The 57,671-nt window shown below is 46.2% G+C and carries 46 protein-coding genes and 1 pseudogene (1 of these 47 running past the window's edge); 30 read left to right on the top strand and 17 right to left on the bottom strand.

Going from position 1 to position 57,671, the window contains the following annotated elements; all coding sequences use genetic code 11:
* Positions 1-641, top strand: the 3' portion of a protein-coding gene (tilS, locus tag L5M10_RS01920; protein WP_263160658.1) for a tRNA lysidine(34) synthetase TilS. It extends 799 nt beyond the left edge of the window; only the last 641 of its 1,440 coding nucleotides appear in the window; its start codon lies off the left edge, out of view; its stop codon occupies positions 639-641.
* A 140-nt stretch (positions 642-781) separates the two neighbouring features.
* Here the strand turns inward: tilS and L5M10_RS01915 are convergent, their stop codons facing one another.
* On the bottom strand, positions 782-1,672 hold the full coding sequence (locus tag L5M10_RS01915) for a GGDEF domain-containing protein (protein WP_105249714.1): 891 nt from the start codon (positions 1,670-1,672) through the stop codon (positions 782-784).
* 170 nt (positions 1,673-1,842) lie between these two features.
* On the opposite strand from L5M10_RS01915, the gene L5M10_RS01910 reads away from it, so the two are divergent.
* Positions 1,843-3,789 carry a monovalent cation:proton antiporter family protein gene (locus L5M10_RS01910; RefSeq protein ID WP_263180977.1) on the top strand — a complete coding sequence of 649 codons (1,947 nt, stop codon included), beginning with the start codon at positions 1,843-1,845 and terminating at the stop codon, positions 3,787-3,789.
* 110 nt (positions 3,790-3,899) lie between these two features.
* On the opposite strand, the gene L5M10_RS01905 is transcribed toward L5M10_RS01910, so the two are convergent.
* Positions 3,900-4,109 carry a cold-shock protein gene (locus L5M10_RS01905; RefSeq protein ID WP_006080998.1) on the bottom strand — a complete coding sequence of 70 codons (210 nt, stop codon included), beginning with the start codon at positions 4,107-4,109 and terminating at the stop codon, positions 3,900-3,902.
* Positions 4,110-4,676: 567 nt separating this feature from the next.
* Between L5M10_RS01905 and L5M10_RS01900 the strand changes: the two genes are divergently transcribed.
* The 8 genes from L5M10_RS01900 (at position 4,677) to L5M10_RS01865 (ending at position 15,832) form a co-directional block, all read left to right on the top strand.
* On the top strand, positions 4,677-6,551 hold the full coding sequence (locus tag L5M10_RS01900; protein WP_263180978.1) for a DUF885 domain-containing protein: 1,875 nt from the start codon (positions 4,677-4,679) through the stop codon (positions 6,549-6,551).
* Between the two features lie 261 nt (positions 6,552-6,812).
* Positions 6,813-10,034 carry a DEAD/DEAH box helicase gene (locus tag L5M10_RS01895; RefSeq protein WP_263254752.1) on the top strand — a complete coding sequence of 1,074 codons (3,222 nt, stop codon included), beginning with the start codon at positions 6,813-6,815 and terminating at the stop codon, positions 10,032-10,034.
* Between the two features lie 50 nt (positions 10,035-10,084).
* Positions 10,085-10,849 (top strand): phosphatase, encoded by a 765-nt coding sequence (locus L5M10_RS01890; RefSeq protein ID WP_028760589.1) that lies wholly within the window; start codon positions 10,085-10,087, stop codon positions 10,847-10,849.
* A gap of 6 nt (positions 10,850-10,855) precedes the next feature.
* Entirely contained in the window at positions 10,856-12,019 is a 1,164-nt protein-coding gene (locus L5M10_RS01885; protein WP_263180980.1) for an SDR family oxidoreductase, read from the top strand.
* 352 nt (positions 12,020-12,371) lie between these two features.
* Complete coding sequence (cysQ, locus tag L5M10_RS01880) at positions 12,372-13,178, top strand: 3'(2'),5'-bisphosphate nucleotidase CysQ (protein ID WP_263160647.1); 807 nt, start codon at positions 12,372-12,374, stop codon at positions 13,176-13,178.
* Between the two features lie 61 nt (positions 13,179-13,239).
* A complete protein-coding gene (gene mak / locus L5M10_RS01875; protein ID WP_173245814.1) occupies positions 13,240-14,157 on the top strand; it encodes a fructokinase in 918 nt (305 codons plus the stop codon).
* Between the two features lie 218 nt (positions 14,158-14,375).
* On the top strand, positions 14,376-15,077 hold the full coding sequence (locus tag L5M10_RS01870; RefSeq protein WP_263160919.1) for a YdcF family protein: 702 nt from the start codon (positions 14,376-14,378) through the stop codon (positions 15,075-15,077).
* Between the two features lie 71 nt (positions 15,078-15,148).
* Positions 15,149-15,832 carry a DUF2982 domain-containing protein gene (locus L5M10_RS01865; RefSeq protein ID WP_212600041.1) on the top strand — a complete coding sequence of 228 codons (684 nt, stop codon included), beginning with the start codon at positions 15,149-15,151 and terminating at the stop codon, positions 15,830-15,832.
* Positions 15,833-15,939: 107 nt separating this feature from the next.
* Here the strand turns inward: L5M10_RS01865 and L5M10_RS01860 are convergent, their stop codons facing one another.
* The 6 genes from L5M10_RS01860 to galU all read right to left on the bottom strand — a co-directional run bounded on the left by L5M10_RS01860 (position 15,940) and on the right by galU (position 23,066).
* The gene (locus L5M10_RS01860; protein ID WP_263138114.1) at positions 15,940-18,237 is read right to left on the bottom strand and encodes an OmcA/MtrC family decaheme c-type cytochrome; all 2,298 of its coding nucleotides are present in this window, start codon (positions 18,235-18,237) and stop codon (positions 15,940-15,942) included.
* Between the two features lie 477 nt (positions 18,238-18,714).
* The gene (locus tag L5M10_RS01855; protein ID WP_113938944.1) at positions 18,715-19,689 is read right to left on the bottom strand and encodes a LysR family transcriptional regulator; all 975 of its coding nucleotides are present in this window, start codon (positions 19,687-19,689) and stop codon (positions 18,715-18,717) included.
* A gap of 318 nt (positions 19,690-20,007) precedes the next feature.
* Positions 20,008-20,457 (bottom strand): polymer-forming cytoskeletal protein, encoded by a 450-nt coding sequence (locus L5M10_RS01850; RefSeq protein WP_263160646.1) that lies wholly within the window; start codon positions 20,455-20,457, stop codon positions 20,008-20,010.
* 112 nt (positions 20,458-20,569) lie between these two features.
* The gene (gene napF / locus L5M10_RS01845) at positions 20,570-21,052 is read right to left on the bottom strand and encodes a ferredoxin-type protein NapF (RefSeq protein ID WP_263138116.1); all 483 of its coding nucleotides are present in this window, start codon (positions 21,050-21,052) and stop codon (positions 20,570-20,572) included.
* 92 nt (positions 21,053-21,144) lie between these two features.
* Positions 21,145-22,158 (bottom strand): UDP-glucose 4-epimerase GalE, encoded by a 1,014-nt coding sequence (galE, locus tag L5M10_RS01840; RefSeq protein ID WP_263254751.1) that lies wholly within the window; start codon positions 22,156-22,158, stop codon positions 21,145-21,147.
* Complete coding sequence (gene galU, locus L5M10_RS01835) at positions 22,158-23,066, bottom strand: UTP--glucose-1-phosphate uridylyltransferase GalU (RefSeq protein WP_028760578.1); 909 nt, start codon at positions 23,064-23,066, stop codon at positions 22,158-22,160. The genes galE and galU overlap by 1 nt, the downstream gene beginning before the upstream one ends.
* A gap of 321 nt (positions 23,067-23,387) precedes the next feature.
* On the opposite strand from galU, the gene phhA reads away from it, so the two are divergent.
* From phhA to L5M10_RS01805, 6 genes are all read left to right on the top strand, one after another.
* A complete protein-coding gene (phhA, locus tag L5M10_RS01830; RefSeq protein WP_219250194.1) occupies positions 23,388-24,188 on the top strand; it encodes a phenylalanine 4-monooxygenase in 801 nt (266 codons plus the stop codon).
* 131 nt (positions 24,189-24,319) lie between these two features.
* Complete coding sequence (locus L5M10_RS01825) at positions 24,320-24,658, top strand: 4a-hydroxytetrahydrobiopterin dehydratase (RefSeq protein WP_106650051.1); 339 nt, start codon at positions 24,320-24,322, stop codon at positions 24,656-24,658.
* Between the two features lie 268 nt (positions 24,659-24,926).
* Positions 24,927-26,465 (top strand): transcriptional regulator TyrR, encoded by a 1,539-nt coding sequence (tyrR, locus tag L5M10_RS01820; protein WP_028760575.1) that lies wholly within the window; start codon positions 24,927-24,929, stop codon positions 26,463-26,465.
* A gap of 384 nt (positions 26,466-26,849) precedes the next feature.
* The gene (locus L5M10_RS01815) at positions 26,850-27,836 is read left to right on the top strand and encodes a fumarylacetoacetate hydrolase family protein (RefSeq protein ID WP_263254750.1); all 987 of its coding nucleotides are present in this window, start codon (positions 26,850-26,852) and stop codon (positions 27,834-27,836) included.
* An 87-nt stretch (positions 27,837-27,923) separates the two neighbouring features.
* Positions 27,924-28,574 carry a maleylacetoacetate isomerase gene (gene maiA / locus L5M10_RS01810; RefSeq protein ID WP_263138119.1) on the top strand — a complete coding sequence of 217 codons (651 nt, stop codon included), beginning with the start codon at positions 27,924-27,926 and terminating at the stop codon, positions 28,572-28,574.
* A 454-nt stretch (positions 28,575-29,028) separates the two neighbouring features.
* The gene (locus L5M10_RS01805; protein ID WP_411569336.1) at positions 29,029-29,685 is read left to right on the top strand and encodes a nucleotidyltransferase family protein; all 657 of its coding nucleotides are present in this window, start codon (positions 29,029-29,031) and stop codon (positions 29,683-29,685) included.
* Between the two features lie 88 nt (positions 29,686-29,773).
* Here L5M10_RS01805 and L5M10_RS01800 read toward each other — a convergent pair whose 3' ends face one another.
* The gene (locus tag L5M10_RS01800; protein WP_263254749.1) at positions 29,774-30,664 is read right to left on the bottom strand and encodes an IS982 family transposase; all 891 of its coding nucleotides are present in this window, start codon (positions 30,662-30,664) and stop codon (positions 29,774-29,776) included.
* 498 nt (positions 30,665-31,162) lie between these two features.
* Here L5M10_RS01800 and ompW point away from each other — a divergent pair, with 498 nt between their 5' ends.
* Complete coding sequence (gene ompW / locus L5M10_RS01795) at positions 31,163-31,825, top strand: outer membrane protein OmpW (protein ID WP_168823143.1); 663 nt, start codon at positions 31,163-31,165, stop codon at positions 31,823-31,825.
* A 100-nt stretch (positions 31,826-31,925) separates the two neighbouring features.
* Here ompW and L5M10_RS01790 read toward each other — a convergent pair whose 3' ends face one another.
* Complete coding sequence (locus L5M10_RS01790; RefSeq protein ID WP_028760569.1) at positions 31,926-32,669, bottom strand: SDR family NAD(P)-dependent oxidoreductase; 744 nt, start codon at positions 32,667-32,669, stop codon at positions 31,926-31,928.
* Positions 32,670-32,786: 117 nt separating this feature from the next.
* On the opposite strand from L5M10_RS01790, the gene L5M10_RS01785 reads away from it, so the two are divergent.
* The 11 genes from L5M10_RS01785 (at position 32,787) to L5M10_RS01735 (ending at position 44,979) form a co-directional block, all read left to right on the top strand.
* Positions 32,787-33,206, top strand: a complete 420-nt coding sequence (locus L5M10_RS01785) for a YbaY family lipoprotein (protein ID WP_113938934.1) — start codon at positions 32,787-32,789, stop codon at positions 33,204-33,206.
* Positions 33,207-33,276: 70 nt separating this feature from the next.
* Positions 33,277-34,218, top strand: coding sequence for a homoserine O-acetyltransferase MetA (gene metA / locus L5M10_RS01780; RefSeq protein WP_028760567.1), 942 nt, complete (start codon positions 33,277-33,279; stop codon positions 34,216-34,218).
* Positions 34,219-34,497: 279 nt separating this feature from the next.
* Positions 34,498-35,688 (top strand): thiolase family protein, encoded by a 1,191-nt coding sequence (locus L5M10_RS01775; RefSeq protein WP_263254748.1) that lies wholly within the window; start codon positions 34,498-34,500, stop codon positions 35,686-35,688.
* Positions 35,689-35,826: 138 nt separating this feature from the next.
* Complete coding sequence (locus L5M10_RS01770; RefSeq protein ID WP_105249702.1) at positions 35,827-37,326, top strand: CoA-acylating methylmalonate-semialdehyde dehydrogenase; 1,500 nt, start codon at positions 35,827-35,829, stop codon at positions 37,324-37,326.
* A gap of 88 nt (positions 37,327-37,414) precedes the next feature.
* Positions 37,415-38,572: an acyl-CoA dehydrogenase family protein gene (locus L5M10_RS01765; RefSeq protein WP_113938930.1), complete on the top strand. Its 1,158-nt coding sequence runs from the start codon at positions 37,415-37,417 to the stop codon at positions 38,570-38,572.
* A 59-nt stretch (positions 38,573-38,631) separates the two neighbouring features.
* Positions 38,632-39,405, top strand: coding sequence for an enoyl-CoA hydratase (locus tag L5M10_RS01760; protein ID WP_011789976.1), 774 nt, complete (start codon positions 38,632-38,634; stop codon positions 39,403-39,405).
* Positions 39,405-40,574, top strand: a complete 1,170-nt coding sequence (locus L5M10_RS01755) for an enoyl-CoA hydratase/isomerase family protein (RefSeq protein WP_263254747.1) — start codon at positions 39,405-39,407, stop codon at positions 40,572-40,574. The genes L5M10_RS01760 and L5M10_RS01755 overlap by 1 nt, the downstream gene beginning before the upstream one ends.
* Positions 40,575-40,708: 134 nt before the next feature.
* Entirely contained in the window at positions 40,709-41,611 is a 903-nt protein-coding gene (mmsB, locus tag L5M10_RS01750; RefSeq protein ID WP_263254746.1) for a 3-hydroxyisobutyrate dehydrogenase, read from the top strand.
* Positions 41,612-41,635: 24 nt separating this feature from the next.
* A complete protein-coding gene (locus L5M10_RS01745) occupies positions 41,636-42,394 on the top strand; it encodes an SDR family oxidoreductase (protein ID WP_011846385.1) in 759 nt (252 codons plus the stop codon).
* A 215-nt stretch (positions 42,395-42,609) separates the two neighbouring features.
* A complete protein-coding gene (locus tag L5M10_RS01740; RefSeq protein WP_263199303.1) occupies positions 42,610-42,852 on the top strand; it encodes a hypothetical protein in 243 nt (80 codons plus the stop codon).
* A gap of 78 nt (positions 42,853-42,930) precedes the next feature.
* Positions 42,931-44,979, top strand: a complete 2,049-nt coding sequence (locus L5M10_RS01735; protein ID WP_263254745.1) for an alpha/beta hydrolase family protein — start codon at positions 42,931-42,933, stop codon at positions 44,977-44,979.
* 32 nt (positions 44,980-45,011) lie between these two features.
* On the opposite strand, the gene L5M10_RS01730 is transcribed toward L5M10_RS01735, so the two are convergent.
* Entirely contained in the window at positions 45,012-45,473 is a 462-nt protein-coding gene (locus L5M10_RS01730) for a MerR family DNA-binding protein (RefSeq protein ID WP_263254744.1), read from the bottom strand.
* Positions 45,474-45,628: 155 nt separating this feature from the next.
* Between L5M10_RS01730 and L5M10_RS01725 the strand changes: the two genes are divergently transcribed.
* Both L5M10_RS01725 and L5M10_RS01720 read left to right on the top strand, forming a co-directional pair.
* On the top strand, positions 45,629-47,863 hold the full coding sequence (locus L5M10_RS01725; protein ID WP_263254743.1) for a heavy metal translocating P-type ATPase: 2,235 nt from the start codon (positions 45,629-45,631) through the stop codon (positions 47,861-47,863).
* Positions 47,864-48,273: 410 nt separating this feature from the next.
* On the top strand, positions 48,274-49,866 hold the full coding sequence (locus L5M10_RS01720; protein ID WP_081729050.1) for an ABC-F family ATPase: 1,593 nt from the start codon (positions 48,274-48,276) through the stop codon (positions 49,864-49,866).
* 215 nt (positions 49,867-50,081) lie between these two features.
* Here L5M10_RS01720 and L5M10_RS01715 read toward each other — a convergent pair whose 3' ends face one another.
* From L5M10_RS01715 to L5M10_RS01685, 6 genes and pseudogenes are all read right to left on the bottom strand, one after another.
* Positions 50,082-50,606, bottom strand: a complete 525-nt coding sequence (locus L5M10_RS01715; RefSeq protein WP_263254742.1) for a lipocalin family protein — start codon at positions 50,604-50,606, stop codon at positions 50,082-50,084.
* Between the two features lie 119 nt (positions 50,607-50,725).
* Positions 50,726-51,604 carry a DMT family transporter gene (locus tag L5M10_RS01710; RefSeq protein ID WP_263254741.1) on the bottom strand — a complete coding sequence of 293 codons (879 nt, stop codon included), beginning with the start codon at positions 51,602-51,604 and terminating at the stop codon, positions 50,726-50,728.
* 105 nt (positions 51,605-51,709) lie between these two features.
* Positions 51,710-54,304 carry an FAD-binding protein gene (locus L5M10_RS01705; protein ID WP_263254740.1) on the bottom strand — a complete coding sequence of 865 codons (2,595 nt, stop codon included), beginning with the start codon at positions 54,302-54,304 and terminating at the stop codon, positions 51,710-51,712.
* Positions 54,305-54,481: 177 nt separating this feature from the next.
* On the bottom strand, positions 54,482-55,510 hold the full coding sequence (locus tag L5M10_RS01700) for a diguanylate cyclase (protein ID WP_263180990.1): 1,029 nt from the start codon (positions 55,508-55,510) through the stop codon (positions 54,482-54,484).
* Between the two features lie 268 nt (positions 55,511-55,778).
* Positions 55,779-56,828 (bottom strand): transposase, encoded by a 1,050-nt coding sequence (locus L5M10_RS01695; RefSeq protein WP_263254739.1) that lies wholly within the window; start codon positions 56,826-56,828, stop codon positions 55,779-55,781.
* A gap of 573 nt (positions 56,829-57,401) precedes the next feature.
* Positions 57,402-57,671, bottom strand: a pseudogene (locus L5M10_RS01685) (hypothetical protein); the annotation flags it as partial.

The following is a 57,671-nucleotide window of genomic DNA, read 5'->3' as shown; positions in this document are numbered from 1 at the left end:
TCGATGGTTTTGCTGAACAGTCAGCCGACTGGCAAGCGTTACTCTTACGTGGCTTTATTGAATCCCAAGGTTTTGCTTTGCCCTCAAAGGTGCAGCTTAAGCAAATCATCACTCAGCTTCTTAACGCGAAAGACGATGCTAAAGTGCATATTCGAGTGGGTGAGTGTGAAATCCGCCGCTTTGCTAATCAAGTCTATTTATTCAAGTATCAAACTTACAAACGTCACACTCAGCCTGTGAGTTGGACCTTGCCACAGCATGACTTTATTTCTTTATTACAGGGAGATAGTACCGAATTAGTCGTGTCGCCTGCGGACTTAGCGAATGGTGAGCAGATTAGGCTGATAGTGACAGAACAAGGTCCCAGAGTCCGCTTACCTTGGCCTGATGAAGTGGTCAGTGTGCGTTATCAACTTGCGGGACAATTTCGCTGCCACCCGCATTCTCGGGGTAAGGGGCGAGAATTAAAGAAACTGTGGCAAGAGTTTGCCATTCCGCCTTGGGTACGCGAAAAGGTGGGGTTTGTGTTTTATGGCGAGCAACTGGTGATGGCAATTGGACTGTGGGTTGAAAAGGGCTTTATTGTTGAGTCGAATGGACTTGGTTTACAGGTGTTTGTTGAGGAAGCAAAGGAATTCTAGTCGAGAGTTAATCTTGGAATATTGGCGTGTTCTAGGAAAGCGAGAGGAGAGTGGAACGCAGCGCGTCAGTTTGATTTAGACCTTTATGGGGTACGCGCTGCGAGTGAGTTATCGCATTTCATTTGGCATCCCTGCGCGTGTTAAACTAATTGATTTTGGCTGAGTTTATAGCAGTTACGTCCGGCGGCTTTGGCTTGATAAAGCGCCTTATCGGCGAGTTCATAAAGTTGTTCGGCTTCAATGGTATCGTGTGATTCTGCCGCCCCTAAACTACAGCTCACCCCAAATTGATTGAAACTACTGTGCTGATTGATTACCGAGACAATCCGTTCACATAACAAGCCTGCCGCATGAATATTGCCTTGGACAATAATGACGAATTCATCACCACCAATCCGGAAGGCTTGATCTGTGTTGCGTATGGTTGCACGAATGATGTCACCAAATTCCTTCAGAATATAGTCACCACATTTATGGCCGAATTTATCATTAAGTTGTTTAAAGTTATCAAGATCGAGCACTATGAGAGCGACTGCTCCTTGTTTTCGATGGGCTCTGGCGGTCGCATTACTGAGACTCTGACTGTAATAATGGCGATTGCCTAAGCCAGTGAGCGAGTCAAACATAGCTTGCATCGACATTTCTTGATATTGCAACGCATTTAATAAAGGTTGCAATAACAGCGGTTCAATATCCTGTAAGTTTGAGGTTTGTGATGGCGTAAATGGCGTCACCAGTTGGTACTGAATCGTTAATGGCATTCCTGCACACATGAGCTGTCGTTTGACGCTGATACCATAACGTTTGCCCCAGCTGAATTTGTGCTCGCCATAGGTTAAGCGCACGCCTTGGATCGGCAAGTGTTGTCCCAGCACTTTGCCATAGCAGGCAAAGACTGTCCTAGGATCTAAACTGGCATGCAGTTGTTGGATCACTTGTATCAAGTCCAATGGATTATCATTGGGACTATAATGTTCTGTTTGATAGCGATATTCGTCGGGATACAGCTCGGTCGCTAGGCCAAAGTCCATAATCATCACTCCAGCAAATGTTAGTGCGATACATCTCTAACCTAGTCTAAGCAAATACCGTGCCGCAATATTTTTTAATAAAATTTGTCTTTGTTAGTCATTCAGTTAAGCTTAAAACTGAGAGTTAGATTTTTTGACACGTCAGCATTTTGACAGGAGTCATAGCCCCAATGGAACATAGCTTCTTAATCCAAATACTACTTATGCTCGTGATTGCCATTGTGGCCATTGCTGTGCTGCGCCGTTTGGGCTTACCCGCAATTCTGGCTTATTTACTCACAGGGGTAGTGAGTGGCCCGAGTGGTTTTCACTGGTTTACCCAGCATCAAATGCAATCTGTTGCCGAACTTGGCGTTGTGCTGCTGATGTTTACCTTAGGGTTAGAGTTCTCTGTGCCGCGGCTGTGGGCCATGCGCCGCACCGTATTTGGCTTAGGCAGTGCACAGATGGTGATAACGACCTTGTTGACCATGGGCGCGGCCCTATTGTGCGGCCTGAATTGGGTTGAAGCCTTGGTTATCGGTGCTGCCATCGCGTTGTCATCTACTGCTATTGTCCTTAAATTGCTCAATGAACAGGGATGGCTGAGGCGCCGCCACGGCGAACTCTCCGTCAGCGTGCTTTTATTCCAAGATTTAGCGGTTGTGCCGTTGTTGATCCTATTGCCATTACTGGCCAATGGCGGCGAACCTTTGATGGTCGCGGACATCGCCTTTGCCTTGCTCAAAGGCATTTTGGCCTTTTTCCTCTTAATGGCGTTTGGTAAGTGGGCACTGCCACGGATATTTGATGAGGTTGCGCGTTCTCGCTCCAATGAGCTGTTTGTATTATCGACCTTAGTCGTTGCGCTTGTCACAGGGGCTTTTACTCAGTGGCTAGGATTATCCATGGCACTGGGGGCATTTATGGCGGGTATGCTGCTGGGAGAAAGCCAGTACCGTCGCCAGCTTGAGGCGGATATACGGCCTTTTCGCGATCTATTGATGGGGCTGTTTTTCATCTCCATTGGCATGATGCTGGACTTTACCTTAGTGATGCGTTTCTGGTGGCAGATATTGCTGATCTTAGTCGCCGTTGTACTAGGTAAGGCGCTGATCATTCATGGCATTTTAAGATTAGTAGGCGAGCCTTTTCGAATTGCGATGAGTACGGCAATGAGCTTAGCTCAAGTGGGGGAGTTCAGTTTTGTGGTATTGGCTTTAGCGGTCAACTATCAACTTTTAAATAATGAGATCAGTACCGTATTAGTCATGGTCGCCGTGCTTTCCATGGCAATAGCTCCTTGGTTAGTTCGTCATAGTGTGGATATTGCTAAGTGGGCGCTGGGGATCCGTCAGGCAAAGCATGTGGATGAAGCTGTGCCATTGATGATGGATGATCATGAGCTGGTGATGATTTTTGGTTACGGCCGAGTAGGACAAACCATTGCCCGTTTTTTAAAAACTGAAGCTGTACCTTATCTGGTATTGGATCTCGATCCAACGCGCGTCACTGAAGCGCGTCGTGCGGGCGAACCTATTTATTTCGGTGATGTGTGTAAACGGGCAATTTTAAAACAAATGGGCGTTAAACAGGCCAAGATGATCGTTATCACTTTTTGTGAGTCACGTAGTTTAGAAGAAGTCTTACCTTTATGTAAGTTATTGGCACCGGAGGTTAAAATTTTAGTTAGAACCAAAGACGACAGCGATCTAGACTTGCTTAAAAAGGCGGGAGCTAATCAAGTGATCCCTGAGTCTTTAGAGGGGAGCTTGATGTTAGTATCGCAGGTACTACACCAATGTGGTGTGCCATTGGCACGGATCCTAAAACGGCTAGAATCTGAGCGGCGCAATCATTATCAATTTTTACACGGCTTCTTTTCCGGCACAGAAACTGATTTTACTTTAGAGTCATTGCATGCGGTGGCATTACCGCGTGGGGCTGATGCGATTGGTAAAACCGTTGCCGATATCCTGTGGGAAACACTGAAAGTAGAGCTAAGGGCGATTCGTCGCAATGGCGCTGAAGTGGAACATCCTGAGCAGGACTGGGTTTTTCGTGCAGGGGATATCTTACTGATAGTGGGTAAACCACGACGACTTGAGAAAGCTGAGGCTAAGCTCTTACATGGCTAAAGGCCTGAGGTTCACTCTTTTGAGATGGATGAAAATGCAGATATAAAAATGCCGACATAGTGTCGGCATTTTTGTCTGGAACTTGTTAACTTAAATTAGACAAAGTCTAATTACAGAATAACTACGTTCGCAGCTTGAGGACCTTTTTGGCCTTGTTCGATGTCAAAAGAAACCTTTTGACCTTCAGCAAGAGTTTTAAAGCCTTCTGAAACGATTGCGCGGAAATGAACGAATGCGTCAGCGCCACCATTGTCAGGAGAAATAAAACCAAAACCTTTATCTTCGTTAAACCATTTAACTACACCAGTAGTTTTAGACATGAATGTCTCCAAAATTTTCAAACAAATAATTCGCAATTATGCGGTATGTTAGCCAGAAATAGAATTATTTACATTGATGATAAGTTATGAGTGGAAAGCTTCATGACAGCAAAAAAAATATTACAGGCGTAGCGAAGGTTTTCAAATACATAATATTGCTTATAAATAGGTCTGAATCACAGGCCGGAGTGCAGATTAACATACTCTAGGGGTTTGTATAGTTTTATTTTTAAATACCTCTCATATTGAAACTGCTTTTTTGCGACTTATTGAGTGCGAAATTAGATATAACTATTAATATTCAATCATTTATATTGTATTTTTGATTGTTGTCTAGTGTGAAAATATTTTTTATGTTTGCCACGACTGACTTGCGATTAACCTTTTAATCCGTTCCATTAGGCTTAAATGCGGCTTGTATGCTTAGGTAAGGATTCTGTCATGATTCGTTACGTTATTGAATTGTTGCTTATTTGTGGTTAATGGTATTCTCGTCATCCAATAAAAACGTGCTTGAGCTATGGATTCAGGGCGATAACTTTAGATTGAATATAATAAGAATGGAGAATGACGTTGAAAACAGTACTAAAACGGATTGGACTCGGCAGCTTAGTCTTAGTGCTGTTATTAGTGGCGCTGGCCGCCCATGAATGGTTTGCGAAAAAGCCGTTTTTCTTTCGCGCATTTCTAGACCGCAGTGTGGTCAAGATGGCTTTCGAAAGCCCTGAGACCTTAACCTCATTGGGTTTCTTAGAATCGGTAGGGATTACAGGCCATAACGCCGAGTTGGATGACGATAGTCCAGAGGCGATGGATAAGACTTTCGCGCAAGTGCGAGATCTGCGTGAAACCCTATTGAGCTATTCCGATGCGGATTTAGATGAAAATCAACGTATCTCCAAGGATATTGCCCTATATCTTGCCGATTTCGCATTGGTCTCTGAGCCGTATCGTTACCATAACTATCCGCTGAATCAGTTATTTGGCGTGCAAAACGGGTATCCAAGCTTTATGCAGGCGCAGCACCAAGTGCATTCTGTGGGCGATGCAGAAAACTATCTGTCGCGTTTACAAAAGGTGAAACTTAAGTTTGCGCAAACTCTCGAAGGTTTAAAAATTCGTGAGGCTAAAGGGATTATTCCGCCTAAGTTCGTGATTGAGCGGGTGCTCACCGAGATGAATGATTTTGTCGCGACGCCGATTCAAGACAATATTCTCTACAGTTCCTTCAAAACTAAATTGGCTGACACGGATATCAGTGCCGATGAGCAAGCACGGTTATTGGCAGCGGTGGAAGCGGACATTAAAGGTTACGTGCATCCAGCGTATCAATTATTTATCGACTACCTTACCCAGCTACAAGCCAAAGCTGGGACGGATGATGGTTATTGGGCGCTGCCAAATGGTAACCTTGCCTATGAGCAATTGCTGAAGTTCTTTACGACCACTAATTACACTGCGGACGAAATCCATGCCAAAGGGCTCGCTGAGGTAGATCGCATTCAAAATGAAATCATGACTATATTAGCCGCTGAAGGTTACGATGTGGGCCAAGGTTTCTCGGTCGCGATTGAAGCATTAGCCGCCGATCCTAAGTTTTACTACGAGGATAGCGATGCGGGTAGGGCGCAAATCCTCGTCGATTATCAAGCGATTCTTGATGAAGTGAATGCGGGACTCGGTGATGCCTTTCGTATTCGACCCGAAGCGGGCATGGAAGTGGTGCGTATTCCTGAGTTTAAAGAGAAAACGGCACCGGGTGCCTATTATCAGCAGCCCGCGATTGACGGCAGTCGTCCAGGGCGTTTCTATGCCAATTTATATGACATCAAGGCCACGCCTAAATACGGTATGCGCACTTTAGCCTACCACGAGGGGATCCCTGGGCATCATTTCCAAATTGCAGTGGCGATGGAGTTAGAAGGTATGCCACTTATTCGTAAGATGGCGCCTTTTACGGCGTACATTGAAGGTTGGGCTTTATATAGCGAACGTTTGGCTTGGGAGCTCGGTTTTCAAAAGGATCCCTTTGATAATATCGGTCGTCTGCAGGCAGAGTTGTTCCGCGCTGTGCGTCTAGTGGTAGATACAGGTATTCATCATAGCCGTTGGACTCGCGAGCAAGCGATTGACTATATGAAGAAAAATACTGGCATGTCCGATCGTGATGTCACGGCAGAGATTGAGCGTTATATCGTTATGCCAGGCCAAGCGACGGCCTATAAAGTCGGCATGATGAAAATTCTCGAACTGCGCGAAAAAGCCAAGTTGGCCTTAGGTGATAAGTTCGATCTCAGGGATTTCCACGATGTAGTTCTGAAGAATGGTGCAGTTCCTTTGGATATCTTAGAAACATTAGTCGATCGCTACATTGCTGATAAAAAAAGTGCTGATACAAAAAAGGCTGAGGTCAAAGCCACTGACGCTAAAGCGCAAGTTTAGCATTTGGTTATAGCAGTTAACGCTCACTCATTGATAATAATTGATATTTATCAATTGCTTTTCTCTCGATAAAGCCCATACCCTGTCTGCGAATAAGTGTGTTCTCTTATCTTGCAGGCAGGGTGGGTTTATCGATAGAGGCTATCATTCTGGCTTTCGGCCAAGGCTTTCAATACAATCCCACACAACTTATTGATAAATGTCGCGCGGCAATGGCTTGCTATTGCTCGGAGTTGATATTTTTAGTTTCAAGGTTTTTACATGAATCGCTTGTCCCCCCAAGATCCTATCCAATTGACTCGAACCACGATTGAGTCATTATTCACGCCGCCAACCTTAATGCGCGCCCGTGATTATGTGATGAAGGGACGGGTGTTGAGCGCCAAAGCGAACGCCGATTTTCGTCATATTGAAGGTCGTGTCATGGGGACGGAATCCCAGCCCTATCGGCAGGATATTCGCCTTGTCAGCATGAACCATAAGTTGATCATGAATGGCTTCTGTTCATGTCCCGCCACTGGGCATTGCAAACATATTGCTGCCGTACTTTACAGTTTACTTAGCGATAGAACCGTTGAAGATCAACGTATTGCTCAGTGGTTACATCTGCTAGACGAAAGTGATGATCTCACGGTTTCAAATGTCGATTTACTCTACGACGATCGCGTGCTGTACGTGTTATCTAAAGATGATAACGGTGTCTTTCTTGAGCTAAGAAAAGGCAAGTTGGCGAAGAATGGTGGCTATAACAAAGGCTCGAAAATCGCTTTGTCTGACGTGCAATATTATATGCCCGCTTGGATTGGCGCTGAAGACGTGCTCATCATCAATCTCATCATGTCAACTCGTCGCCATGGTGCCTCTCGCCTGTATCTTAAAGCTCAGTTAGGTGCCATGGCACTGGAAAAAATGCTCGTCACTGGGCGGTGTTTTTGGGAGGAGAGTCGTTTACCGCTCACCCGAGGTGAAGCGAGCAAGCCTGAATTCATTTGGTTAGATAAGGATGCCGAGCATAAACAAATGCAGTTAAGGCTGCCCAATAAGGACAATTGGGAGCTGATCCCCTGTGAGCCACCGACTTATATCGATTTAGATTATTTTAAAGTGGGCGCATTGGACACAGAGATCAGTGTTGAAAAGCTGTTATTACTCAGTCAGATGCCGCCAGTGCCTAGCTCGCAGATTGAACTGGTGAGCCACAAACTGATTAAGCATTTTTCGGCGAAAACGGTACCTACGCCGGCTTTGATTGATTTTGTCGAGCTGCAAGTGCCGCTTCAAGTTAGGTTGACCTTAACCTCGCAGGAGTTACCTGAGTTTGCTATGGCGCAGCCATTAGTGCTGCTGGAGTTTATCTATCAAGATGTGGTGCTCGGCGGTCAGTATCCCGACGAGCCCTTGTCCTTAGTCACCCATCAAGGCAAAACTTATCAAGTCGCTCGTCAACTCGATGCGGAAATGGATGCGATTAATCGTCTGATGGCATTGGAACTGGTGGAGCTGGCGCCTTCTTTTATCCCTAACAGTGGCAGCTATGTCAGTATTTGGGGGTTAGGTTCACTGCCTGAAACGATTGATGCTTGGTTGCACTTTATTCAACAGGAAATCCCGGCGCTAGAGGCTTTAGGTTACCAAGTGCATTTTGCCGACAATTTCAGCTTAAATGTCATTGATACTCCGCTGGCGATTGAGCTGGATGATACGCAAGAGGGTTGGTTTTCTCTGTCACTGAATGCTGACATCGATGGTCAAATAGTGCCTATGCTGCCCTTAATTGCCACTTGGCTTAAGCAGTACGGTGAGCCCGCCGATGATGCAGAACTGCTGTTACCCAGCCCAAATGGTGATTGGTTAAAAGTCAAAGCCAGCGTGATTAAGCCGCTGATAAGCATTATTTTAGAACTGTTCGATAGCCACAAAGGCAATAGCGTGTCTTTGCCTAAATACCGTGCCCACCTATTAAATGATTTTGCCGACAGTGATATTCGTCTGCTTAATGGTGAACGAGTGCGCAGTTTAGCGACTAAGCTCGAAAATTTTAACGGTGTGTTAGAGGTCACTGTCCCAGACAACTTACATGCTGAGTTACGCCAGTATCAACAGCAAGGGTTGAATTGGCTCTGTTTCTTAAAGGAATATCAGCTTGGCGGTATTTTGGCCGATGATATGGGGCTGGGTAAAACCATTCAAACCTTGGCTTTTTTACTCAAGCAGCAAGCGTTAAAACCCACAGGGGCTAACCATGCACCAAGCCTCATTATTTGCCCAACGAGCTTAGTGGGCAATTGGGCGAAAGAAGCCGCGAAATTTGCGCCTTCGTTAAAGCTAGTCGTTATTCATGGTGCTTTACGCAAGCCTTTGCTCGAACGCTTAAATGAGTTTGATATTGTGGTGACGACCTATCCGCTGATCGTGCGCGACAGTGACTATTATCAACGGCAGGTGTTTGAACATATCGTGCTCGATGAAGCGCAGCAGATAAAAAATGCGCAGGCGAAAGTGACTCAAGTGATTAAAGATCTTAAAGCGCCGTTTAGATTGTGCCTGTCGGGTACGCCGCTTGAAAATCATTTGGGCGAACTTAAGTCTTTGATGGATTTTTGTTTGCCCGGACTACTCGGCACGAATGCCTTCTTTAACAAATCTTTTAGGCACAAAATTGAACGTTATGGGGATATGGAACAAGCGCAAATCTTGAGTCAACGGATTGCGCCTTTTGTGCTGCGCCGAACCAAAGATGAAGTGGTCGGTGAATTACCCCCTAAAACCGAAATCTCCCAGAGCTTAGAGTTAGAAAAAGATCAGCGAAATCTCTACGAGAGTATTCGACTGGTGATGGAGAAAAAACTGCGGGATTTATTTGCCACTCAAGGCGTTGGTAGCAGTCATATCGAGTTTCTCGATGCCTTACTTAAGCTACGCCAAGCCTGCTGTGATCCGCGCTTGGTGAAGTTAGAGCAAGCGCAGAAAGTGAAGAATAATGCTAAGTTAGACTGGCTGAAGCAGAACTTACCAGAAATGGTGCAAGAGGGGCGTAAGATATTGATTTTCAGCCAGTTCACTAGCATGCTCAGTTTAATTGAAGCTGAGCTGGTGGACTTGGGGCTCGATTACAGTAAGCTCACAGGACAAACTCGCCTGCGCCAAGCGCAGATAGATAAGTTCCAAGAGGGCGATACGCCTGTGTTCTTAATCAGCTTAAAAGCGGGCGGCACTGGGCTCAATCTCACCGCGGCGGATACTGTGATCCACTATGATCCCTGGTGGAATCCTGCGGCGGAAAAACAGGCTACGGATAGAGCCCATCGTATCGGCCAAGATAAGCCCGTTTTTGTCTATAAGCTGATTGCAGAAGGTACAGTAGAAGAGAAAATCCAAGAAATGCAGCAGCATAAGCAAAGTTTGGCGGACAGTATTCTCGAGGGTAAAGGCAAGGGCACATGGCAAGGAAGCGCCGATGAACTGTTATCGCTCTTTAGCTAAATCGTGGCCAGTTTTTCTAAATTGATTGAATCATTTGACTGAGGTGAACCATGCAGTACCAAGTCGACACTCATACCCATACTGTGGCTTCGAGCCATGCTTATAGCACGATTCATGACTACTTAGCGGTGGCAAAGCAGAAGGGGATTCGCCTATTTGCCACCACAGATCATGGGCCTGCGATGGCCGATGCGCCGCATTTTTGGCACTTTGTGAATTTAAGAGTTTTGCCACGTATGGTTGATGGCGTCGGGATTTTGCGGGGTATCGAAGCTAATATCAAAAATATCGACGGCGAGATTGATTTCTTTGGTGATTATTTAAAGCAGCTCGATATTGTGCTCGCAGGATTTCATGAGCCCGTCTATCCTCCGTCAGATAAAGCGACTCACACAGAGGCCATGATTAATGCGATTAAGAGCGGCAAGGTTGATATCATTACTCATCCGGGTAACCCCGCCTATCCGATTGATATTGAAGCCGTTGCCCGCGCCGCAGCCGAATACGGTGTGGCGCTCGAAATTAACAATTCCTCCTTTGAAGTGTCCCGTAAGGGCAGTGAAGCCAATTGCACTGCGATTGCCAAAGCGGCCAAGGAATTTGGCACGATTTTAGTTATGGGCTCTGATTCCCATGTGGCTTTTAGCTTAGGTGGTTTTGCGCGGGCGCAAGCGATTATCGATGAAGTGGCTTATCCGCCATCACGATTACTCAATCGTAGCCCTTCAGCACTCTTGGCCTTTTTAGCCGCCCGTGGCCATGAAACCGTTGCTGATTTGATCCCCTTATTCAGTGACGATGAGCCATGCTGTTGATTAGTGATGAAAATAGTGGCAACTAAAGTGACGCCACTTCAATGCGGGGCGGCGAGTGCCACAGATGCTAACATTCCTCAAGTGGTGTTAATCACTGGTGCGAAGAGTCAGCTCGCTCAGGCCTTGCTGAGAGTCGCTGCCGATATTGGCGAGCTAGCCCTAAATAGCAGCACAAGTACAAACTCAGTCGCACCAATTAAGCTTTATGCGCTAAGTCGCAGTCAGTTAGACATTACCGATGCCGCTAATATTGCCGCCGTATTTGATCAATATCGACCAAGCTGGGTGATCAATTGTGCGGCCTATAATGCGGTCGACGCAGCTGAGCATGATGCAATCGAAGCGAATCGTGTGAATGCACTCGGCCCTGAGTTATTGGCGCAGCAATGTTGGCTGTCGGGCGCCCGCTTACTGCATGTGTCGAGCGATTATGTGTTTGGTGGTCATGCTGTTTGCGAGATTGCTCATGCAGCTGAACGTGCAGTGGGTGATGCTAGAGAAAGTGGCGTTAAACAGCATCAAAACCCTGACTCAGCTTCAAATTCAAACCCAAACCCAAATCCAAACCAAGTTCATGTACCAAGGCCATTTGTTGAACTTGATGCTCCCGAGCCGTTGTCTGCTTACGGTACGAGTAAGTTGCTCGGCGAGCAGAAGGTATTGGCGATTCTGGGCGAGGATGCAACGATTGTGCGTACCTCATGGCTCTACGGTCAAGATGGGCATAATTTTGTCCAAACCATGCTGAACTTGATGCGCACTCAACCAAGATTGCAGGTGATAGTCGATCAAATCGGCTGTCCGACGTGGAGTGATGCACTCGCTAAGGTGATTTGGCAATTAGTCATGCAACAGTGCTCGGGCGTATTTCATTACAGCGCTCAAGGCCAATGCAGTTGGTATGAATTTGCCTGTGAAATCCAGCGACAAGCCCTAGCGCTCAATCTGTTAAGTCTGCCAGTAGTTATCCAGCCGATTACCAGCGCTCACTATGCTAAACAAGCATTAAATCGCGGCGTGAGTTTGGTAAAAAGACCGAGTTATAGCGTGTTGAATAGTGCCAAAGTGCAGTCCGCTTTGGCTGTCAATACCGCACTGTTTATGCCTGATAACGTCGTATGGCAAGATTGGCGTCAGCAACTGAATTGCATGTTGCGACGATTAACGTGACTCACATTTGGGTTTAGGCAGGTTTAATCAGGCGTTAAGCGTTTACATCATCGCAGTGATTAACGCTTTCGAAAACAAAAAGCCCGCCAATAATCAGATTTAAGCGACGGCTTTAGACTATCAATATGAAAACATAGGCTGTGAATACGAATGCAGCTGGACTTAAGCCTCTTCTCAGCGCCAATGGCTTGCCTTAGTATCGTAATCACTTTGTTTATCTGTGGTTTTGTGCGCCGCGGTTTAAGCTGCGAGTCTTAGTCTATTTTGCTTGATGTATGATGAATTTGTTCTAAATTCCCCTTGGATGACAATGGCATAATGCCAAGATATTTAATGCATTAAGGAAGTTTCAGTGACAGACAAGACGACAATAGCGCAGACATTGACCAAACAAGATCTACTGCAAGTGGTCGCGATTGCCAAAGCCGCAGGCAATGCCATTATGACAGTTTATGGTCAAGATGACTTTTCGGTGAGCCATAAGGGGGACGATAGCCCTGTGACGGCCGCCGATTTAGCCGCGCACCACGTGATAGTGGCGGCATTGGCAAAGCAGTTTGTCGGTATTCCTATTATGTCTGAGGAAGCGGCGGATATCGCGTGGGACGTGCGTCGTCAATGGCAAACCTATTGGTTGATTGATCCTTTAGATGGCACTAAGGAATTTATTAAGCGCAATGGCGAGTTTACCGTCAATATTGCACTTATCCATCAAGGGGTTGCTATCGCAGGTGTAGTATATGCGCCTGTGCTCGATACGTATTATTACGGCGCTAAACATTTAGGTGCATGGCGCCAACAAGCGGGTCAAGAGAGCCCCTTATTGGGCGCCAATACGCCACGCGAAATGCCGATGATTGTCGGCAGTCGCTCGCACTTGAGCCCTGGCTTAGCGCAATATTTACAACAGTTTGGTGAGCATGACATCTTAAGCGTGGGTAGCTCGCTTAAGTTTTGTATGTTGGCTGAAGGCAGTGCCGATCTGTACCCCAGACTTGGCCCAACCAGCGAGTGGGATACCGCAGCGGCGCAAGCTGTACTCGAAAGTGCAGGCGGCACAGTTGTCTGTTATGACTCAGGTGAACCATTAACTTATAATCAAAAACCTGACATTTTAAACCCTTACTTTATTGCCACAGCTCCTGGCTGGGTAAAATAACGATTGCCTTGCATCAATCTCACTTGATGAAAGGGCAAGCTAAACACTGGAGTGGTAATTCATGATGCGCATGGGCGTCGATTTAGGCGGAACAAAAATAGAATTAGTCGCACTGAGTGATGAGGGCAATGAGCTATTTCGCAAACGTGTGACGACGCCACGTGACTATCAGGGCACGCTTGCTGCGGTGGTTGATTTAGTTAAGGAAGCGGAAGCGACTCTTGGCGAGAAAGGCACTGTCGGCGTGGGTATTCCAGGTGTGGTATCGCCCTATTCAGGTTTAGTCAAAAATGCTAACTCGACGTGGATCAATGGTCAGCCCCTCGATGTACATTTAGGGGAATTGTTGCAGCGTGAAGTGCGGGTTGCCAATGATGCAAACTGTTTTGCGGTATCAGAGGCGGTCGATGGGGCAGCCGCTGGCGCTTCTGTGGTGTTTGGCGTGATTATTGGTACTGGTTGTGGCGCGGGTGTGGCAATTAACGGCAAAGTTCACGGTGGTGGTAATGGTATCGGCGGTGAATGGGGTCATAATCCTTTGCCTTGGATGACCAAGGAAGAGTTCAATACCACCCGATGTTTCTGTGGCAATCCCGATTGTATCGAGACCTTTATCTCTGGCACTGGCTTTGTGCGTGATTATAATGCGGCTTTGACGGCAGCAGGTACAGTGCGTGCTCCTGCCAAATCAGGTGCCGATATTATGTTGTTAGTCGATGGAGGTGACGCCATTGCGGTTGCTGCGTTTGATCGTTATATGGATAGACTCGCTCGTTCACTCGCCCATGTGATCAATATGCTCGATCCCGATGCCATAGTGTTGGGCGGCGGAATGTCGAATGTCGCGGCGATTTACCCAAGATTACCGGCATTGCTGGCCCATTATGTGGTGGGACGTGAGTGTCATACGCCTGTGGTGCAGAATCTATACGGTTGTTCATCGGGAGTGCGCGGTGCCGCTTGGTTGTGGGAAAAGTGATCCATTATTGAGGATATAAACTCCACCAGTGAACTCATTACGCTATGAAATCAACGTCTAGTGATATCAGAGTCTTGTAAACAATAGCCCAGTAAAACGCTGGGCTAGCTTTATGTGCGATGTATTCCCCCCGTATTTTGATGCTATGATTGCGCTCCTTTGGATTGCTTGGCATGGACATCATGTTTTGGGTTAAGAAAGTTGTTTCACAGGGGATGATGCCGATTCCCTTTATCCTATTGTTATTACTGATTTCTTTTCTAGTATGGCGCCGTCGCAGTATGGCGAAATACTTAGTATCCTGCGCTTTTTTTCTCTTACTGTTTTTAAGCAGTCAACTGAGTGTGAATACCTTAGTGCGGCCGTTAGAATCAGCTTACCCGATTAATTCCACGCCCATCGCAGGCGCTTGTTTTGTGATGGTATTAGGTTCAGGGCATGCTGATATAGCGGGAGCGACGGCGGTGCAATCCTTATCGGACGTCGCCCTTACAAGGTTAACTGAAGGAATTCGGCAACTTAAGTTGGGTCAAGAGTGTATGTTGATCGTCAGCGGCTGGGGTGGTGAACTCACTCAATTTTCCCATGCTGAAATGATGGCTAAAGCCGCGGTAGAGCTAGGTGTTGATAAAAGCCGAATTATTCAATTTCCACTGGCGCGCGATACGATAGAAGAAGCGCAATACTTAAAGTGGGAGTTAGGGGAGGAGCCCTTTCGCTTAGTCACATCGGCCACTCATATGCCAAGGGCGATGGCTATTTTCGCCGCTAAAGGCTTACACCCCGATGCTGCCCCAACGGATTTTATTGGCCGAGATGATTTTTGGTGGCGGTTAACCGCCGATAATTTAGTGGCTTCTCAACGGGCGATTCACGAATACATTGGCCGTTTGTGGTTATGGATAAAGGCCGTAAGTTAAAGATGGCAAGTTAAGGGTGTGGTTTGCCAAGTTCAGTCTAAAGATAGTGAGTTTTAACAGGAAGATGAACAATGACAATTGAGTCAGAAATAGTATCTGTGCGTCCTTTATCGAAACGAAATGGGTTAACCTTAACTTGGCTGGGAGGCTTAAGTCTGGTGCTGGGTTTGGGACTGTTTCTGACGTGGCCGGCCTTGTTTGCTGTCGGTTTGATGTTTTTTAGTTTGGGCGCTATTTCACTCATTCTCGGTTTAGCCAAGGTGTATGAGCCGGAAACGACTCTAGCACTAGATGACAAGGGGCTGACCTATTTTCATCGCCGCGGCAAAGTGGCTATCGATTGGGATAATATTCAGCGGGTCGATATTCCGCGGGTGACTAATGGTTTAGATACTATAGAGTTATCTTATTTAGGCATTAAACTGAAACATTTAAATCCCATTCTCGATAATATTTCCCTGCGTCTAGCAACAGGATTATTAACTGAACAGCGACCTTTGCTGGTGACGGCTGCCTCTCAAGATGCAGATTTAGCGACTTTAGAAACTTATCTCGGCGCTGAGTTTGGCCCTTTAGTGATAGAAGGGGATCGTTATCGTGGCGTATTGGCTATGTTTGGGCATCGCTGCGTGATGTTAGATACGCGTTTAGGGTATCACTTGTATATTCCCCATGACAGTTTAGATAGGGAACCTAAGGACTTTATTAAGTTACTTAGACAACGTATTGCACAATGTAGCCGCTCAGCTGGTTAAATCTACAATCTCAATTGAAGATCATCAGCAATAAAAAAGGGGACCCTAGGGTCCCCAATGAGTTGCAGAGATTAAAGTTTGGGTTGTGCAGGGGCAACCCAAAGGTACTAGTGTGCTACCTCTGCGTGTACCTTATCTACACCGTAGGTTTTACCTTCAGCATGACAAGTTGCGCAAGATTCTACTGGTAAGTTAGGATCTGTCATTGCATCAGCTTCAACCACAGCACCGTTGCTTCTAAAGTGAGCGACAGCCGCTGCATCAGAGTGAGCGTGACAGCTACGGCATGATTCAGCTACTGGGCTAATGTAGTTGCTACCCACTTTGATTGAACGTTTCTCAGAGGCTAAACCACCGTCAGTCGCAAACAGTTTTGCATCATCTTTGTGACATGCAGAACATGCAGTTTCTGGTGATGGATAACCGACTAATTCACCATTGGCATCGCGGAAGATCCCTGCGATAACATCAAAGTTACCACTGTGGAAGCGGTGGGCGACGGTGAATAAGTCTTTGTTATTGAAAGTGACTTCTGGATTAATGACTTTGCTACCGTCTTCACCTTTAGAAACCACTGTTTTATGGCCTGATGCACCTGTTGTATCGTTGTGACAGTTCATACATTGATCAAAAGTGTAAGTTCCGTGTCTGGTGCCCTTGATATAATCTAAGGTGCCGTGACAGGCGTTACATTTTGCTTCTTCTACGGTAATTCGAGCAGGATCTGTCATTCGAGCTTTAACTACTGCAGAAGCATCTAAGCTATAGAATTTAACAGGAGCAGTGTTACCAATTGGATTTGTTGGGCCAAATTCAAGTCCTGTGGCATTACAGCTACTCACTTTACCTGCTTTGATACAGACGTTGGCTTCTGAACTGACGTAGATAGTACCAACAGCTTGGGCATCGGGAATATCTTTTACGAAGGTTAATACACCATCGGCCAGCGTACCATTTTCAAGCTTAAGAGCTATTGCTGTTGGTTTGACATCTCTCCAAGCATAAACAGTACCATCAGTGGTTACGTTACCCAGTAATAAGCCGTTAGCCACAAACATACCAGTAGGGTTAGTTGTCGCGTTATACACTTTTAAATCGGTTCCGTTAGGAATTGCAGCGCCATTCATGGTCACATTGGCTTTTAATGTCAATGTTTTCATTCCAGGTGTTGCTGAAGTCACTACTGCTGCACTGGTAAAGTCAACTTTGAATAGGCTTGCATACTCAGCGCGTTTACCGACACTGTGTACAGCTTCAGGTGTTAAGCTACCGCTGCCATGGCAAGATTTACATTGAGTATCATCAGCTTGGGCTAAACCAAATTCTGAATGGTTTTCGCCAGTGGTGAAGTTCACATTGATATGACAACCCACACAAGCTTGCGCATAAATATTGGTGTTATAACTTGGTGCACCATCATGACAAGATTTACATTCTTTCAAATCAGATGGGAAACCAACTTCACCGAAATATTCTTTTGCTTCGCCACTTAAGCTGTCACTGATGTGATGACCTGCGTGGATCCTATGGATCATGGGAGCAAAATCAAATACCCAACCTTCGGCCAGTTGTGCGTCACTTGGAACGAGATCAGGGTTATGACAAGTTACGCAGTTTTTAACATCTTGGTAGTTATGATGGGCTTCAATCTTCGCGATATGGCCGTCTACTTCACCGTGACAGTTTTTACATGCCGCACTAGATACTGTGTCTTTACCCGATACACCTAATTCATCTGTTGCAGGGATAAAATCAACGGGTACAGACAAAATCTTGTCAGATAGGACAACACCAGTACTATCGGCGATGTTGTAAGCACGTAAAAAGACTCTGTGTACTGCGTTTGGATTATCATTTGGATTAATGATTGGCGCTGCGCCACCATAAGTCCAAGTTGCTGTGTAAGTGCCTGGCGTCGCTGTATCTTCGGTTAAAGTACAAGCGTTTTTAGTTCCGTTCAGGCCGTTTAGAGTACAAGTTAACGAAGTGCCAGCGGCATTTGCCGTGGCATTATTTTGCCACTCAATCGGCGCGCCAGTACCTGAGGTGTTTTCATTTGCTGTTAAAGAATAAATTGCAATTTTATCCAGTCCTTTGAAAGGGACTACTTTGCCTGCATTTTTACCCGTAACAGTAAATTTAACACTGAAGCCTTCACTGCTGGTCACTTTAATGTCAGCAGGACTTAACGTGAATGCCAGATCTGTAATGGATTGAGCTGTCGTTGCGAAGGAACCCGCAGGGGCTCCGGGTGTACCTGGTGTTCCGGGAGTGCCTGGTGTTCCGGGTGTACCTGGTGTGCCAGGTGCCCCATCTTGACCATCGCTTCCGTCCCCGCAGGCGGTAAGACTTAAGGTACTGACGAGAGCCAGTGCCAGTAGAGATTTATTGTAGTTTTTCATCATCGCGTCCCTTTTTCTATCTATAAGACTGCGTGTGCAGTGCCTCTAATATAGGAGGATTCATCTACTTATAAAGTGGTATTTGCAAATTTGTATCTGATATGTGAACGATGATTTAACACCCGTGAATGGTAATTCTAAACTTTGCATTTTGATATTTTAAATAGTGAAATTAAGCTGCTAGCCTATGATGTGTATCACAATTTCAATCTTTAAACTTAGGTCGAAATGATGAATTCATTTTCGGTTAAGCAAAATGAACGATGTTAAAAGAGCCTAAATCTTAAGTCGTTATCTTAAGGTTTTGAGCACAAAAGCAATGGGATAAGAGAGCGAGGATAGGGGGACGATATGGCATTTTAAAGTGATTGAATTGTGCCTTTGATAAATAGAAGCCATAGCCCAGTAAACCCACTTAACCCACTTAACATCCATGACGTAAGCTAGGTTGATGAACTTAGTGTGTAATCTATTTTTGTATTAGTGTGCTGGTTCGAGTGCGGCAAGTAAGGAGCGCACGACGAGATCACACTGGCTTTGGCTGTAACGCCGATGAACTGCAGGTTTCTCAATCAGATAATAATGTGGCGCCATCATAGTTTCGTGGAGTCTATTAAGCTCTGTGTCGCTAAGGCGCTCGAGATGTAATCCGGGCATATGTTTAACTGTGTGCATATCAATGCTGGAACAAAAAGCCACACTCTTCATGGTTAATAGATGGGCATACCATTCCTCCCTGTCTATCACTTTCTCTACTGTAGGCAGTAAGATACCTTGGCGCTGGCAAAATAATTCTAAGGGATCGATTTTACTGTTAAAGCCCTTGAGTTCTTGAAATAGAAACGGATGGCGACAAATTTGCTCTAAGGTAATATTCGTCTCAACGTCCCAAAGTGGGTGTTGCTTGGCTGCAACGATATAAATGCCATTGATTGAGCCAAGTTTGGTGTAACTTAATTCTTTATTTTCAGCACTTTCAAACGTAATCCCAAAATCAAGCGCACCTGCGTGGATCAACTCAGCGCTATTTTCCTGCCATTTATGTAAGCGTATTTGTCCTAGCTTTTGGGCAAGTTCAGGAGTACTTAACTGAGGCGCTAAAAAGCTTAGCAGGCCATTACAAGCAGCGATATGCAGCGGTAAGTCGGTATTGATGGCCGCATTTTGTATCTGGATCGCAGATTGTTCGAGGTGATAAACCGATTCAGTAAACTGGCAAATAGCAACGTAGAGACTTTCTGCTAAAGGCGTCGGTTTAAGCCCCTGTTGACGACGATAAAATAGTTCATCGTTAAAGGTTAGGCGTAATGCATTGAGGCAGCGGCTTATTTTGGGTGCAGAAACATCTAGCGCTTTGGCCGCGCTATTTGCGTGCCCAGTGTCGAAAATACTTTTAAATACAAGCAAGGTAAAAACATCGAGTTCACAGATCTGTTTTAGTAATAAGTTGCTCATTTTGTATTTTGCCCTGTATGAGTCTTAAATGTTTTTGCGGCGCTATTAGGGGAGTTCTGTGTCCTTGCGATTACCCGAACCACCGCGATCAAATATCATGGATACTAACTGCCAAGATTAACATTCAGCATGCGGATTAACTGTGATCCCTCTCGGCAAAATAACAATTATTTAACCATTGTAAAGGGGAGAGTTGGGGAGAGTTAGATGAGTAGGCGCTATGTTTAGCGTCGAGCGATAAGGAATGATTGAGCTAAAAGAGTGAGTCAAAGTCTGCTCACCTAAGGCGGCGAGCAAACGATAGTGATGCATTTCGGATTAATGAGATTCTATGACGTCGTTTTGCACGGACGGTAAGTTGAGTGGATCTGCTGTTGGGGTATGGCCTATTGCATGGGAATAAATGGTTGGTGCATCTTCTTTAATCCGCATCCCGATAAATTGGCCACCCTCAAGGATTTGCATTGAGGTACTTGCCACTTCGCCGTCGACAACACCATTACGTTGGATCACTAAACGCTCACAAATGAGTCTGCCTTTGAAGTGCCCATCGACGATAAATTCATGGCACTTTACTTCACCTTGAATTATACCGCCTTGTTCTATGGTGATATTGGCCTCAGAAAGCAGCTGACCTTGGATATCACCGCCAACAAGCACGTCGCCTGTTAATTCGATATTTCCCGTGAGTTTAGTGCCTCGAGCAATAAAGCTAAAAGAGGTACTTTTTTTAGGCGGGAAAAACAGTTTTTTTACAAACATCATCATAAATTAACTTAATTCGAGAAGGGATTAACTGAGTTCAACAGAGGCGCGATACTAGCTTAAAATCCAGGAGAAGCACAGCTCGGCATGTGTTAATGCAATTACAGTGTTTCTATCAAGTTGGTCGTTTTATCTCAATGGCTTTGCTAGGGCAAGGAGCTACGCAGGCACCGCATCCAGTACAAAGGTCAAGGTCTATTTTGGGGCTCGGAGCCTGACCAATACTGAGCACAAAGCTGATGGCTCTTGGTTCGCAGGCATCCTTACAACTTTGGCACCAGATCCCTTGAAAGGTTAAGCAGCTTTCTTGAACATGGGCTTGGTATTGCCAAGGTGCTTGAGTCAAATCGAAAATATTTTCAGGGCAAGCCTTAGCACACAGGGTACAAAATGTGCACTCATTGTCCTTAAAGGAGACTTCAGGAAATCCGCCATCACCTTTGATGATAATGTGAGTTTCACAAACCTCAAGACAGGCGGAACAACGGGTACACACATCGGTGAACTCGATATCATCACGTACCCAAGGCGGCCTTATCGCATTATCTTTACGCCGGCGAAAGAGGCTGCGACGGCTGTGATTAATACTTTGAGTCATGTTGCTCCTCGGGTGGTTAATGATGTAAAGCGACGGTATTTAGAGGGATAAAGAAAAATGGCTTGGGAGATTTCCACAAGCCATTCAAGTTATTAGCCGTTATAACCATTGGGATTGGTTGATTGCCAATGCCAGCTACTGTTGGCCATATCTTCTAGGGTATGAGTCGCTTGCCAGCCAAGATCTTCCCTTGCGTGGGTTGGATCGGCGTAGCAGGCGGCAATATCCCCTGGGCGACGTGGCGCAATTTGGTAGGCAATGGTGTTACCACAGGCTTTTTCAAAGGCCTTAACCATGTCTAATACACTATATCCTTGGCCTGTGCCTAAGTTATAGGTCACTAGACCAGGTTTAGTGGCCAATTTTGCAAGCGCTTTTAAATGGCCATTGGCTAAATCTACGACATGGATATAGTCACGCACGCCGGTACCGTCGTGAGTCGGATAATCATTACCAAACACGCTTAAGGCGGTGCGTTTACCCACGGCAACCTGCGCAATAAAGGGCATTAAGTTGTTAGGGATATCGTTAGGATCTTCGCCGATTAAGCCACTGGCATGGGCGCCAACCGGATTAAAATAGCGCAGACGTGCGATATTCCAGCTCGGATCGGCATTGTGTACATCTGCCAATATATGTTCAACCATCAACTTAGACTGACCATAAGGGTTTGTTGCCCCTGTGGGAAAGTCTTCGGTGATCGGTAAACTTGCGGGATCGCCATACACAGTTGCCGATGAGCTGAATACGAGATTTTTTACCTTAAATTCTGCCATGACTTGGCAAAGGATAAGCGTACCCGTAACGTTATTCTCATAATACTTCAGGGGTTTTGCGACGGATTCTCCCACCGCTTTTAATCCTGCAAAGTGGATAACTGAATCAATAGCATGATCGTTAAACACTTTCTGCAATAACGCTTTATTGAGAATATCGTCTTGATAGAAAGTAACCGATTTACCAGTGATCCGCTCGACTCGGTTTAAGGCTTCTATGCTTGAATTAGACAAGTTGTCCAATACAATCAAATCATTACCAGCATTGAGCAGTTCTACTACTGTGTGGGTGCCAATATAGCCAGCACCACCGGTCACTAAAATCGTCATTACTTAATTCCTTTTACAACGGTTTTTAAATAGTGCGCAAAATCTTCACCGATTTCGCTGTGGCGCAGGGCATATTCAACGTTAGCACGCATATAACCTTGCTTGTTACCACAGTCATGGCTCTTACCTTCCATGTAGTAAGCATTTACGGTTTCTTGCTTCATTAACATCGCAATCGCATCAGTTAATTGAATTTCATCGCCTGCGCCCGCAGGGGTTTTAGCCAGTAGTGGCCAAATGCTGGCAGGTAACACATAACGGCCTACAACGGCTAAGTTGGACGGCGCTTCATCCACGGCTGGCTTCTCAACCAGTTCGACTAATGGCTCAGATTCACCCGGTTGTAAATCATGACCATTCACATCGGCAATACCGTATTGGTTGACGACGTTATGTGGCACGCCTTCCACCATGATTTGACCGACTTGGGTTTCATCAAACAGGGCAACCATAGCGGCTAAGTTATCGCTACGAAGGTCACAGCTGGCTTCATCTATGATCACATCCGGTAGCAATACGGCAAATGGTGCATCGCCGACGACAGATTTAGCACACAAAATCGCATGACCTAAGCCTTTAGCTTGAGATTGGCGCACGCTGATCACTGTTACATCTTTAGGACAAATAGATTGTACGGCTTCAAGTAACTGACGTTTAACGCGGCGTTCTAATTGGGCTTCTAATTCGAAACTGGTATCGAAATGGTTTTCGATAGAGTTTTTACTGGCGTGGGTCACGAGTACAATTTCTTTGATCCCAGCCGCAATAGCTTCACTTACTACGTATTGAATCAATGGCTTATCGACAACGGGTAACATTTCCTTTGGAATTGCTTTGGTCGCTGGAAGCATACGAGTGCCTAGGCCTGCGACAGGAATAACGGCTTTACGAATTTGATGTTGTTTCATTGCGAACCTTTTAGGTCAAGGAGATGCGGTTAATGGCCAATATTGTAAATGACCTGCACAGAAAAGCTATTTAGAAACGCTGAAAACTTAGGATATTTAAGTATTTTTACAGCGAAGTCGACGTAAGTTTTAGCAAAGGTAGCACAGAGCATCTCATCCAGCATGGGTGATGTGCAATTGCATGGCGTTTTTAATACCCTTGTAATATTTGCTTTACGTTTACGTCACAGTGGTGGTGCAAGAATAAAGTGTGAGGGAGTTAACAAATTTAAAGGCTTAGATCACTATGGTTCCATGAGCGCTAGCCACTAAGTGAAGACTATGACGAAAGGAACAGAGTACATCGCTCACAGAGCTGATGACACAGGGTTTATTAACTACCCGCAAGAAGAACATGAGATTTGGAGCCAGCTTTATGCCCGTCAAGCGATAAACCTGCCTGGCCGTGCCTGTAAGGAGTATTTGCAAGGGCTAGATGCCTTGGCTATGCCAAAGGATCGTATTCCGCAACTTACTGAAATTGATACTGTATTGCAAGCGACCACCGGCTGGAAAACGGCAGCCGTACCTGCGCTTATTTCCTTTGGCCGTTTCTTTGAACTACTGGCCAATAAAGAGTTTCCTGTGGCGACATTCATTCGCCGTAAGGAAGAGTTTGATTACCTGCAAGAGCCTGATATTTTTCATGAAATTTTTGGTCACTGCCCTTTGCTCACCAACCCTTCATTTGCCAATTTTTCACATATGTATGGCCAATTAGGTTTAAATGCCAGCAAAGAAGAAAGGGTGTTTTTAGCGCGTTTATACTGGTTTACGGTTGAGTTTGGCTTGCTACAGCCTAAAGATGGCCCCTTGTGTATCTATGGTGGCGGTATTTTAAGCTCACCTGGTGAAACTTTATATGCAATGGAAAGTGATGTGCCAGAACGTCAACCCTTTGATTTATTGAATGTGCTACGAACCCCATATCGCATCGACATTATGCAGCCGATTTATTATGTGATTGAGCACATTGATATGCTTGATGAAATTGCCAAAATGGACATCATGAGTTATGTCACTAAGGCACGTCAGTTAGGTTTATTTGCTCCTAAATATCCTCCCAAAGCCAAGGCGAGCTAGTCTCGATTCGATGGATGGTTTGATGTTTTATTTGAGTCGCCATCTAATTTAGTCATGTGATTTAAGTAATTAATAAGTAATGAGTAAAGTGCAACTGAATATCCCTATTAATGTTGCCAACAGGAGTATGTATGACTGCGTTATCGAATATGAAATGTGAAGCGTGCCAAGCCGATGCACCAAAAGTGACCGATGAAGAGTTGGCAGAACTTATTCGTATGATCCCTGACTGGGGCGTGCAAGTGCGTGACGGCGTAATGCAGCTTGAGCGCGTCTACAAGTTTAAAAACTTTAAACTGGCGATGGCATTCACGAATAAGCTGGCGGATTTAGCGGAAGAAGAATTCCATCATCCCGGCATTTTCACTGAATGGGGTAAAGTGACTGTCACTTGGTGGTCGCACTCCATTAAGGGGCTACATAAGAATGACTTCATCATGGCCGCCAAGACAGACCAGTTACTAGGTTAATTATTTAATCAATTTAATCAGCATCTTAATGTGTTTTATGATGCTGATTTTTTCTTCCTGTTACAATTCAACTGTAAACTAGGCTTGCCACTTTCAGTTTAACCTTCTAACGTATACGGGCTCTGCTATTTCCCCTCATCGCTGACGTTTTCGTCAAAGGTAACGATTTGCCTAGCAAGCGTTATTTTTGTTGTAAAGCCTAAGGCGAAAAATAGCTCTGCACGGTTTATCCCCAAAATTCAAATCAAAAAAGGGAATATCAGTCATTATGCGCTTGGAAGTCAGCTGTCAGGATCGTGTTGGTTTAGCCAAAGATATCTTAGTCGTGTTAGAGCGTTATGGCATTAATTTAATTGCCATTGATGCCAGTAACCAAGGATTCCTGTACTTACAATTTGCCGAAATTAGTTTTGAAACCTTGAGTGCCTTGATGCCGCAGATCCGCAAAGTGGAAAGCGTGCACGATGTGCGTACGGTGTCATTTATGCCCTCAGAGCAAGAACATTACGCCCTTAAAACCCTGCTCAAAACCTTACCCGACTCCGTTTTTTCTATCGATGCCAAGGCACGTATCCGTATCGTTAATGAGTCCGCCTTGCTCAATATCGGCATGGGTGAGCACGAAGTGCTCGAAGAGTCGTTAAACCATTGGGTACAAGGTTTTAACTTCAGCCGTTGGCTGAGTGAAAGCCAAGTATTGGCCCAAGCGGCGCGGGTGCAAATTGGTCCGAATGAGTATCTTGCCGAAATGCTGCCGATTTACCTACCCGATGAGGATGAAAAAACCATCTTGGTTGGTGCTGTGGTGTCGCTGAAATCCCCTGCGCGCGTTGGAAAACAGTTTAACGCGCTGCAGAACCAAACCACTGGCTTTGAAAATGTATTAGCCAGCAGTGACAAGATGAAGGAAGTGCTTAAGCAAGCGCGGCGTATGGCCCAGCTCGATGCACCTTTGTTGATCACGGGTGAAACGGGTACTGGCAAAGAATTAATGGCCAGAGCTAGCCATGATGCGGGGATGCGCCGTGAAAAACCTTTTATCGCCATCAACTGCGCCGCTCTACCCGACAGCGCTGCCGAAGAAGAATTATTCGGTTACGTCAGTCAGGGCAAAGTCGTCAAACGAGGCTTTTTTGAAGAAGCTAAGGGGGGCACAGTATTTCTCGATGAAGTGGCGGAAATGTCTAGGGCGGCTCAAGTTAAGCTGCTACGGCTATTGCAAGATGGCACTTTTAGACGCATAGGGGGCGATGAAGAAGTGCGTGCTGATGTGCGAATTATCTGCTCGACCCAGAAAAATTTAGCTGAATTATGCCAAACCGGCGAGTTTAGGGAAGATTTGTACTATCGCATCCATGTGCTGAGTTATCACATCCCGTCATTACGTGAGCGTAAAGTCGATATCATTCCACTGACGGAAATGTTCCTCGAACATTACAGTCAACAGTTGTCTAGCCCAGTGCGGCGGATTTCGGCCCAGTGCCGCGATCATTTGCTCACCTACGCTTGGCCAGGTAACGTACGCCAATTAAAGAACGCGGTATTTAGAGCCGTGTCTATGTGGGATGGCTCGGCCGAGTTGACTGTAGAACAGCTGAAATTGCCATCATATGCCGAAGGTTTTGGTTACTTTGATAATGAGTTTGAGGGTAATCTGGACGATGCAATGAAGCAGTTTGAAGCGAGTCTGTTGCGTCGATTATATCCGGCCTATCCGAGCACTCGCCAGTTGGCGAAAAAGCTAGGTGTATCACACACAGCTATTGCTAATAAACTGCGTGAATACAAGATAGCCAAGCGCCGTTAGTCAGAGTCTCGTTGGGTTGACACAGTCAATGTAACAGTATCGTTCCACTTAGTTGCCGACTTTTCAGGCATATTGCTTACCGAGATATTGATAAGCGGTAACTAGGTTATAAACGTAATGATTAGTTTACAAAGTGTGAAATAATTAACCTAAATGTGATTTTGGTCACGCTATAGGAATCTTGAGCTGCATCGGGTATTTCTACGCGCAACAAATACGTTAAAGCAAGTAAAAAAGCATGCCTCGTTGGCGCGGACTGCGTAACGTGTATGCCTTTAATGAGTCAAAAAGTCCGATTTAAATCGCCGAATATAAGCTGGGTGACGTCGCGTGTTTTCCAGCACAATAAAATTGTACACCTAGCCGAAGAGCACTGGAGCCAATATGAAACTTGCAAGTTATAACAATGGTCGTCGTGATGGTCAGTTGATGTTAGTCAGCCGCGATCTCACTAAAACGGTTGCCGTTCCTGCCATTGCCCACACTATGCAGCAATTACTCGATGGTTGGGATTTACTGAGACCGCAATTGCAAGAATTGTACGATGCGTTAAATGAAGGCATGTTAGATAACGCGCAAGCGTTCGACGAAGCTAAGTGTTTGTCGCCATTACCGCGTGCTTACCAATGGGCCGATGGTAGCGCTTATGTGAATCACGTTGAGTTAGTCCGTAAAGCCCGTGGCGCAGAAATGCCAGAAACCTTTTGGACAGATCCGTTGTTTTATCAAGGTGGCTCAGACAGCTTTATTGCCCCTAAAGCGGATATCCCATTGGCGAGTGAAGACTGGGGTATCGATTTCGAATCTGAAATTGCGGTTATTACCGATGATGTGCCTATGGGCGTGAGCACTGACAATGCAGCTAAGCACATTAAATTGTTGATGTTAGTTAACGATGTGTCATTGCGTAACTTGATCCCTGGTGAGTTGGCGAAAGGCTTTGGTTTTTTCCAATCTAAACCATCGAGCAGTTTTTCGCCTGTGGCTGTGACACCGGATGAATTGGGTGTCCGTTGGGAAGATTCGAAAGTGCATTTACCGCTGATCACCTATTTCAATGGTGAATTATTTGGTCGTCCGAATGCAGGCGTTGATATGACCTTCAATTTCAGTCAGTTAGTTTCGCATGTTGCAAAAACCCGTCCATTGGGCGCAGGCGCGATTATAGGCTCTGGTACTATTTCTAACTATGACCGTAGCGCAGGTTCGAGCTGTTTAGCGGAAAAACGTATGTTAGAAGTGATTGCCGAAGGCAAAGCCACTACGCCATTTATGCGTTTTGGTGACACAGTGCGCATCGAAATGCTCGATGATAATGATGTAACCATTTTTGGTTCTATCGATCAAAAAGTGGTTGAATACAAAGCCTAAGGCTTTCCCTTAAAGGGCGATACCGACTCAAACTAACGGGGCTTAATTGCCCCGTTTTTATACTGACTTTTATAAGGACATGAAAATATGAAACTTTACGGTTATTGGCGTTCCAGTGCAGCCTATCGGGTTCGTATTGCCCTTAATCTCAAGGGGATTTCAGCAGAACAGTTTTCAGTGCATCTCGTACGTGATGGCGGCGAGCAACATAAAGCGGCCTACATTGCGCTTAATCCTTTAGAGTTAGTGCCAACCTTAGTGGTGGATGATGAGCTGGATGTGGATGCTTTGTCGCAATCTTTAGCGATTATCGAATATCTTGATGAGATACATCCACAGTCGCCATTACTGCCTGCATCGGCTCTTGAACGTGCCCACGTGCGCGCTATGGCACTTACGGTCGCCTGTGAGATCCATCCATTAAACAACTTGCGGGTATTGCAATATTTAACGCAAACCTTAGGTGCTGATGACACCGCCAAAAATACTTGGTATCACCATTGGGTCGCAAGTGGTTTTACGGCCTTAGAAACCTTGTTAACACGGCATTGCGGTCGTTATTGCTTTGGGAATGCCGTGACATTAGCCGACTTATGTTTAGTACCGCAGGTGTATAACGCCCAGCGTTTTAATGTGGATTTAACGCCTTATCCCAATATCATGCGCGTGTGGGCCGAGTGTAATCAGCTTGAAGCCTTTGCCAATGCTGCGCCAGAGCGCCAAGCGGATGCGGTGTAACGAATTGCGCGGATACAGTTTTTACCAATTGAAAGAATGGATGATTAGACTTGCTTTGCGAGTCTAATCTCAGCGATGGAGTTTAAATGCTTTTCAGTAAAAAATGTCTGTATTGCAAAGGTAAACTCGGCGCTAAGGATGTGCCGATTAAGGAAGGACGCTGCTGCCATTGTGATAAGCCGATACTATACAAACTCAATGTAATAAAATGGATGCTACTGTTCATGCCCCATCTTTACTGTTAGCGTTAATCTGCTAGACAAAGATGTCTATGGGTTTTGGATTTGTTTTGCGGTAATGGCCCCGATTTATAGTCTCGTTTATTTACTCTGTCATGAGGTCGTAAAGTGCTCAGAAACCGATGGCGAAGTGGATTAAGCCTAATGTCTTTCCCGTGTTTTTATCTGATATTGAAGCGGGCGATACTGTTATGAGTGGTGCTAGGGGTAATGTCATGAGTGTTGCTACGAATAATGTTATGAATGATGCAATGAGTGAAGCAGCGCTAGAGCATCAATTACTCGAATGGATAACTCAAGACTGCGAGCGGGTGAGGGCGCTTGAACTCGCGCTTCAATGTGCCAAAGTACACTCCATGCCGCAGTGGTGTCTGGCGGCAGGATTTGTTCGTAATTTAGTTTGGGATCGTTTGCACGAATTTGAGTTGAGTCCACTGAACGATATCGATCTGATCTATTTTTGCCCTTTAGATATTAGCCCTGAGCGGGATCTGGCGATTGAAACCTATCTTCATCAGCTTGCGCCTGAGTTACCTTGGTCGGTTAAGAATCAGGCGCGCATGCATAGTCGCAATCAAGACATGGCTTACACATCTTGTATTGATGCTATGGCCCATTGGCCAGAGTTAGAAACCGCGGTTGGGGTGTGTTTAAAATCTCATGTTGAGACAGATACTCAGGTAGATGCAGAGACTGCTCATCATTCCATGTATTACGGTATTGAGCTGGTGGTTCCCTTTGGGCTGAACTCCCTGTTTGCCCTCAAATTGAGCGCCAATCCAAAGCGATCATTACCCGTGTTTCATCACAGAGTCGCGACTAAGGGCTGGCTAACTCGCTATCCTTTGCTTACGTGTTGTTACTCAAGCTAATCTTCTCACTTTCTTATTCGTTCAGTCTAAAACAGACTTAACCGCCTCACACTATCATTCCATGCAATCTAGTTAACCTGAGATCGGTTTAACAAGCCATAACTGTAATAGCATTAAACTCTGCGTTAGTGAGGTTCAGTTGTGGCTTATTGTCTTTCAATTGATAGGCGATGAGTCCCGCAATCATATTGAGCATAAAACCATGCACGCTGCGGTGTCTTGAGTGCTCTATTTGAGAGATATTTTTTAACTGGTCGTTGATGGTTTCTATGATAAAACGTCTCGACAGCATCGCTCTATCCCACAATGACATTGCCTTCGCTTTCATATTCTTACGCACGTTCGTCACCAGCTTCACGCCTTTCTCAAGCAATTCACTGGACAGCGCTTTACTGATATACCCTTTATCTGCATAGAGTTTATTCATGTCACTGTGCACCATCTCATTCACCGGTTTTGTGTCATGTACATTCGCTGGGGTCACTTTGGCCGCCACGATTCCGCCTTGATGATTCACAATCAAATGCAGCTTAAAGCCATAGAACCACCCCATGGTGCCTTTACCTCTGCACGCCAGTCCCGCCAAGGTTTTATGGCGATGAATACGTAGGTTATGACACACTTTGATGCTGGTTGAATCAACAAATTCGATGCCAGTGGGGTCACTCTTGAGGCTGGCAAAGTAGCTGCAAAGCGGCACTAAAGTAGTGGGCATCACCTCAAGAAAGCGGGTATAGCTGAGTAAATTAGGAAAAGCAGATTTGTAGAAATGAGCCAGATAGCCGATGTAGAAGTTCTTGAAATCACGGTGGTGGGACATCTGAAAAAGTATGATGATGGTCATCACTTCGCTCATCGTCATACGGCCAGGGCGTTGACGCTTGCGTGTACCATCGGTTAACAGCGTTTTTTCCCATTCTGGAATGAAAACAGCGCAAAAATCATCGACATCGCAAAACACTTCCACTAATTTATGCATAGGCCCTCCGGTGTGATGGGGTTTCTCTTGGTCGAAAGATCCGATCACTTGGAGGGCTATTAGTTCAACATTTCTTATCCCGAGTTCAGGTTAGTTATCTAACATGATAGGTATCATCCTCAAGCCGTTTTTATTTGTCCATTTTCTGTTTTTATCCTCATTTAACCCATCTCTATAATTTGAAATTAATGTTCAAATAACCTCTTAGTTAAGTGCTTTTCATTGTTACTAAAATGTTTATGGTGTTATTGATCACTACCTCTTGCGGAAGTCATTAGTGATGGCTAATACAACACTTAGCTCACAGAAAACAAAGGGGTATTATCAATAAATGTTTGAATTTCGTGATTCAGCTCCCATGTGTAGTACCTATAAGTGAGTATTGCTCACTCACTTTGATTTGGATCAATAAATCAGCCGCATATCTCTGGCAGTGTAGGCGTCAATTGTTAAGGATGTAATACAAAACAAAAACCTATGTTGTACATATGGAGTATGATGATGAATAAAAACACTGTTTCTACACTGGTCGCTGCCACCCTTTTAGCCGCTGGTTTTTCTGCCTCTGTATCGGCTCACCAAGCGGGTGACATTATCGTTCGTGCGGGTGCTGTGGTTGTTGCGCCAAATGAATCAAGCCAAGATGTAGTTATACCTGGTGTAGGCAATCTTGGTGAATTCCAAGTGAGTAATAATACTCAAGTGGGTTTGAACTTCGGTTATATGTTGACTGATAACTTCGGGGTTGAGTTATTAGCAGCAACGCCTTTTAGCCACGATGTCTCTTTGGCTGGCGTAGGTAAGATTGCTGAAACTAAGCATTTACCACCCACTTTAGTGGCGCAGTACTACTTTGGTGATGCACAGTCTAAATTACGCCCATACGTGGGTGTTGGTGTGAACTATACTAATTTCTTCGACAATGAGTTTACTAATGATTTAGGTGGTGCGTTAACGGATTTAAGCATGAGCACTTCTTGGGGCTTAGCGGCACAAGCGGGTGTTGATTATCAAGTTAACAAAAACTGGTTAGTGAACGCTTCCGTGTGGTACGCCAAAATTGATAGTGACGTTAAATTTAAATACCAAGGTACCCCAGTTACCATCGAAACCGATATTGATCCATGGGTTTATATGGTCAGCGTGGGTTACACTTTCTAATCCACTGATTAGATAAGCGTAAAAAAAGGAGCCTTAGGCTCCTTTTTCGTTTCTGCACTTTTTATCGCGCTATGTTCTGTTCCACTTAGGCTAAGCCGATTTAGCGCTTTGGCTTTTTAGCTTTCCAGTGGCGAGTGTTATAGATAAATTCGGGTAATAACACAGTAAGCCAAGCGACGAGGCGCCAGCGTTTGGTCACATAGACGCGGCGTTTGCCTTGTTTCATTGCCTTGATGATTTGTGCTGCGACTTGTGGCAATGGTGCAAGCCACATCGCACTTTGCTGCATAGCGGCTTTATCGAGCAAACCAAGTTGGATATCGGTAATCGTAATCGGTAACTTAAGGCGCTGAGCATGCATACTTAAGCCCTCAAGGTAATTTTGCCCAAAGGCTTTTGAGGCGTGATAGGCCACACTCGGCCCGCCGCGCAGGCCCGCAATCGAGTTGATTGCCGCCAGTTGTCCATAACCTTGCTCGCGAAATAGTCTAAATGCCGTATTGCAGATGGCAGCAAAACCTCGCACATTGACATCGATAATGTCTTGCTCCGGTAGCCAAGGCAACTCGGGGTCATAGCTATTGAGGCCAGTATTGACTAAGACTAAGTGCGCGCCGCCAAGAGTTTGCCAGACTGATTCAAGTTGATTGATGATGGCTTGAGGTTGTTCAATTTGAAGTGCAAAAACTTGTACTTTTGTTGGCAAGGATAAGGCAAAATCGCGCAGTGATTCTGGATCTTGGGCGAATAAGACTAATTCAACCTGCTGATCTGCCAATTGCTTTGCAAGTTCACGACTTAATTGTGAGCTAGCTCCCACAATGATTGCAGTTGCTTGGGTCATAGATTTTTCGGCAACGAAATGGTGGCTTATGATAGAAAGTTATGTTCATCAAGACAAGATTTATAGCTTGGGCGTATGGACATCTAGAAGTCTTTATGTATGATTAGGAGAAACAAAATGAACAAATGGTTGCGTTTAAGCGCATTGAGATTAACAGCCTTAGCATTAATGGCCATCATGGGGGTGTTATCGGGTTGTGCGACACCGAATGCTATCGTTGAGATAAAAGGCGAGACCTTATATCGCGAACGGATAGCCTTACCTGCCGATGCTAAGGTCATAGTGCAACTGCTTGATGTCTCAAAAATGGATGTGCCAGCCATAGTGATGGCGGAGCGCGTGCAACAAGGTGCTGCGACACCGGCGCCATTCAGTTTTGCGATTGGTAGCGATCAGTTCCAACCCGGTCACACTTATGCCATAGGTGCCCGGATTATGTTGGGTGATAAGTTATTGTTTATTAATACTCAAGCCTATCATATTGATCTCAATTCCACTGAGCCAATGACGATACTGCTAGAGAAAGTCGGTGGCTAGTTAGCTCGCTCAGAAGTGAGCTGACATACGCGCCGAATCCGTTAGTATTTACGAACAGAAGAGGCGCGGTATGCCGGTTAGAATTCCAGATCATCTGCCCGCAGCAGGGGTGTTAGAGTCAGAAAATATTTTCGTTATGTCCGAGACGCGGGCGGCGAATCAAGATATCAGGCCGATGAAGGTGCTGATTTTGAACTTGATGCCGAACAAAATCGAGACTGAAACCCAGTTATTGCGCTTACTGGGCAACACGCCTTTACAAGTCGATGTGGATTTACTGCGCATTCACGACAAAGAGTCCAAGCATACTTCCATCGACCACATGAATACTTTTTACCGTGACTTTGAAGCTGTGCGCCATAAAAATTATGACGGTCTTATCATCACAGGCGCGCCGCTTGGGCAAATCGATTTCGAAGATGTGGTTTATTGGGATCATATCCGTGAAATCATCGACTGGTCCCAAGAGCATGTCACCTCAGTGTTGTTTTTATGCTGGGCAGCTCATGCGGGCTTGTATCATCTCTATGGTTTAAATCGAAAAATATTGCAACAGAAGCGTTCTGGCGTATTTGTACATAGGCGCACTTGTCAGCATTTCCCACTGTTACGTGGTTTTGATGATGAGTTCTTTGCACCCCATTCGCGTTTTGCCGAGATGGATGTGGAAGAAATTAGACAACACCCGCAGTTGCAAGTGTTAGCGCAGTCCGATGAGGCCGGGGCCTATTTAGTATTAAGTCGCAATAACCGTAACTTGTTTGTAATGGGGCACCCTGAATATCAAAAATCGACCTTAAACGATGAATACCATAGGGATTTAGCCCAAGGCTTAACGCCAAATGTGCCACAAAACTATTATCGAAATAATAATCCAGAAGCCGAAGCCATTGCCCGCTGGCACAGCCACGGTAGTTTGTTGGTCAGTAATTGGCTCAATTATTACGTTTACCAGTTAACGCCTTATGACTTAAGTGATATGACGGCGATGACGCCGTGGGAATCGCGCTAGCCTTTTATGGTGATGTGGTCACATGGATGTGACCTAAGCTGATACCCAAAAGCTCTTAATTTATCTCTCCCTTCGATTCTGTTGTCCACGCTTGACTGCGCTTAATCCCTGCCTCGCTGTAAATCCTTACTGACAATTTTTACCCGATAAAATCGACACATTAGACCAAGGAATACTTGCTTTACGTTCGCGTAAACGTCAGAGTGGTTTTATTGTCGATTTTATTAAACGTCCCAAGGTTAGCACTAGGCCTTGTGGTCAATTTGGGTTGGAGCCTGCATGAGTACTGAACCGTTAAATCAAGATATTGTTATTGTTGCCGCTAAACGCACCCCTATGGGTGGTTTTCAAGGCAGTTTGTCATCTGTTGCATCACCGACTTTAGCCGCGACAGCCATTAAGGGCTTGTTGGCGGAGACTCAATTAGCGGGTGAGCATGTTGATGAAGTCTTGATGGGCTGCGTATTACCCGCTGGTTTAGGTCAAGCGCCTGCACGTCAAGCCACTTTAGGTGCGGGATTACCCTTATCCGTTGGTGCGACCACAGTGAACAAAGTCTGTGGCTCAGGCATGAAGACGGTCATGTTAGCCCACGATTTGATTAAAGCGGGCAGTGCAAAAGTCGTGATCGCTGGCGGTATGGAAAGTATGAGCCAAGCGCCGTATCTTTTGGATAAAGCTCGCGGCGGCATGCGCATGGGCCACGGCAAAGTGCTCGATCATATGTTTTTAGATGGTCTTGAGGATGCTTATACTGGCGGCGCCATGGGAACGTTTGCCCAGAAAACCGCCGATGAATTTGGGATCACTCGTGAGCAGATGGACGCCTTTGCGCTAAGTTCGCTCGAAAAAGCCAATGCCGCGATTAACTCGGGTGCCTTTAAAGCCGAAATTACCCCAGTTACTGTCAGCGATCGTCGTGGTGATGTGACTATCGATACCGACGAGCAACCCGGTAATGCCCGCCCTGAAAAAATTCCTACGCTGCGCCCAGCTTTTACCAAAGATGGCACTATCACTGCGGCTAACTCTAGCTCTATTTCCGATGGCGCAGCGGCATTGATGCTGACCTCTCGCGGCGAAGCTGAGCGTTTAGGCTTAACAGTATTAGCCACCATTAAAGGCCACACGACCCACGCCCAAGAGCCTTCACTCTTTACCACTGCACCGGTTGGCGCTATGGCGAAATTGCTGGCTAATGTGGGTTGGTCAACGGATGACGTCGATTTATTTGAAATCAACGAAGCCTTCGCCATGGTGACTATGCTTGCCGTGTCTGAACTGGGTTTAGATGTGGCTAAAGTTAACGTCAATGGCGGCGCCTGCGCCTTAGGTCATCCTATTGGTTGCTCGGGTTCACGTTTACTAGTGACCTTAATCCATGCTTTAAAAGCCCGCGGCCTTAAACGCGGTGTCGCCTCGCTGTGTATCGGCGGTGGTGAAGCAACAGCGATGGCCATTGAGGTCTAATCGCAAAGGTTTTTGTCAAATCAGGTTTTAGTTAAATCAACAAGACGGGGCTGGCAAGGGCAATCACAATCACTTCCCTTGAGGATAATCATAATATCGCACCGCCAGCCCATCACTCTACAAGGAAAGGATTGCAACATGACCACACAAGTAAAGCATTACATTGACGGCGAGTTTATCCAAGGTACGGGCACATCACAGATTATTGTCACCAATCCCGCGAATAACTCGCCGATTGCTGTGATTAATGCTGCCACTAGCGAAGAAGTTCACGCTGCGATTGCTAGCGCCAAAGCGGCCTTTAAAACCTGGAAAGAAGTGCCAGTGTCTGAACGCGCGCGCGTCATGTTGCGTTATCAACATCTGCTAAAAGAACATCACGACGAACTGGCGACCATTCTTGCAAAGGAAACCGGTAAAACCTTTGAAGATGCCAAGGGCGATGTATGGCGCGGTATCGAAGTCGCTGAACATGCTTGTAACGTAGCGTCATTATTGATGGGTGAAACTGTCGAGAACGTCGCGCGTTCAATTGATACTTACAGTTACACTCAACCACTCGGTGTGTGTGCGGGTATTACGCCATTTAACTTTCCTGCGATGATCCCGTTATGGATGTTTCCATTGTCGATTGCCTGCGGTAACACTTTCATTTTAAAGCCTTCTGAACAAGACCCTATGACGCCGCAGCGCCTGGTTGAGCTGTTTGTTGAGGCGGGTGCACCTAAGGGCGTATTGCAATTAGTGCATGGCGACAAAACTGCCGTAGATATTCTGCTGGCAGACCCTGCGATTAAAGCCATTTCCTTTGTCGGTTCTGTGGCTGTGGGTCAATATATTTATAAAACAGGTACCGATAACTTAAAACGCGTGCAAGCCTTTGCGGGCGCGAAAAACCACTGCGTGATTATGCCTGATGCAAACAAACAGCAAGTGATCAACAACTTAGTCGGCGCTTCTGTTGGCGCGGCGGGTCAGCGTTGTATGGCGATTTCGGTTGCCGTGTTTGTTGGTGCCGCTAAAGAGTGGATCCCAGAATTAAAAGAAGCGTTAGCCAAAGTTCGCCCAGGTTTATGGGACGATAAAGAAGCGGGTTATGGTCCAGTTATCAGCCCTGCAGCTAAGGCGCGGGTGCTTAAACTTATCGCCCAAGGTAAAGCCGAAGGCGCCGAGTGTTTACTCGATGGCAGCGATTTTACCGTGGAAGGTTATGAATCCGGTAATTGGATTGGCCCAACCATGTTCGATAAAGTCACCACTGAGATGAGCATTTACAAGGAAGAAATCTTTGGCCCTGTACTGTGTTGTATGGAATCAGACTCCTTAGAAGCCGCCATCGAATTAGTTAACGCCAGCCCTTATGGCAACGGCACGTCTATCTTTACCGCTAGCGGTGCCGCTGCCCGTAAATATCAACATGAAATCGAAGTCGGCCAAGTGGGGATTAACGTGCCTATTCCTGTGCCATTACCTTTCTTCTCATTTACCGGTTGGAAGGGCAGTTTCTATGGCGATCAACATGCCTACGGTAAGCAAGCGGTGCGTTTCTATACCGAGACCAAGACCATCACTTCCCGCTGGTTTGAGTCCGATATCGCCGTAGCTTCAACGCCAAATATGAGCATTAACTTACGCTAAGCTCGGTGATTAATCGATAAACCACGGCGTCTTTACGGCGCCCAATTTATTCAATAAAAAAGTGACCACAGAGTCATAGGAGAGCCAAATGGATTTTAATTTCAACGATGACCAACGTCAGTTTGCCGATCTTGCGCGCCAGTTTGCCGCGGAAGAATTAACCCCGTTCGCCGCCAAGTGGGATGAAGAACATCATTTCCCCAAAGACGTGATCCAAAAAGCCGGTGAGCTAGGTTTTTGCTCTCTGTATTCGCCAGAATCCGAAGGTGGCATGGGTTTATCGCGCCTCGATGCCTCGATTATTTTTGAAGAACTTGCCAAGGGCTGCACTGCAACCACAGCCATGCTGACCATTCACAATATGGCGACTTGGATGGTGACGACTTGGGGCACTGAAACCCTGCGTCAGACTTGGTCCGAGCCGTTAACCACAGGGCAGATGTTAGCGTCATATTGTTTAACTGAGCCGGGTGCGGGTTCGGACGCCGCATCTTTGCAAACCAAAGCGGTGCGCGACGGTGATGAATATGTGATTTCAGGCTCGAAAATGTTTATCTCAGGCGCGGGCGCCACTGAGCTTTTAGTCGTGATGTGCCGTACGGGTCAAGCTGGGCCTAAGGGGATTTCGGCCATTGCGATTCCGGCGGATGCCGCTGGCGTTATTTATGGTAAAGCTGAAGATAAAATGGGTTGGAATGCCCAGCCGACCCGTCAAATCACCTTTGAAAACGTGCGCGTGCCAGTAGCGAACTTGCTCGGTGAAGAAGGCCAAGGTTTTGCGTTCGCGATGAAAGGCTTAGACGGCGGTCGCATCAATATCGCTACCTGTTCTGTGGGGACGGCGCAGTCGGCTTTAGAGCGCGCAACTCAGTATATGAATGAGCGTCAGCAATTTGGTAAACCGTTAGCGGCTTTCCAAGCGCTGCAATTTAAGCTTGCCGATATGGCGACAGAATTAGTCGCAGCCCGCCAAATGGTGCGTCTTGCGGCATTTAAACTCGATAGTGGCGATCCTGAAGCCACGGCTTATTGCGCTATGGCGAAACGCTTTGCCACTGATGTGGGGTTTCAAGTCTGCGATGCGGCGCTGCAAATTCATGGTGGATATGGTTATATAAGGGAGTACCCGCTGGAACGTCATTTCCGTGATGTGCGTGTGCATCAGATTTTAGAAGGCACTAACGAAATTATGCGCTTAATTATCGCCCGTCGTTTACTCGATGAAAATGCAGGACAAATCCTGTAATTCAACTCGCAATATGCGTGACTTACAGGTCGGCGATAACTGAAAAGGAGTCTATAAAGATGGAATATTTAGTTGAACGTATCGAAGGCCACACGGCGATTCTGACCATGAACAATCCGCCAGCCAACACTTGGACCGCCGAGAGTTTGCAGGCGCTTAAAGCCAAAGTGCTTGAGCTGAATGCCAATAAAGAGATTTACGCCTTAGTGTTAACGGGCCAAGGGCAAAAGTTCTTCTCCGCTGGCGCCGATTTAAAACTGTTTAGCGATGGTGACAAAGGTAATGCGGCAACGATGGCAAAGCATTTTGGTGAAGCCTTTGAAACCTTAAGCCAATTCCGCGGTGTGTCGATTGCCGCGATTAACGGTTATGCCATGGGCGGCGGCTTAGAAGTCGCGTTGGCCTGCGATATTCGTATCGCCGAAATTCAAGCTGTAATGGCATTACCCGAAGCGACGGTCGGTTTATTACCCTGTGCGGGTGGCACTCAAAATCTGACCGCACTCGTCGGTGAAGGTTGGGCTAAGCGGATGATTTTATGCGGCGAGCGTATCGATGCGACTCAGGCATTGAATCTACGTTTAGTGGAAGAAGTGGTCGATACTGGCGAAGCGCTTAATGCGGCAATTGCCTTAGCCGTCAAAGTGGCGAATCAAAGCCCAAGCAGCGTGACTGCGTGTAAGACGCTTATTCAAGCGGGGCGCACTATGGCGCGTAGCCAAGCGCTACCGATTGAGCGTGAGTTATTTGTCGGATTATTTGATACTGAAGATCAGGCCGAAGGCGTGAATGCGTTTTTAGGGAAACGTAAAGCTGAGTGGAGAAACCGCTAATGACGAATGTAGTAGATAATGACGTGGTCGAGCATGTCGCAAATCAGGTCACGACCACACAAAATGTGGTTTTTCAAACCTTAGCCACTGCTTCTGGCAAATTGGTTGGTGTGGTCACACTCAATGTGGAAAAAGCCCTCAATGCCTTAGATTTAGGCATGGTGCGCGCTATGACGGCGCAGCTTAATCTGTGGAAGAAAGATCCCCTTATCGCTTGCATCGTATTAGATGGCAGCGGTGAGAAGGCATTTTGTGCCGGGGGTGATGTGCGCGCTTTATACCATGCTTCCATTGCCGCTAATGGGCAAGTGACTGAGGAAGCAAAGGTTTTCTTCGAAGAGGAATATCGCCTCGATTATCTACTGCATACCTTTGGCAAACCTGTGTTGGTGTGGGGTGATGGCATAGTCATGGGCGGCGGTCTCGGTTTGATGGCGGGCGCGAGCCACCGAGTCGTTACCGAAACCTCGCGTATCGCTATGCCAGAGGTGACTATCGGCCTATATCCCGATGTGGGCGGCAGTTATTTCCTTAATCGTATGCAGGGCAAGATGGGATTGTTTTTGGGATTGACCGCCTATCAACTCAATGCCGCCGATGCCTGTTATGTGGGCCTTGCGGATCATTACCTGAACCGCGACGACAAAGAGCTGATGTTTGATGCCATGGCAACCTTAGATTGGAGCGATACGCCAGCACTTAATCATCAACGTTTAGATAGCATGATCAACGAGCTGTCTAATCAAGTGGATATTCCTAAGGGCGACAGTGTATTAGCCGAAAGCCAAGACATAATTGACAGGCTTATGGCGGGCAGTCTGCAGGATATTGCAACACGTATGTCAACTCTGGTATCGGAAGAAAAGTGGTTAATGAAAGCGCGGGACACCTTCCTTGCGGGTAGCCCTATCAGCTGGCACTTGGTCTATATCCAAGGGCAGTTAGGGACTAAGCTTAGCTTAGCTCAATGTTTCAAATGGGAATTAACCGCGAGTGTTAACGTGTGCGCCCACGGTGATTTCTGCGAAGGCGTTCGTGCACTCTTGATTGATAAAGACAAGAAACCGCAATGGTGTTTTAAGGATGTTAACTCAGTACCCACAGCGGTACTTGAGCAAATATTGGCTTCCCCATGGGGCGAGGCGCATCCCTTTAACCAACTGAGTTAAGCGTTTAAGGGCCGAGTTGGCTAAGCGCTGTGTTTATTTGCTTAGCCAAGCTCGCTTTACTCTGTGATAAAGTCAGCATAATCAATTTGATAGCATTATCACAACACTAAAAAGAACAACACAGGAGTGATGGCATGAGTTCAGTAGCCTTTATCGGTTTAGGTAATATGGGCGGCCCAATGGCGGCCAATTTATTAAAAGCAGGCATGACGGTTCGCGTCTTTGATTTAGTCCCTGAGGCTATGCAGCAATTGGCCGAACAAGGCGCCTTAGTATCAAGTACCGCCTGCGGCGCTGCAGCGGGCGCAAGTGTGGTGATTACTATGCTGCCTGCGGGCAAGCATGTGAAAAGTTTATATTTAGGCAATGGAACAGACAAAGGTCTGCTTGAAGTGGTTGCGGGTGATACCTTGCTCATCGATTGTTCAACCATCGATGCACAAAGCGCACAATTAGTTGCGGCCGAAGCGGCTAAAAGCGGCATCGAATTTATGGATGCACCAGTTTCTGGCGGCACGGCAGGCGCGGCAGCGGGTACTTTAACTTTTATTTGTGGTGGCTCGGATAACGCTTTTGAACGTGCGCAGCCCGTACTTAAGGCTATGGGTGTGAATATCTTCCACGCAGGCGGTCCAGGTGCGGGGCAAGTCGCGAAAATCTGCAATAACATGCTGTTATCTGTGCTGATGGTCGGTACTTCCGAAGCACTGCAAATGGGGATTGATCACGGTCTTGATCCTAAAGTGCTATCCGACATTATGAAGGTCAGCAGTGGCGGAAACTGGACGCTAGAGAAGTACAATCCCTGCCCAGGCGTGATGGAAACAGTGCCTTCTTCTAAGGGCTATCAGGGTGGCTTTATGGTAGATTTGATGGTCAAAGATCTCGGTCTGTCACAAGAAGCTGCATTATTGAGCAACTCTAGCACGCCAATGGGCGCTTTAGCCCGCAGCTTGTATGTTAATCATGCAAGACAAGGCAATGGTCGCCGAGATTTTTCCAGTATATTTGAACAATTTGCACCACTTAAAAAATAGACACAGATAACAAGGGATCACCAGATGGATTTAAAAGATAAGGTTGTCGTCATTACTGGCGGCGCGGGTGGCTTAGGCTTAGCAATGGCGCAAAATTTTGCGCAGGCGGGTGCTAAGATAGCGCTTATCGATGTGGACCAAGAAAAACTCGAGCGAGCCTGCGCTGAGCTTGGATCGGACACTGAAGTCCAAGGTTATGCCTTAGACATTACCGACGAAGAAGATGTCGTCGCGGGTTTTGCCTATATTCTCGAAGATTTTGGTCAAGTGAACGTGTTAGTGAACAACGCCGGTATTTTGCGTGATGGCATGTTAGTCAAAGCCAAAGACGGCAAGGTCACTGATCGTATGTCTTACGAGCAATTCCAATCGGTGATCAATGTGAACCTGACCGGCAGTTTCCTCTGTGGCCGTGAGGCCGCAGCGGCCATGATTGAATCGGGTCAAGCGGGGGTGATTGTTAACATCTCTAGCCTTGCTAAGGCGGGTAATATGGGCCAATCAAATTACGCGGCCTCAAAAGCGGGTGTTGCGGCTATGTCCGTCGGTTGGGCGAAGGAGTTAGCGCGCTACAATATCCGTAGTGCAGCCGTGGCACCGGGCGTTATCGCGACCGAGATGACGGCGGCAATGAAGCCAGAAGCGTTGGAGCGTTTAGAGAAACTCGTGCCAGTTGGCCGCTTAGGTCATGCCGACGAGATAGCTTCTACCGTACGTTTTATTATTGAAAACGATTATGTTAACGGTCGTGTGTTTGAAATCGATGGTGGTATCCGTCTTTAGAGCGATATCTTATTGATTTGCATAAAAACCGAGCTTAGGCTCGGTTTTTTTATAGGGTAAATAAAGATAATGGTTCTTATACTCTAGCTTTCGGATTTATTTAGATTTCACTGTTGGAGTTGACATTTAGTTGTTAACCTTCAACAATCGCTCTCCCGTTTTTTTACATAACTTTACAAACATGTTGATCACATGTAATGGAGCTTGAAATCCGGATGTCTTGGCAGGAAAAAGCCCACTGGCTTGAGAAAATCACTAAGCGCATGATGTTGAGCGTGGGTATCTTAGGGTTGGTTGTGATTTATTGCGGTTTCTTTTTTCTGCTCTTTAGTGGCCGCTCTGTGGCCGTGATCCCATGGTTTTTTCTTATCTCACCTTGGGTGTGTATTTATTTTGGTTTAACGCAAGTACAACAAGTGCAAGTGGTAAATTGGTTCTTAAAAAAATTTAAAAAATAACTAATTTACACATAACTCATTTCTGCAAGTTCATATTTTGTTTCGGTTTGTGCAGTTGGCAAACATTGGGGAGAAACAATGAAGCTACATGGATATTTATGGATGCTGGGGGGCTTATTTTGTTTAGGTGCTTGCGAGCGCTCGAACAAAGAGACGCCGCATCTTAGTGATAATGGCGCGCGCATAGTTGCGCCCTATGGTAGTTGGCAGTCTCCGCTATCGGCGACTGAAGTGTTTGAGCAGGCCGATAATGTGGCTGAGTTGCAAAGCGTTGATGGTGCTATTTATTTCTCTGAATCTGATGGTGAAAAACAAGGCCAAGTCGGGATCAAACGCCTCGACCAACGTGGAAACATTACCGACATAGTGCCGCCTGCGTTTAATGTTAAATCCGCCGTTCATGAATACGGTGGTGCCGCCTTTTTGGGGATTGGTCAGAGTCTGTTTGCCACTAAGGCACAGGACCAACTGTTTTATCGTTTTGCCCCTAATCAACCCCCTTTGCCTTTAACGCCAAATGGTACTCGCCATGCAGATTGTATTGCTTACCCCAAAGGGTCGAGGATTATCTGTGTGCGCGAAGATCATCGTCAAGCGGGTGAGCCTAAGGCGAGTCTTGTTACCATTAATCTTAATTTTGCCGGTGAAGGCGATACCTTTGTTTCGGGCCATGACTTTATTTCTTCGCCAGCCATCTCGCCCGATAACAGCCAACTGGCGTGGATCACGTGGGAACATCCCTATATGCCATGGGATAATAGCGTGCTCTGGCTTGGGGATCTGGACCGTAAAGGGCAATTACACAATATTCGTAAGGTAAACACGCCCGCAGACTCTTCGGTGTCGCAGCCATTATTTAGTCCTGATGGACAATTGTATGTCGTATCGGATATCAGTAACTGGTGGAATATCTATCGAGTCACGGCACAAAATACCTTAGACCCAGTGCTAAAGAAAAAGGCCGAGTTTGCGGTAGCTGATTGGTATTTAGGCAATCATAACTATGCCTTTGAATCCGAAAAAACGATTATTGCCAGTTATATGCTTGGTAGTCAGGCCGTTTTAATTAGACTGCATCTAGATTCAGGCCTGACCGAATCTTTGGCCGTCGACTTTGGTGAAATCACCCAAGTGATCCGAGGGGAAGATGCTGTTTATTTTGTCGGCGCTAAGGCGACGCCAGAGAAGGGCATTTATAAAGTGATCGGTCGTGGTACTGAGTTGGTGTATACCCCTAACTTACCAAAACTTAATCCCAATTATATCTCCCGTGCTAAAAATATTACTTTTAAAACAGGTGCTAACCAGCAAGCTTACGGTTATTTTTATGGTCCGGTTAACCCCAACTATACTGCGCCTAATGATACCCGTCCGCCCTTGATTGTAATGTTACATGGCGGTCCTACGGCGCGGGCGAGTCTGGCTTATCGCAGTGACATTCAATTTTGGACCAGCCGAGGTTTTGCGGTTCTCGATGTTAATTTCCGTGGCAGCAGTGGTTTTGGCCGTGCTTACCGTCAAAGTATTTACGGAAAATGGGGCCAAGTTGATGTGGAAGATGCGGTCAATGCGGCCCGTTATTTAGTTGATAAGGGTTGGGTCGATGGACAAAAACTGGCGATTCGAGGTGTTAGCGCTGGTGGGTTAACTGTGATGTCGTCCTTGGCATTTTATGATGTATTTCAAGCGGGGGTGAGCTATGCGGGGATCAGTGACTTTGAACAGCTCGCCAAGAGTACCCATAAATTCGAGACTGGCTACTTAGATCTGCTTATCGGCCCCTATGGTGAAAATCAAGCCCGCTATAGGGAGCTGTCGCCCCTGCATCACCTTGAAGGATTGAATGAGCCTTTATTAATTTTTCAAGGATTACGTGACCAAATCGTGCCACCACAGCAGTCGCGGCAGATTTATGAGGCGTTGAAAGTGAGAGGCGTACCCACGGCTTATATCGCTTATCAGGATGAACCCCACGGCGGTTGGAAACCTGAGCACAAGGCCGCAGGATTAGAAACTGAGCTGGCATTTTATGGGCAAGTGTTTAACTTTACCCCAGCGGGTAAGCTTGTAACACTGGTACTGGATAACGCCGCGGCGTTAAAGCCAACCATAGTGAGAAGTCAATAACGTGGTATTTACCGTTATTGAACTTGCCATCGCTATTGCGATTGGCTTTTACCGCAACACTCAGAGCCAGCATTTTGCTGGCTCTTGTGATTTTCATGGCTGCCATGAGTCTCGTGACTTAGGCTGTCGATAATGGCGCAGTGGGGCTGATCGCCGCCTTTGCATTGGGTCACCATGTGCTGCAATTGCGCCCTAAGCTGCTGTAACTTATTGATTTGCTCTTCGACATAGGCAAGATGAGTTTGGGTAAGCAGCTTAACGTCCTCGGCATTACGGCTTTCATTGCCCTTAAGACCAAGCAAGGATTTGCAATCCTCTAGGCTAAAACCTAAGTCGCGACATTGATGCACAAACTTAAGTGCTTCAATATCTTGATGGCGATAAACTCGATAACCCGCCTCATTGCGCTCGCCGCACACTAAGCCAATATCATGATAATAACGGATACTCTTAACACTTAAGCCCGTTTGTTTCGCCACTTCACCTATCTTCATTTTGACCTCTATTTTTCCAACTGAATGGTATCACCCATTTCGCCCAGCAATTAATTGTCGATGTGATCACATTGAGCAAATTCATCCTTGACTCTCCAGTGATGGGAGACTTTATCTTAGACCTATAGTGTGAAACATCAAGTGAGGGAGCTCCCATGTCTATGACCAGACTCTATGTCGCCAATATGAATTGCGCTGGCTGCGTCGCAAAAATTGAAAAGGCGTTTGCCGCTCAAGAGGGCGTTGAAGCGCGTGTGAATCTCGCCGATAAGCAAGTGACGGTAGAAGGCAAGATGAGCGCTGATAGCGCCTTGGCTGTGATGGCAAATGCGGGTTATCCGGCGCAGGTCGTTATTGATGCTAAAGTCGCCGCCGAAGAAAAACGCCTTGAAGATGCCGCCGAGTATCGACTGCGGATGCGCCAAGCTATAGCTGCGCTCGTTGTGGGTGTTCCCATGATGCTGTGGGGATTACTGGGCGGTGAAATGATGATCAACAGCCCAAACCTGCAGTTAGGCTGGGGCATCATGGGACTGGTCACTTTGGCTTTACTCATCACCACAGGCAGACATTTCTATCAAGGCATGTGGCGGGCGCTAAAAGCCAAAACCACTAACATGGATACGCTGATTGTGCTGGGTACCAGTACCGCATGGGCCTATTCCATGTTGGTAGTCATTATGCCCAGCGCATTCCCTATGGATACCCGCCATGTGTACTTTGAGGCGAGTGTGATGATCTTAGGTTTGATTAACTTAGGTCATGGACTCGAATTCAAAGCGCGGGGCAAAACCAGCGAAGCGGTGCAGCGACTGCTCGGGTTGCAATCCACTACTGCGATTCGTATTACGGATAAGGGGGATGAAAAGGTTGAGATAAGTCAGTTGAAACTGGGCGATAAGCTGCGTTTGCGCCCCGGAGACAGAGTTGCCCTTGATGGTGAGGTCGAAACAGGACAATCCCTACTTGATGAAGCCATGCTCACAGGTGAGCCTATTCCCGTGCTTAAAAATCGGGGAGATAGTCTGAGCGCGGGCACAGTCAATGGCAACGGCAGCTTAGTTTACCGAGTGACGGCTGGGCAACAAGATACTAAGCTCGCCAAAATCATTGCACTGGTGCAACAGGCACAAACGTCAAAATTACCCATAGGTCGATTGGCCGATAAGATCTCCGCGGTATTTGTCCCGACTGTGGTGGCGATAGCGCTGCTGGCGGCGGCTATTTGGTATTTTGCAGGTCCAGCGCCCGCCTTAAGCCATGCGTTAGTGGTGCTGACGAGTGTGCTTATCATAGCTTGTCCCTGTGCGCTGGGGCTGGCTACGCCTATGTCTATCATGGTGGCTGTGGGACGCGCAGCCCAAATGGGCGTGTTAGTTAAAAATGGCGAAGCGTTGCAAACCGCCAGTAAAGTTGACTGTGTGGTGCTGGATAAAACCGGTACTGTCACCTTGGGCAAGCCGCAAGTCACTGACTTTGTATTAGTACAAACACTGAGTGATGCCGATAAAGAAACCTTGCTGGGCGAAATTGCAAGCCTTGAGCAGCACTCTGAGCATCCGTTAGCGGGGGCGATTGTCAGTTATGCCAAGGAATCACAGACGCAATTGCCCGACACACAGGCGTTTACGAACCATCAAGGTAAGGGGATTGAGGGCAAGGTCGATGGCGTATCGCTGGCGATAGGTAATCTCGCCTTGATGACGGCATTGAATATTGTCAATTCCGATGGCAGTGCCTTAGATCCTAACGCGACATTAAGTTTTGCGAACCAAGGTAAAACCCCGATTTATGTCGCTAAAGCGGGCAAGTTAGTGGCCACTATCGCACTTGCCGATCCGATTAAACCCGATGCCAAAGAAGCCATCGCGGCCATGCTGCAAAGGGGCATTCGCGTGGTGCTGTTAACGGGGGATAACCCACAAACGGCGCAGGCGGTGGCCGACCAAGTGGGCATCACCGAAGTGATTGCTGGTGTACTGCCCGAGCAAAAACAACAGCATGTGCTGGATTTACAAAAGCAAGGGCATGTGGTGGCTATGGTTGGGGATGGTATTAATGATGCGCCAGCTCTGATGAGCGCGGATGTGGGGATCGCGATGGGATCGGGCACTGAGGTGGCGATTGAAAGTGCGGACATCACCTTGCTGTCGCAGCAATTGATAGTGATTGCTAACTTATTGGCATTGTCGCGGGCGACGATTACCAATATTAAGCAGAATCTGTTCGGCGCCTTTGTGTATAACAGTTTGGGTATTCCGGTTGCGGCGGGCGTGCTTTATCCACTTACGGGCATGTTATTAAGCCCTGTGATTGCGGGTGCAGCCATGGCTTTGTCTTCACTGACTGTCGTCACGAACGCCAACCGCTTAAGACGACAGAAGTTATAAGCTGCCTGTGCCCAAAAAAGCTCAATATACTGAAATGGGTATCTTGAGCTAACTCTGGGCTATGTCCACATTAACACTTACCACATAAGTCCTTAGCAGATAGTCCCTAATCTGATGACCCTTAGCATCGCCAAGCTTTACGACGCTAAGGTCATCAGATTGTCATTCGGCGCGAATACATTGAAAGCTAAGCCAATAGGGTAAAATCAATTACGCTTCTCATACAGGCATAGTGCGGCGATTTCGGCATTCCCTCTGGCTTTCTAGCCGCCTTTTTAGTTGATAATTTAGCCCAAACTGCTATAGTGCCACGTTTATTTTTACCCCTTCGGCATAGCGTTATTTGGTTTATGCTTATTTAAAGCGGCGCCAGCGGGCTCGGCCAACATTACTCGATTTGGAAGTTCATTTTGATCACAACAGCAAATATCACCATGCAGTTCGGCGCTAAGCCACTGTTTGAAAACATCTCAGTTAAATTTGGCGGTGGTAACCGTTACGGTCTTATCGGCGCGAATGGCTGTGGTAAATCGACCTTCATGAAGATCCTGTGTGGTGATCTAGATCCTAGCAGCGGTAACGTCTCGTTAGATGTGAATGAGCGTCTGGGTAAATTAAGCCAGAACCAGTTCGGTTATGAAGAATTCAACCTGATCGACACCGTGATCATGGGCCACCGCGAACTGTGGAAGGTAAAGCAAGAACGTGACCGTATTTATTCTTTACCCGAAATGAGTGAAGAAGATGGCATTACCGTCGCCAACCTAGAGATGGATTTTGCTGAGATGGACGGTTATACCGCCGAATCTCGTGCTGGCGAATTACTGTTAGGTGTAGGTATCGGTATTGAAAGCCATTTTGGTTTGATGTCTGAAATCGCACCGGGTTTAAAACTGCGTGTATTGTTAGCACAAGCCCTGTTCTCTGATCCAGACGTGCTGCTGCTTGACGAACCTACCAACAACTTGGACATCGACACAATCCGTTGGTTACAAGACATGTTGAACCAACGTAGCAGTACTATGGTTATCATTTCGCATGATAGATATTTCTTAAACTCAGTCTGTACGCACATGGCTGACTTAGACTACGGCGAACTGCGCGTTTACCCAGGTAACTACGACGAATACATGCAAGCAGCGACTCAAGCTCGCGAGCGTTTATTGTCTGATAATGCGAAGAAAAAAGCCCAGATCTCTGAACTGCAAACCTTCGTAGCACGCTTCTCGGCTAACGCTTCTAAAGCGAAACAAGCCACATCACGTGCCCGTCAAATCGACAAGATTAAGTTAGATGAAGTAAAAGCCTCTAGCCGTGTGAACCCCTTCATTCGTTTCGAGCAAGAGAAGAAATTGTTCCGTAATGCCTTAGTGATTGAAAACCTAACTAAAGGCTACGACACTCCGTTATTCAAAGACTTAAACTTAATTGTTGAAGTGGGCGAGCGCATTGCGGTATTGGGTGAAAACGGCGTCGGTAAAACAACCCTGTTACGTACCCTGATCCACGATATTCCGCAGGATGCAGGTACTATCCAATGGTCTGAAAACGCTAACATTGGTTACTATGCACAGGACCATGAGTCTGATTTCGCTAACGAAATGACGCTGTTCGAGTGGATGAGCCAATGGCGCAAGCCAGAAGATGACGACCAATCGGTACGTGGCATCTTAGGCCGTATGTTGTTTGGCTCTGACGACATTAAAAAGTCAGTCAAAGTGCTGTCTGGTGGTGAGAAAGGTCGTATGTTATTCGGCAAGCTCATCATGCAAAAAGCCAATATTTTAGTGCTCGACGAACCGACCAACCACATGGATATGGAATCGATTGAATCACTGAACAACGCGCTGGAAATGTACGAAGGGACCTTGATTTTCGTGAGTCATGACCGTGCATTCGTATCGTCTCTGGCAAACCGTATCCTTGAAGTCACTCATTCAGGCGTGAATGATTTCAGAGGCACTTACGATGAGTTCCTTGCTAGCAAAGGCATCGAAGTCTAACGCTATTTGTTATTTAGCTGCATGTGTAAATACATGCATTTAAATACATGCATTTAAATACATGCATTTAAATACATGCATTTAAATACAGTGCAGCTAAATGCAGCATCAATAAAAACGCCGCGATTCATTGCGGCGTTTTTGTATCCATTTGCTGTCTTTTTATCTAGCGATTAGCTTTCGCGCACTCGATTTTAGCGCATTGGCGGCACTCGTTAGGGCGCTGACTCTTGCTGCACATAAATCAAATTGTCGGTAACAAAGCCGCGGGCTTTAGACATTTCAACAAATTTTTGCAACACCTCCGGTGGCACAGTTGGGGTTTTAGCCAATAGCCACAAATAACCTGTGTCGGGTCCCGATATAAAAGCGTATTGATAGTTTTCATGATCTAATTCGAAGACCACATACGATCCATAAAATGGCCCAAAGAAGGAGACTTTCAAATAGCCTTCTGAATCCCCATTCACAAAATAGGCCTTACCTTCGGCTTCTTTCCATTCATTTTTAGCCGCGGAAAATCCACGGTTAATGACCCTAACACCACCATCCTCTTTCAGGCTGTATTCTGCGCTAACTTGGCTTAAGCCTCTTTCGAATGAATGATCTAATCGTGCAATTTCGTACCATTTACCTAAGTATTTATTTAGCTCGAAATCATTCACGGGTTGAACCAGTTTAGGCATGCCTAAGCAACCGCTGAGCAAAAATATACTAATGACTAACAGTAGCTTTCTCAATTTGACCTCCTGATCTTAAGTCTTAGTCGCACGTCTTCGGTGCAATGTTCAATCAATCCTCTGTTGAGCTTACACTATTTTCTTCACATTATTTCAGCTACTTGGCAAAGTGTTGTTGGTTAGCCGCTCGTAATCAATACTTTGCGCTGACTGATAAAGCCTTGGCTAATGCCGGCCAGAATAATCAAGCCGACACCGCTTAATTGCATGGGACTCAAGGTTTCACCAAATATCCACCATGCCAGCGTCACTACGATAACAGGTTCCACATAGGCGAGGGTGCCAAAAGTGACAGCAGGCAATTGGCGTAGGGCTTTTACCGCCAGCAAAATGGTTAAAAATCCGGGGAAGAATCCAATCGCAATTAACCAGCCCATTTGCGGCAAACTTGGCGTTAGCGGTGCATTTATCACTAAGGGCAGTAGGCACAAAGCACCGATACTTAGCTGCACTAAAGTGCTTTGATAGGGCGAACTCAGGCTAGGTTTTCGGTTGATTAACATAAAACCGCAGTAGGTTAATAGGGCGAGTAGGGCATAAAAATAGCCTAATAATTCAGTGTGATTGCTCGCTTGCTGCGGCCCTGTTGGGATCATTAACATAAAGCCCATCAGCGCGACGACCACGCTTGCCATGCTTAAGCGGGTGAGTTTCTCGGCAAAGAAATAATGGGCAAAAATAGCCGACACCACAGGGGCTAAGTAAATAATCATGATCACATTGGCCATTTGGGTGTACTGAATGGCTTCAATATAAAACGCCATAAAACCCGCGAGCATAGCGCCATTCACTAAGTTGCGTTTGCTGGGTCTATGGCGAATCTGATGGCCTTTACCTGTGAGCAGCATATAAGCCAATAGAAATAGGGCACCGAGCAGTAAGCGGTAGAAGGTAATGTGCTCGGCGGGTAGGGCGGCAAAGCGCGCTAATACACCGATTGTGCCCATAAGAATGGCCGCCAATAGGGCAAAAATGATAGCTAAAGCTGAGCTGGGCATAGATAACCTACAACAGAGTGAACAGAGAGTTAAGGGGCGACATCGTCCTGTGGACGGCGTCGATTTTGCCTTAAAAACTCACCCTAGGCTATGCCGATATATTAACTAAATAATGCTTTTACGTGAGCGGAAATGGTTAAAGCTATCTTGGCTGTAGGCCGCCTTAATCCGTTTTAACGCGGCGTAATTATGGTCGAAGTACACATCAGTGGGGATAGCCTTATCTTTGAAGCTGATAAAGGCGCCCGAGGTGTTGGGGATGTCATAATTTCGGCTGGCATCAATCCAATCGAGTGCACGATTGATGCGAGTAAACACTTGGCTATCCTGCAATTGTTGTTTCTCTTGCAGCGCGTTATTCCACCAAGTTTGATATTGAATCGTGTATTGTCTGTCCTTGTAGGGGAAGGCGCTGTGACTCTTTTGCTCTTCACCCATAGTGCGATAATAATCACCCGCAATGGCGCCAAGGGTGACATAGGTAAATAGCCCCAATTGGCGATTACCTTCAAGCACATAGCGAGAGGTTAAGCTTTCGAGCAGTGGCTTATAACCGCCCCTTAGCCCCGTTTGATTGACTAAGCGCGAGGTGACTTTATGGGGCGCGGGCTCATCCAAATCAGGTGGCGTCGGTGAGCGGTTTATGCCTTGCAAGTCCGCTTGCAGATGATGAAAAGATTCCCTTTCCCAATTGGCCATTAAGTTTTCACCGTAGGCTTTGGTAAGTCCGCCCATCCCCTCGATGCGAATTTCATTGGGCACTAGGTCAAACTCATTAAATTGTGTCTGGATAAAGTGATTCAGACTGGCGGAATTGCCTTCCCAAAAGCCATACATCAAGCAGTTATGCTTAATCGACTCTGTGTCTATGTCAGGCGTTTTGTGTTGTTCTGCGGGGAAATGTCTGGCATTTATCTTGAGATTGGTGCCAATCAAACAGCCAGTGCTGTCGGCATTAATGATGGCTTCCCAGCGCTGTAAAATGTCTTTGGTTGGAGTGTGCTCAATGAGTTCTTGGGTTTGTTTATCGTAGCAATTCCATTCTAATTCAAACTTGATAAGGCAAGGCGGTAGTGGAAAGGTTTGAACAAAAAAGCGGGTCACTATGCCGTAACTTAACCCACCACCACCCTTAAGCGCCCAGAGTAACTCAGGTTTATTGGCAACAGAGACGACTTGAGTTTCACCAACGCCGAGGACGATTTCTGCCTGTAATAGGGATTCGCAGCACATGCCGTGTTTGCGGGTCCAAGGTCCTGAGCCGCCGCCCATAATAAATCCCGCTATGGCAACACTGCCACAGGAGCTATGGGGGATCATCACGCCTTGTTTGGCAAGGGCTGTGGTGAGATTGATAAAACGATTACCTGGGCCAATGGCCGCAATACCTGTAATGGGATCTAAAGTGAGGCTATCCATCTTCAGCAGATCTAACACTACGGTATTCGTTTCAGTGCTTTCACCTTCGTGATCATTCCCACCCGAGCGCACGCTGATTGGCAAGTTATAATCGATGGCCGCCTTATAGGCGATTTTGACTTCTTCAGTTGATGTGCATTTGATGATCGCCAGAGGCTTTTTTTGTAATCTGCGGTTGAACAGCTGGCAAGCCTGTTGGTAGGCGATCATTTGCTTACCTGTGCTGACCGAAAGTTGCTGCTCACTATAATAATGGCCACCGGTAATAATATTATCGGCCGGAATGTGTGCGCGAACTTCATTGATGAAATTAACAAAGTTTTTGGCTTGAGTGATCACTAAGTTTTCACTAATACGCACTTCAGTACTTAATTCTTCTTCGGTCGATTGAATAATCAGACAATCCCGTTCGAGTTCATTTGCGACGGTGACTTTAATGTTAGAGCGATAGACTGTCAGCGATTTAAACACTTCAATATTGAGTGTAATATCCGCTTGATTACTCGCCGTGTAATTCACTAAATAACTAAAATTTGGCCAAGTGTTATAGTTACATTCAATAATATAGGCTCGGCGTTCGTGGGGCGGAATAATCTTAGGCAGTTGTTGATTATAGGTGTTGCTATCCGTAGTGGTTTTTATGAATTGATGTTCAGTATCATTAAATATGACCAGCAGCACTTTTTGCCTTTTAAGTGGGATAAAGTTTTCACCACGAATATTATGTGCATCTTGATGCTGATAAATATAAAGGTTATTTTCGCTAATCGATCTTTGTTGCGCTGGATTACGGTAATAGTCAACGATTTCAGTTCGCGTTAATAATCGATTGAGCAAGGTGATGCCAAATATTTCACCATCGAAATGTGTATCGCGATGATTCGGTAAAGACACGTTTTCAATTAAAAATTCATTGTCGGCAACCAGTGACAGATTATTGAGTTGTGTATGGGTAATTTCACCATCCACATAACAACTGATTTCATGGTATTCATGGCAGATGGACAATAAGTGCCACTGACCGTCGTTGAGTCCACCTAAGGTTGATATTGCCTCAACCCGCAGTAAGGTGGTATTAATCACGCATTCAATATGCCCCAGTGAATTTATATCCACCGCAAAATAGGTATCTTCCCTATCAGTTTTATAATGGAACACACGCCCACCTGCGCTGGTTTTCAACCAACACTGGTATGTGAATATGGCAAGGGGTGACGTGCTCACGGGTAAGCTTTTTTCAATCACTGCCCGTATATTTCTTGATGCCTCAAGCTTATTCATATTCGTGCGTCCTTTCGTGTGCTTTGCGTGTTTTACCTCAGTGCGCTAAAGCGCTACTGGGGTAATTCATCCCGTGGTTAATCCATCGCGGGTAACTAAGTCGCGGGTAACTATGTTTTGGGTCAATCAGTTTTGGGTAAATCAGTTGCGGGCAAACAAGTCGCCAATTAATAGGTATTAAAGCGACGTATTGATCCTGTCACGGCCATCGGCTTTGGCGCGATACAATGCGGTATCGGCGGCGCACAGCATGGCGAGTGAGGTACGGAATTGGCCATTGATTTCACTCGCAATCCCTTGGCTCGCGCTCACAGAGACATAGTCGCGCAGGCCTTGCTCAGTAAAGCGCAGGTCATTAATCCCTTGCTGCACTTTTTGGGCAATCGTCAGTGCCATTTTGGCATTGTGGCTTGGCAGTATTAGCGCGAATTCTTCACCGCCGTAACGCGCTGCCAGGCCAATTTCTATTGGCACTATGTCAGCAATCACTTTGGCAATCTTTCGTAGACATTCGTCCCCTTGGATATGGCCGAATTGGTCGTTGAACACTTTGAAGTAATCCACATCGATAATCACCACGCTGATCGGGCGCAACTTACCTGTGCATTCTTCCCAATAGTGATGCAGCATTTCATCAAAATATCGGCGGTTCGCCAGTCCTGTCAGTGAATCTGTGGCGGCCAATTTACGTAGCTTTTGATTTTCCGCTTTGTGCTGCGTTAAATCGTGCATCATCATCACAAACAGAGGTTCATGGCTGGGGATGTAGGAAATGGAAAGCTCAACATCTTTTGCTTTGCCTGAGGCGGTAATGAGGGTGATTTCTTCGGCGCAGTGCTGCACTGGGATACCGCAATTTTTGCCTAATTTAATATCATTGCTCAGCAGATTGTCATAGCGAGCTTGGTGGTGTTCGGTCAAAAAGTTGCGCCAATCTTGTCCCTTCAAACTGGCCTGCGGGCATGTCAGTAAGTCAGCACCTTTGCTATTGCTAAAGTAAATGTAACCTTGGGCATTGACGATAATCACCGGCTCTGTCAGATGCTGAATAAACTGTTGAATCGTTTCAATCGAGGCATGTTCGAAGAAGGTTAACGGCAACGAGGGTTCGACCAAGCCTTGCTGCGCAGTGCACTGTGAGCCATTGCCTTCACCCACAAGTGATAATGGATGTTGTGAGCGAGTCTGTTTAGGTGAGCTTGTCATTGTTATCATTCTCCGTGAACCTAATGTCATCTGCGCTAAGCGCTTTTCTGATGATGACTTTATTCTTCGCAAAGAAAAGATACCTTCTGCTTACCTTCTGGTGTAATTTGTTGATTTTAAATGTTTTAAATTTTACCTTCTGAGTCGTTTTGTCAGCGATTAGGTAGGATAGTTAGTTGGGCGCTTGCTTACATCTCACAAAATTTGGGCTAAATAGCCACAAATCTTAAGCATTACGACTGAGTCGAATATTTGTTGTTAGGGCAATTTAACGCAATGTAAGTCCATTAATTTGCTCCGGATGTAGTGCTTGGCTATGGGATTTCCCTCGACACCATTTGCCACCTTGCTTGTGTTTAAATGCACACATCGCATCCCATCGACCGCTTATGCCACTGAACTGTCGGCGAAACTCTTTGGCTGAAAGTAACCATGCATCGGATGCAATCCCTAACTCATTAAGCAGTTTAGGTCGCTGGTTATCGATAAATCCTTTTTTATCATGGCGAATCGCGCGACCCGTCCAATCGATAAGTTCCAGATAATCGGCAAAATGAAAGGGGATGCCCGTTTGTCGATGAAGGTGCGTTGCACCATCAAATTTTGCGAGGGATTTATCTGGTGTTGGCTGAGAGTTATCTACTGGGGTTTTGGTTATCAGTGGTGTGATGCTGTTAGGGGAAAGTGCATTTAGACGTTTTTGAATTGATGTAAAATCAGAGGATTGCAAAGAATCGGCAATGCCAGCTCGAATAGGATTCAAATCAACGTACATCATACACGCCAGTAATGCTTGCTCATCTAACAGTGCTTGGGATTTAAAACGGCCTTCCCAGAAGGCACCTTTGCACTCATCTTCTCGATTTGCGTTACGGGCAATCTCTTCATTTAGGCATCGCATAAACCAAGAGATACTGCTTAATCGCTCTTGCCACTCGGCAATTAAGGCATCGAGTAACATGCGTTCACCGTCGATTAATGCATCACCATTCATATATTTAGTGGCAATAGCATGGCCTTTGGTGATTTGACGCCAGCGACTGATAATGTCTCTTTGCGTTAACGATTTAGCCTTCTCCACGTCAATCTTAAGCACTAAATGATAGTGATTGCTCATCACCGCATAGGCGCAGATATCGATACAAAAGATGGTGGATAATGCTTTGATTTTATCGACAATCCAGCCACGTCTATGCTCATAACTGCGGCCTGTGAGTTTATCCTCACCGCACAGAAAAGCCCTTCTGACACAGCGATTTATCACATGATAGAAGGGAGTTGTATTAGCATCGATAAGCATTCTTCTGGCCGAGGTCATCATCCGCTCCAAACAGACGCAATCAAGATAATGTAAAGGCTAGTATAAGAGGGGATAAAGCACAAAAAGACATGGCTGTCCCCGCTTTTGCCGTGTCTAAAGATGGTGGATAATGCTTTGATTTTATCGACAATCCAGTCACGTCTATGCTCATAACTGCGGCCTGTGAGTTTATCCTCACCGCACAGAAAAGCCCTTTTGACACAGCGATTTATCACATGATAGAAGGGCGTTGTATTAGCATCGATAAGCATTCTTCTGGCCGAGGTCATCATCCGCTCCAAACAGACGCAATCAAGATAATGTAAAGGCTAGTATAAGAGGGGATAAAGCACAAAAAGACATGGCTGTCCCCGCTTTTGTCCCCGCTTTTGCATTTAGCTCATTTCAGGAGGCGTTTATCTAGAAAATATATGGCTGTCCTGAAAGAATTGGCTGTCCTGAAAGAATTGTGAAAAAAAATTATTGGGTCAATAAAAGAAGGGACAGGGTAAGCTGTCCCCGATTTAATCTTTTAAATTAATTAGGTTTGTTAATAATCTGCGGATCAGGACTTAGTACTGAAGGATCCCCTCATAAATCAGCCATAGCATAGCCATATTTGAGCAACTGATTGGCGAATAATACCCAGGCCGCCAGCAATTCTTTCTCCGTGATTTGATAATCAGGCCGCCTGAGTACCTCCAATCCCAAGCGAATCGTTGAGAGTACCGTTCGATGCCCAATGGTATTGGCCTGAAAATGCTTATCCCAGCCCTGTTGCTGTGCGTGTAAACCAACTAGCCACAACAGGCATTGAACTGTGCGTGTAAACCAACTAGCCACAACAGGCATTGAACCATC

Origin of the sequence: Shewanella sp. SM32 (genome assembly GCF_025654235.1) — a bacterium.
Classification (GTDB): domain Bacteria; phylum Pseudomonadota; class Gammaproteobacteria; order Enterobacterales; family Shewanellaceae; genus Shewanella; species Shewanella oncorhynchi.
Note: the sequence above shows the minus strand (reverse complement) of the source record. Positions and strands in the feature narration are given on the sequence as shown.

What these genes read in the sequence shown, in the direction of transcription:
- L5M10_RS01915 (WP_105249714.1), bottom strand. Translation starts at nt 1,672, where the DNA reads ATGGACTTTGGCCTAGCGACCGAGCTGTATCCCGACGAATATCGCTAT.
- L5M10_RS01910 (WP_263180977.1), top strand. Translation starts at nt 1,843, where the DNA reads ATGGAACATAGCTTCTTAATCCAAATACTACTTATGCTCGTGATTGCC.
- L5M10_RS01905 (WP_006080998.1), bottom strand. Translation starts at nt 4,109, where the DNA reads ATGTCTAAAACTACTGGTGTAGTTAAATGGTTTAACGAAGATAAAGGT.
- L5M10_RS01900 (WP_263180978.1), top strand. Translation starts at nt 4,677, where the DNA reads ATGACGTTGAAAACAGTACTAAAACGGATTGGACTCGGCAGCTTAGTC.
- L5M10_RS01895 (WP_263254752.1), top strand. Translation starts at nt 6,813, where the DNA reads ATGAATCGCTTGTCCCCCCAAGATCCTATCCAATTGACTCGAACCACG.
- L5M10_RS01890 (WP_028760589.1), top strand. Translation starts at nt 10,085, where the DNA reads ATGCAGTACCAAGTCGACACTCATACCCATACTGTGGCTTCGAGCCAT.
- L5M10_RS01885 (WP_263180980.1), top strand. Translation starts at nt 10,856, where the DNA reads ATGAAAATAGTGGCAACTAAAGTGACGCCACTTCAATGCGGGGCGGCG.
- mak (WP_173245814.1), top strand. Translation starts at nt 13,240, where the DNA reads ATGATGCGCATGGGCGTCGATTTAGGCGGAACAAAAATAGAATTAGTC.
- L5M10_RS01870 (WP_263160919.1), top strand. Translation starts at nt 14,376, where the DNA reads ATGCCGATTCCCTTTATCCTATTGTTATTACTGATTTCTTTTCTAGTA.
- L5M10_RS01865 (WP_212600041.1), top strand. Translation starts at nt 15,149, where the DNA reads ATGACAATTGAGTCAGAAATAGTATCTGTGCGTCCTTTATCGAAACGA.
- L5M10_RS01860 (WP_263138114.1), bottom strand. Translation starts at nt 18,237, where the DNA reads ATGATGAAAAACTACAATAAATCTCTACTGGCACTGGCTCTCGTCAGT.
- L5M10_RS01855 (WP_113938944.1), bottom strand. Translation starts at nt 19,689, where the DNA reads ATGAGCAACTTATTACTAAAACAGATCTGTGAACTCGATGTTTTTACC.
- L5M10_RS01850 (WP_263160646.1), bottom strand. Translation starts at nt 20,457, where the DNA reads ATGATGATGTTTGTAAAAAAACTGTTTTTCCCGCCTAAAAAAAGTACC.
- napF (WP_263138116.1), bottom strand. Translation starts at nt 21,052, where the DNA reads ATGACTCAAAGTATTAATCACAGCCGTCGCAGCCTCTTTCGCCGGCGT.
- galE (WP_263254751.1), bottom strand. Translation starts at nt 22,158, where the DNA reads ATGACGATTTTAGTGACCGGTGGTGCTGGCTATATTGGCACCCACACA.
- galU (WP_028760578.1), bottom strand. Translation starts at nt 23,066, where the DNA reads ATGAAACAACATCAAATTCGTAAAGCCGTTATTCCTGTCGCAGGCCTA.
- phhA (WP_219250194.1), top strand. Translation starts at nt 23,388, where the DNA reads ATGACGAAAGGAACAGAGTACATCGCTCACAGAGCTGATGACACAGGG.
- L5M10_RS01825 (WP_106650051.1), top strand. Translation starts at nt 24,320, where the DNA reads ATGACTGCGTTATCGAATATGAAATGTGAAGCGTGCCAAGCCGATGCA.
- tyrR (WP_028760575.1), top strand. Translation starts at nt 24,927, where the DNA reads ATGCGCTTGGAAGTCAGCTGTCAGGATCGTGTTGGTTTAGCCAAAGAT.
- L5M10_RS01815 (WP_263254750.1), top strand. Translation starts at nt 26,850, where the DNA reads ATGAAACTTGCAAGTTATAACAATGGTCGTCGTGATGGTCAGTTGATG.
- maiA (WP_263138119.1), top strand. Translation starts at nt 27,924, where the DNA reads ATGAAACTTTACGGTTATTGGCGTTCCAGTGCAGCCTATCGGGTTCGT.
- L5M10_RS01805 (WP_411569336.1), top strand. Translation starts at nt 29,029, where the DNA reads ATGAGTGTTGCTACGAATAATGTTATGAATGATGCAATGAGTGAAGCA.
- L5M10_RS01800 (WP_263254749.1), bottom strand. Translation starts at nt 30,664, where the DNA reads ATGCATAAATTAGTGGAAGTGTTTTGCGATGTCGATGATTTTTGCGCT.
- ompW (WP_168823143.1), top strand. Translation starts at nt 31,163, where the DNA reads ATGATGAATAAAAACACTGTTTCTACACTGGTCGCTGCCACCCTTTTA.
- L5M10_RS01790 (WP_028760569.1), bottom strand. Translation starts at nt 32,669, where the DNA reads ATGACCCAAGCAACTGCAATCATTGTGGGAGCTAGCTCACAATTAAGT.
- L5M10_RS01785 (WP_113938934.1), top strand. Translation starts at nt 32,787, where the DNA reads ATGAACAAATGGTTGCGTTTAAGCGCATTGAGATTAACAGCCTTAGCA.
- metA (WP_028760567.1), top strand. Translation starts at nt 33,277, where the DNA reads ATGCCGGTTAGAATTCCAGATCATCTGCCCGCAGCAGGGGTGTTAGAG.
- L5M10_RS01775 (WP_263254748.1), top strand. Translation starts at nt 34,498, where the DNA reads ATGAGTACTGAACCGTTAAATCAAGATATTGTTATTGTTGCCGCTAAA.
- L5M10_RS01770 (WP_105249702.1), top strand. Translation starts at nt 35,827, where the DNA reads ATGACCACACAAGTAAAGCATTACATTGACGGCGAGTTTATCCAAGGT.
- L5M10_RS01765 (WP_113938930.1), top strand. Translation starts at nt 37,415, where the DNA reads ATGGATTTTAATTTCAACGATGACCAACGTCAGTTTGCCGATCTTGCG.
- L5M10_RS01760 (WP_011789976.1), top strand. Translation starts at nt 38,632, where the DNA reads ATGGAATATTTAGTTGAACGTATCGAAGGCCACACGGCGATTCTGACC.
- L5M10_RS01755 (WP_263254747.1), top strand. Translation starts at nt 39,405, where the DNA reads ATGACGAATGTAGTAGATAATGACGTGGTCGAGCATGTCGCAAATCAG.
- mmsB (WP_263254746.1), top strand. Translation starts at nt 40,709, where the DNA reads ATGAGTTCAGTAGCCTTTATCGGTTTAGGTAATATGGGCGGCCCAATG.
- L5M10_RS01745 (WP_011846385.1), top strand. Translation starts at nt 41,636, where the DNA reads ATGGATTTAAAAGATAAGGTTGTCGTCATTACTGGCGGCGCGGGTGGC.
- L5M10_RS01740 (WP_263199303.1), top strand. Translation starts at nt 42,610, where the DNA reads ATGTCTTGGCAGGAAAAAGCCCACTGGCTTGAGAAAATCACTAAGCGC.
- L5M10_RS01735 (WP_263254745.1), top strand. Translation starts at nt 42,931, where the DNA reads ATGAAGCTACATGGATATTTATGGATGCTGGGGGGCTTATTTTGTTTA.
- L5M10_RS01730 (WP_263254744.1), bottom strand. Translation starts at nt 45,473, where the DNA reads ATGAAGATAGGTGAAGTGGCGAAACAAACGGGCTTAAGTGTTAAGAGT.
- L5M10_RS01725 (WP_263254743.1), top strand. Translation starts at nt 45,629, where the DNA reads ATGTCTATGACCAGACTCTATGTCGCCAATATGAATTGCGCTGGCTGC.
- L5M10_RS01710 (WP_263254741.1), bottom strand. Translation starts at nt 51,604, where the DNA reads ATGCCCAGCTCAGCTTTAGCTATCATTTTTGCCCTATTGGCGGCCATT.
- L5M10_RS01705 (WP_263254740.1), bottom strand. Translation starts at nt 54,304, where the DNA reads ATGAATAAGCTTGAGGCATCAAGAAATATACGGGCAGTGATTGAAAAA.
- L5M10_RS01700 (WP_263180990.1), bottom strand. Translation starts at nt 55,510, where the DNA reads ATGACAAGCTCACCTAAACAGACTCGCTCACAACATCCATTATCACTT.
- L5M10_RS01695 (WP_263254739.1), bottom strand. Translation starts at nt 56,828, where the DNA reads ATGACCTCGGCCAGAAGAATGCTTATCGATGCTAATACAACTCCCTTC.